The 56,607-nt window shown below is 65.3% G+C and carries 53 protein-coding genes (2 of these 53 running past the window's edge); 18 read left to right on the top strand and 35 right to left on the bottom strand.

The window, feature by feature from the left end:
• A protein-coding gene (locus tag O0879_RS04855) for a glycosyltransferase (RefSeq protein ID WP_289915019.1) crosses the window boundary here: on the top strand, positions 1-422 show its 3' end. It extends 2,017 nt beyond the left edge of the window; only the last 422 of its 2,439 coding nucleotides appear in the window; its start codon lies off the left edge, out of view; its stop codon occupies positions 420-422.
• A 9-nt stretch (positions 423-431) separates the two neighbouring features.
• Here O0879_RS04855 and O0879_RS04860 read toward each other — a convergent pair whose 3' ends face one another.
• The 11 genes from O0879_RS04860 to O0879_RS04910 form a co-directional block, all read right to left on the bottom strand.
• Complete coding sequence (locus O0879_RS04860; RefSeq protein WP_289915021.1) at positions 432-776, bottom strand: hypothetical protein; 345 nt, start codon at positions 774-776, stop codon at positions 432-434.
• A gap of 158 nt (positions 777-934) precedes the next feature.
• Positions 935-2,032, bottom strand: coding sequence for a serine hydrolase domain-containing protein (locus O0879_RS04865; protein ID WP_289915023.1), 1,098 nt, complete (start codon positions 2,030-2,032; stop codon positions 935-937).
• Positions 2,033-2,089: 57 nt separating this feature from the next.
• Positions 2,090-3,829, bottom strand: a complete 1,740-nt coding sequence (locus O0879_RS04870) for a serine hydrolase (protein WP_289915025.1) — start codon at positions 3,827-3,829, stop codon at positions 2,090-2,092.
• A 209-nt stretch (positions 3,830-4,038) separates the two neighbouring features.
• Entirely contained in the window at positions 4,039-4,683 is a 645-nt protein-coding gene (locus O0879_RS04875; protein WP_289915026.1) for a hypothetical protein, read from the bottom strand.
• 44 nt (positions 4,684-4,727) lie between these two features.
• Positions 4,728-5,027 (bottom strand): hypothetical protein, encoded by a 300-nt coding sequence (locus O0879_RS04880; RefSeq protein WP_289909836.1) that lies wholly within the window; start codon positions 5,025-5,027, stop codon positions 4,728-4,730.
• A gap of 253 nt (positions 5,028-5,280) precedes the next feature.
• Positions 5,281-5,691 (bottom strand): GNAT family N-acetyltransferase, encoded by a 411-nt coding sequence (locus tag O0879_RS04885; RefSeq protein WP_289915028.1) that lies wholly within the window; start codon positions 5,689-5,691, stop codon positions 5,281-5,283.
• A gap of 104 nt (positions 5,692-5,795) precedes the next feature.
• A complete protein-coding gene (locus O0879_RS04890) occupies positions 5,796-6,362 on the bottom strand; it encodes a hypothetical protein (RefSeq protein ID WP_289909835.1) in 567 nt (188 codons plus the stop codon).
• Positions 6,363-6,626: 264 nt separating this feature from the next.
• Positions 6,627-7,205 (bottom strand): hypothetical protein, encoded by a 579-nt coding sequence (locus tag O0879_RS04895; RefSeq protein ID WP_289915029.1) that lies wholly within the window; start codon positions 7,203-7,205, stop codon positions 6,627-6,629.
• A gap of 99 nt (positions 7,206-7,304) precedes the next feature.
• Positions 7,305-7,751 (bottom strand): hypothetical protein, encoded by a 447-nt coding sequence (locus O0879_RS04900; RefSeq protein WP_289915030.1) that lies wholly within the window; start codon positions 7,749-7,751, stop codon positions 7,305-7,307.
• Between the two features lie 52 nt (positions 7,752-7,803).
• A complete protein-coding gene (locus tag O0879_RS04905; protein ID WP_289915032.1) occupies positions 7,804-8,274 on the bottom strand; it encodes a MepB family protein in 471 nt (156 codons plus the stop codon).
• Entirely contained in the window at positions 8,271-8,504 is a 234-nt protein-coding gene (locus tag O0879_RS04910; RefSeq protein WP_289915034.1) for a hypothetical protein, read from the bottom strand. The genes O0879_RS04905 and O0879_RS04910 overlap by 4 nt, the downstream gene beginning before the upstream one ends.
• Before the next feature lie 98 nt (positions 8,505-8,602).
• Between O0879_RS04910 and O0879_RS04915 the strand changes: the two genes are divergently transcribed.
• Entirely contained in the window at positions 8,603-8,965 is a 363-nt protein-coding gene (locus O0879_RS04915; RefSeq protein ID WP_289915037.1) for a TfoX/Sxy family protein, read from the top strand.
• On the opposite strand, the gene O0879_RS04920 is transcribed toward O0879_RS04915, so the two are convergent.
• From O0879_RS04920 to O0879_RS04950, 7 genes are all read right to left on the bottom strand, one after another.
• The gene (locus O0879_RS04920; RefSeq protein ID WP_289905068.1) at positions 8,954-9,958 is read right to left on the bottom strand and encodes a 2-hydroxyacid dehydrogenase; all 1,005 of its coding nucleotides are present in this window, start codon (positions 9,956-9,958) and stop codon (positions 8,954-8,956) included. The two genes, O0879_RS04915 and O0879_RS04920, sit on opposite strands and share 12 nt — an antisense overlap.
• 87 nt (positions 9,959-10,045) lie before the next feature.
• Positions 10,046-11,239: a hypothetical protein gene (locus tag O0879_RS04925; RefSeq protein ID WP_289915041.1), complete on the bottom strand. Its 1,194-nt coding sequence runs from the start codon at positions 11,237-11,239 to the stop codon at positions 10,046-10,048.
• Between the two features lie 41 nt (positions 11,240-11,280).
• Positions 11,281-12,471 carry a hypothetical protein gene (locus tag O0879_RS04930; RefSeq protein WP_289915043.1) on the bottom strand — a complete coding sequence of 397 codons (1,191 nt, stop codon included), beginning with the start codon at positions 12,469-12,471 and terminating at the stop codon, positions 11,281-11,283.
• A 2-nt stretch (positions 12,472-12,473) separates the two neighbouring features.
• A complete protein-coding gene (locus O0879_RS04935) occupies positions 12,474-14,045 on the bottom strand; it encodes an MBOAT family O-acyltransferase (RefSeq protein WP_289915044.1) in 1,572 nt (523 codons plus the stop codon).
• Positions 14,035-15,108, bottom strand: coding sequence for a glycosyltransferase family 4 protein (locus O0879_RS04940; protein WP_289915047.1), 1,074 nt, complete (start codon positions 15,106-15,108; stop codon positions 14,035-14,037). Before O0879_RS04940 ends, O0879_RS04935 begins: the two co-directional genes overlap by 11 nt.
• A 2-nt stretch (positions 15,109-15,110) precedes the next feature.
• Positions 15,111-16,583, bottom strand: a complete 1,473-nt coding sequence (locus tag O0879_RS04945) for a lipopolysaccharide biosynthesis protein (RefSeq protein ID WP_251348848.1) — start codon at positions 16,581-16,583, stop codon at positions 15,111-15,113.
• Between the two features lie 15 nt (positions 16,584-16,598).
• Entirely contained in the window at positions 16,599-18,683 is a 2,085-nt protein-coding gene (locus O0879_RS04950; protein WP_289915051.1) for a glycosyltransferase, read from the bottom strand.
• 152 nt (positions 18,684-18,835) lie between these two features.
• Between O0879_RS04950 and O0879_RS04955 the strand changes: the two genes are divergently transcribed.
• Both O0879_RS04955 and O0879_RS04960 read left to right on the top strand, forming a co-directional pair.
• The gene (locus O0879_RS04955) at positions 18,836-20,122 is read left to right on the top strand and encodes a putative O-glycosylation ligase, exosortase A system-associated (protein ID WP_289915053.1); all 1,287 of its coding nucleotides are present in this window, start codon (positions 18,836-18,838) and stop codon (positions 20,120-20,122) included.
• Positions 20,119-21,054, top strand: coding sequence for a polysaccharide deacetylase family protein (locus O0879_RS04960; RefSeq protein ID WP_289915054.1), 936 nt, complete (start codon positions 20,119-20,121; stop codon positions 21,052-21,054). The genes O0879_RS04955 and O0879_RS04960 overlap by 4 nt, the downstream gene beginning before the upstream one ends.
• On the opposite strand, the gene O0879_RS04965 is transcribed toward O0879_RS04960, so the two are convergent.
• Genes O0879_RS04965 through O0879_RS04975 form a run of 3 tightly spaced genes read right to left on the bottom strand, consistent with a single transcriptional unit; the run spans position 20,963 to position 25,766 of the window.
• Positions 20,963-22,909 (bottom strand): asparagine synthase-related protein, encoded by a 1,947-nt coding sequence (locus O0879_RS04965; protein WP_289915055.1) that lies wholly within the window; start codon positions 22,907-22,909, stop codon positions 20,963-20,965. The two genes, O0879_RS04960 and O0879_RS04965, sit on opposite strands and share 92 nt — an antisense overlap.
• On the bottom strand, positions 22,906-24,162 hold the full coding sequence (locus tag O0879_RS04970; RefSeq protein ID WP_289915058.1) for a pyridoxal-dependent decarboxylase, exosortase A system-associated: 1,257 nt from the start codon (positions 24,160-24,162) through the stop codon (positions 22,906-22,908). The genes O0879_RS04965 and O0879_RS04970 overlap by 4 nt, the downstream gene beginning before the upstream one ends.
• On the bottom strand, positions 24,159-25,766 hold the full coding sequence (locus tag O0879_RS04975) for an acyl-CoA ligase (AMP-forming), exosortase A system-associated (protein ID WP_289915060.1): 1,608 nt from the start codon (positions 25,764-25,766) through the stop codon (positions 24,159-24,161). Before O0879_RS04975 ends, O0879_RS04970 begins: the two co-directional genes overlap by 4 nt.
• 186 nt (positions 25,767-25,952) lie before the next feature.
• On the opposite strand from O0879_RS04975, the gene O0879_RS04980 reads away from it, so the two are divergent.
• Genes O0879_RS04980 through O0879_RS05005 form a run of 6 tightly spaced genes read left to right on the top strand, consistent with a single transcriptional unit; the run spans position 25,953 to position 30,654 of the window.
• Positions 25,953-26,708, top strand: a complete 756-nt coding sequence (locus tag O0879_RS04980) for a hypothetical protein (protein ID WP_289915062.1) — start codon at positions 25,953-25,955, stop codon at positions 26,706-26,708.
• Complete coding sequence (locus O0879_RS04985) at positions 26,687-26,932, top strand: phosphopantetheine-binding protein (RefSeq protein ID WP_099668090.1); 246 nt, start codon at positions 26,687-26,689, stop codon at positions 26,930-26,932. The genes O0879_RS04980 and O0879_RS04985 overlap by 22 nt, the downstream gene beginning before the upstream one ends.
• Positions 26,929-27,789 (top strand): hydrolase 2, exosortase A system-associated, encoded by an 861-nt coding sequence (locus tag O0879_RS04990; RefSeq protein ID WP_289915064.1) that lies wholly within the window; start codon positions 26,929-26,931, stop codon positions 27,787-27,789. The genes O0879_RS04985 and O0879_RS04990 overlap by 4 nt, the downstream gene beginning before the upstream one ends.
• Complete coding sequence (locus O0879_RS04995) at positions 27,786-28,673, top strand: hydrolase 1, exosortase A system-associated (RefSeq protein WP_289915065.1); 888 nt, start codon at positions 27,786-27,788, stop codon at positions 28,671-28,673. Before O0879_RS04990 ends, O0879_RS04995 begins: the two co-directional genes overlap by 4 nt.
• Positions 28,667-29,959, top strand: a complete 1,293-nt coding sequence (locus O0879_RS05000) for a glycosyltransferase (protein WP_289915066.1) — start codon at positions 28,667-28,669, stop codon at positions 29,957-29,959. The genes O0879_RS04995 and O0879_RS05000 overlap by 7 nt, the downstream gene beginning before the upstream one ends.
• Positions 29,956-30,654, top strand: coding sequence for a tetratricopeptide repeat protein (locus tag O0879_RS05005; RefSeq protein WP_289915068.1), 699 nt, complete (start codon positions 29,956-29,958; stop codon positions 30,652-30,654). The genes O0879_RS05000 and O0879_RS05005 overlap by 4 nt, the downstream gene beginning before the upstream one ends.
• On the opposite strand, the gene O0879_RS05010 is transcribed toward O0879_RS05005, so the two are convergent.
• The 4 genes from O0879_RS05010 to purT all read right to left on the bottom strand — a co-directional run bounded on the left by O0879_RS05010 (position 30,641) and on the right by purT (position 33,949).
• Positions 30,641-31,378: a hypothetical protein gene (locus tag O0879_RS05010; protein WP_289915070.1), complete on the bottom strand. Its 738-nt coding sequence runs from the start codon at positions 31,376-31,378 to the stop codon at positions 30,641-30,643. The genes O0879_RS05005 and O0879_RS05010 overlap by 14 nt on opposite strands.
• Positions 31,379-31,516: 138 nt before the next feature.
• The gene (locus O0879_RS05015; protein WP_289915072.1) at positions 31,517-31,963 is read right to left on the bottom strand and encodes a DUF6678 family protein; all 447 of its coding nucleotides are present in this window, start codon (positions 31,961-31,963) and stop codon (positions 31,517-31,519) included.
• Positions 31,960-32,673, bottom strand: a complete 714-nt coding sequence (locus O0879_RS05020) for a DUF6058 family natural product biosynthesis protein (protein WP_289915075.1) — start codon at positions 32,671-32,673, stop codon at positions 31,960-31,962. The genes O0879_RS05015 and O0879_RS05020 overlap by 4 nt, the downstream gene beginning before the upstream one ends.
• Before the next feature lie 43 nt (positions 32,674-32,716).
• Positions 32,717-33,949: a formate-dependent phosphoribosylglycinamide formyltransferase gene (gene purT, locus O0879_RS05025; RefSeq protein WP_289915077.1), complete on the bottom strand. Its 1,233-nt coding sequence runs from the start codon at positions 33,947-33,949 to the stop codon at positions 32,717-32,719.
• Positions 33,950-34,124: 175 nt separating this feature from the next.
• Between purT and O0879_RS05030 the strand changes: the two genes are divergently transcribed.
• The 3 genes from O0879_RS05030 (at position 34,125) to O0879_RS05040 (ending at position 38,143) form a co-directional block, all read left to right on the top strand.
• Positions 34,125-34,631: a sigma-70 family RNA polymerase sigma factor gene (locus tag O0879_RS05030; RefSeq protein ID WP_289909806.1), complete on the top strand. Its 507-nt coding sequence runs from the start codon at positions 34,125-34,127 to the stop codon at positions 34,629-34,631.
• A complete protein-coding gene (locus O0879_RS05035; protein WP_289915079.1) occupies positions 34,628-35,581 on the top strand; it encodes a FecR domain-containing protein in 954 nt (317 codons plus the stop codon). The genes O0879_RS05030 and O0879_RS05035 overlap by 4 nt, the downstream gene beginning before the upstream one ends.
• Positions 35,582-35,647: 66 nt before the next feature.
• Positions 35,648-38,143, top strand: coding sequence for a TonB-dependent siderophore receptor (locus O0879_RS05040; protein ID WP_289915081.1), 2,496 nt, complete (start codon positions 35,648-35,650; stop codon positions 38,141-38,143).
• Here O0879_RS05040 and O0879_RS05045 read toward each other — a convergent pair.
• The 6 genes from O0879_RS05045 to O0879_RS05070 all read right to left on the bottom strand — a co-directional run bounded on the left by O0879_RS05045 (position 38,140) and on the right by O0879_RS05070 (position 48,003).
• Positions 38,140-38,640: a VOC family protein gene (locus tag O0879_RS05045; protein WP_289916154.1), complete on the bottom strand. Its 501-nt coding sequence runs from the start codon at positions 38,638-38,640 to the stop codon at positions 38,140-38,142. The genes O0879_RS05040 and O0879_RS05045 overlap by 4 nt on opposite strands.
• Before the next feature lie 64 nt (positions 38,641-38,704).
• Complete coding sequence (locus O0879_RS05050; RefSeq protein WP_289915082.1) at positions 38,705-40,144, bottom strand: TolC family protein; 1,440 nt, start codon at positions 40,142-40,144, stop codon at positions 38,705-38,707.
• A complete protein-coding gene (locus O0879_RS05055; protein WP_289915086.1) occupies positions 40,134-41,477 on the bottom strand; it encodes an HlyD family type I secretion periplasmic adaptor subunit in 1,344 nt (447 codons plus the stop codon). The genes O0879_RS05050 and O0879_RS05055 overlap by 11 nt, the downstream gene beginning before the upstream one ends.
• Entirely contained in the window at positions 41,474-43,663 is a 2,190-nt protein-coding gene (locus O0879_RS05060) for a type I secretion system permease/ATPase (protein WP_099664095.1), read from the bottom strand. The genes O0879_RS05055 and O0879_RS05060 overlap by 4 nt, the downstream gene beginning before the upstream one ends.
• Before the next feature lie 89 nt (positions 43,664-43,752).
• The gene (locus tag O0879_RS05065; protein ID WP_289915088.1) at positions 43,753-46,791 is read right to left on the bottom strand and encodes a calcium-binding protein; all 3,039 of its coding nucleotides are present in this window, start codon (positions 46,789-46,791) and stop codon (positions 43,753-43,755) included.
• 291 nt (positions 46,792-47,082) lie between these two features.
• The gene (locus O0879_RS05070) at positions 47,083-48,003 is read right to left on the bottom strand and encodes a LysR family transcriptional regulator (RefSeq protein WP_289915090.1); all 921 of its coding nucleotides are present in this window, start codon (positions 48,001-48,003) and stop codon (positions 47,083-47,085) included.
• Positions 48,004-48,112: 109 nt separating this feature from the next.
• On the opposite strand from O0879_RS05070, the gene O0879_RS05075 reads away from it, so the two are divergent.
• Positions 48,113-49,606, top strand: a complete 1,494-nt coding sequence (locus O0879_RS05075; RefSeq protein ID WP_289915092.1) for an MFS transporter — start codon at positions 48,113-48,115, stop codon at positions 49,604-49,606.
• A gap of 111 nt (positions 49,607-49,717) precedes the next feature.
• On the opposite strand, the gene O0879_RS05080 is transcribed toward O0879_RS05075, so the two are convergent.
• The 3 genes from O0879_RS05080 to O0879_RS05090 form a co-directional block, all read right to left on the bottom strand.
• Positions 49,718-50,254 (bottom strand): CPBP family glutamic-type intramembrane protease, encoded by a 537-nt coding sequence (locus O0879_RS05080; protein WP_099664098.1) that lies wholly within the window; start codon positions 50,252-50,254, stop codon positions 49,718-49,720.
• Positions 50,255-50,360: 106 nt separating this feature from the next.
• On the bottom strand, positions 50,361-51,941 hold the full coding sequence (locus O0879_RS05085) for a methyl-accepting chemotaxis protein (RefSeq protein ID WP_289915094.1): 1,581 nt from the start codon (positions 51,939-51,941) through the stop codon (positions 50,361-50,363).
• A 266-nt stretch (positions 51,942-52,207) separates the two neighbouring features.
• A complete protein-coding gene (locus O0879_RS05090) occupies positions 52,208-52,642 on the bottom strand; it encodes a hotdog fold thioesterase (protein ID WP_289915095.1) in 435 nt (144 codons plus the stop codon).
• Positions 52,643-52,785: 143 nt separating this feature from the next.
• On the opposite strand from O0879_RS05090, the gene lpxO reads away from it, so the two are divergent.
• The 4 genes from lpxO (at position 52,786) to fdx (ending at position 55,279) form a co-directional block, all read left to right on the top strand.
• On the top strand, positions 52,786-53,685 hold the full coding sequence (gene lpxO, locus O0879_RS05095; protein ID WP_099664101.1) for a lipid A hydroxylase LpxO: 900 nt from the start codon (positions 52,786-52,788) through the stop codon (positions 53,683-53,685).
• An 83-nt stretch (positions 53,686-53,768) separates the two neighbouring features.
• Entirely contained in the window at positions 53,769-54,182 is a 414-nt protein-coding gene (locus O0879_RS05100) for a DUF6331 family protein (protein WP_289915097.1), read from the top strand.
• A 43-nt stretch (positions 54,183-54,225) separates the two neighbouring features.
• Positions 54,226-54,858 carry a carbonic anhydrase gene (locus tag O0879_RS05105; RefSeq protein WP_099664103.1) on the top strand — a complete coding sequence of 211 codons (633 nt, stop codon included), beginning with the start codon at positions 54,226-54,228 and terminating at the stop codon, positions 54,856-54,858.
• A gap of 88 nt (positions 54,859-54,946) precedes the next feature.
• Positions 54,947-55,279 (top strand): ISC system 2Fe-2S type ferredoxin, encoded by a 333-nt coding sequence (fdx, locus tag O0879_RS05110; protein WP_289905099.1) that lies wholly within the window; start codon positions 54,947-54,949, stop codon positions 55,277-55,279.
• 33 nt (positions 55,280-55,312) lie between these two features.
• Here fdx and O0879_RS05115 read toward each other — a convergent pair whose 3' ends face one another.
• On the bottom strand, positions 55,313-56,607 hold the 3' portion of the coding sequence (locus O0879_RS05115) for a M13 family metallopeptidase (protein WP_289915099.1). It continues 754 nt past the right edge of the window; only the last 1,295 of its 2,049 coding nucleotides appear in the window; the start codon falls outside the window, past its right edge; the stop codon is at positions 55,313-55,315.

Here is a 56,607-nt window from a genome sequence, read left to right on the forward strand (position 1 = left end):
TCGTCACCCACCTGGCCACGCAAGACTACCCGTTCATCCGCTACGCCACGGGCGACATGGGCGCGCTGGGCACGCAGCCGTGCGCCTGCGGCCGCGGCCTGCCCCTGCTGCAGAAGATCGAGGGGCGCAGCACGGATTTCCTCACCGCCGCGGACGGCACCGTCATGCACGGCCTGGCCCTCGTCTACATCGTGCGCGAACTGCCGCAGGTGCGCAGCTTCAAGATCATCCAGGAAACCCTGCTGCGCACGCGCGTGCTGCTGGTCTGCCAGCCCCGCCTGGACGACGCCACCCGCGCCGCCATCATCACCGGCTTCCAGGCCAGGCTGGGCGCGCAAGTGGACGTCGCCATCGAGGAAGTCGACGAAATCGCGGCGGAGGCGTCGGGCAAGTACCGCTATGTGCTCAGCAAAGTCGCCTAGCCAAGCGGCCTACGACGACATCAGATAATTCTTCCCCACCACGCGACTATGCCGGTCCAGTTCTAAGGACCATACCTCCAGTTCCGTGTTCAAGCGGTTCTCGAACCACAGCCGCTCGACGCAAGGCGCCGCGCATGGCGTGGTGGAATACTGTTTGAAAGAGACTCCCGCACGCTCGACATGCGTCGGCGCGCCGAAGCGGTCAAGCACCGCTTGCCGCGTATCGCCCGTCTGGATTTGATCGAACGCCGCCTTGCGGCTGTTGGAAAACACGCAGCATGCGGCGACATACCAGGCCGGGCTGAGGATGAGCAGGCACAGCAGAATTTTTTTAGGCGATATCTTGATTGGCATGCCATATTGTCGATGACTTCATCCGGCGCGACAAGCGGGCCATGCTGGCGAAAGCGAGGCCACAGCTGGCGCAAACAGTGGCGCTGGAGGAACCACATAAACCGCAAATCGCGCAGATGCGGTGTTCTTCCATATATTCCTGAAGCAAATCGGGCCTTCTATCTTAAAAGATTGCTATTCATTACTATTTCCCTTATTTTTATTTCAAAATAGTAATGAAGGCCGCTATCCTCGCTATATTGATTTTCCAACACGACCACATCGACGTCTTTTTCAGGAAAATACACTTTAATCGATGCAAAGCCCAGGCCTTTTCCCGAGTGGCCTATATATTTGACGGGCGTTGTATCGCTCACATAAACGCCGTAGCCATAACCGTTTTTCCCATCGCCGAAAGCGACATGCTGGCTGGATATGTCGTAACTCGTCATCAGTTGATAGGTTTCCGGCTTTAACATTCTGCCCCGATGCAGATTTTCATTCCAGATCGTCAAATCTTTTGCATTTGAAACAATACCGCCGGCCGGGATGAAGCCGATCCAGTCTTTTCCCTGCACGGGATGCGCTTTCAGCGCGAATACATTTTCCGTGTTCACATAGCCATTGATGACCTTATTATTCTTATCTTCCTCATAGCAAAAACTGTTTTTCATTCCCAGTTCCTTGAACAAGTCATTTGCTGCCTCGATATACGTTTTCCCGCTGACTTTTTCAAAAATTTGACCCAGCATGGTATACGTTGTCACGCCGTACAGAAAATCCGTTCCCGGCTTGAAACTCAGCGGCTGGTCGATTTCAGTGATTCCCGCCGAAAAATTGAGCAATTGATGCACCGTCACTTGATCGGCCCAGGCTTGCGGCAGATCGGGCAAGTATCGTCTTACGGGACTGTGCAAGTCTATCTTGCCTTTTTCAACTTCCCTTAAAATCAGCACAGCCGTCATTTGCTTGCTATTCGACATGATCCTGAAATTATCGTCCAGCCTTAACGGTATCCTGTTTTCAAAATCCGCATAGCCATACGCTTTCGAGTATTTTGTTTTTCCATTTTTCGTGATGAGAATGACGCCATTAAAACGTCGTGGACTGGTCGCCTGTACCAGCTTGTCAATTTTGGCGGAGTAATCATCGGCCTTTTCCGCATGGGCATGATCGCCGGCCTGGGCATGCACGAAGGCGGATGCCATCAGCAAGCAAGAAAACGTCACTGTTTTTAATGGCAGCAGCGTCTTGTTGTCCGTATCGGGATTTTTCATGGGAAATTGTCGGTTCGTTGTCTATTTCCAGGGAAACGCCGTGCTCGACCGCAGCGTTCAGTCGTCCACCAGATCGAAGTCGGCAAACAAGCCGTCCACCGTCAGGTAAACCAGCACCGTGCGCTCCGGCTGGATGCCGCTGACGTGGAAGGCAAGAATGCTGTCCACCTTGCTGCCATGCCGTTCGATCGCGCGGCCTGCAACAGCTTGCTCATGCAAAAAAGTGAGCGACTTCACATTGGCGAGTTCGCCAATCGCCTGCGTGCCAAAGTTGCTCTTGATGCCCGGCGTGGCAAAATCCGAATTGGCCAGGGCGCTGCCGCCACGCGCGATATCGGCCAGCAAAGCCTGCACACTCCGGGTACGCGCAGGCTTGGGGTCGGTGCGCGCTTTCAAAGTGTGCATCAGGGGGCCGATACGCGGCGCCGTGCTGGTTTTGTCCTTGGTCGTCACGACGACGCCTGTCACCTCGCCCTGTGCATCGACGGCGAACGCCAGTTCGCAATTGCGCGACGTCGAATGGAAACGGCGCGCGCCGACAGGCACGAAAGTTTCGTCCGGCAAGCCATCGTAAATGCTGCGCAGCCGGCCACCCTGCACATCGAAGGTGCCTATCGAGTTGTTCGCCAACTCGTAGCGGCCCGTGTAGCGGCCGAGCGCCCTGGCATCGATCTTGATGGCGGGGTGCTTGCGCAAGACGGCGTAATCGGCATCCGGCCAGCGATAGGCGCGGCCGATGGCGTCGGTCAGGCGGTCCATCATGCGGGAATTGTCATTCGCGTTAATCATGATCACGGCACCCTGTCCCGTGCGGGAAAATGCCGTCAACAAGGTATCGAAGCCTTCGTCACGCCCGCCGTGCGAGAAGCGTTGCGCGCTGCCGCTGCCGTGCAGGAAGACACCCAGGCCCGCGTTCTCTATTTGCGGGGTCAGCATCTGTTGCGTCAAGGCTGCCGAGATGACCGGGTTGGAGGTGCCGGCCAGGGATTGCTGCACGCCGATGGCGAAGCGCGCCAGGTCCGACGCGTTGGTCCATAAACCGGCCGCCGCCATTTCCGGATACACATGCCAGCGTCCCGCCACCAGGCTGCGGTCGGCAAGGTGGCCGCTGGCATTCAGGCGCGCGCGCTCGGCCGGCGGCGGCTGCACATAGGAGCTCTCCTGCATGCCCAAGGGCGTGAGGACCGCGTCGCGCATGTAGTCGGGATACGCCTGGCCGCTCACGTCGGCCACCATTTGTTGCATGACGGTATAGCCGCCACCGGAGTAACGCACCTTGCTGCCTGGAACCATGTCAACGCGGATGGGCGCGGTATTCGCCGGTTGCTCGCCGTTCAGCACCTGGACCACGGTGGGCAGCGGCGCATTGCTGGCGTAGCCGGGGAAGCCGTGCACGGTCAGCCCCGCGTTGTGGCTGAGCAGCCTGCGCAAGGTCACCTTCTGTTCGGCCGTCAGGGCGCTGTCCGGCACCTTCCACGTGAGCAGCCGGGTGTTGACGTCTTCGTCAAGGCCAAGCTTGCCTTGCTCTACCAGGTGCAGCGCCCCCAGCGCGGCCACCGGCTTGCTGACGGAACCGGCCTGGAACAGTGTGTGCGGGCTAACCGGCGTCTTGCCGCCTTTTTCCGTGACACCGTACCCTTGCGCCCTGACAATCTTGCCGTTCTCGATGATGGCCAGCGACAGTCCGGGGATTTGCCGCATCGTCATTTCGGCCTTGATGATGTCGTCCAATGCGTCCGCCCGGGCGCCACTTGCAAACAACAGGGGAAGGACCAGTGCCAGGGGATGAACTCGCATGAACGATTCTTTCAACGGTGATGGACGGATGCCAGGAAGGAAACGTTGACGATACGTCAGTGCACCCTGCCGCCATGCGGGATTGCGACAGGCCGTCAAATATCAGTCATGGACGGTCATTTTCCCGGATGAATTGCGGCCCGCGTTTGCTGGCGCGACGAATTCCGGCTGCTTGCCGCCGTTGGCAGATTTTTCGCCGTTGTGGGCCTTCACGCATCGCCGGTACTTGAAATATTCTGCACCATACTTAGCTCCCAGTGCTTTTGCCATTTTTCTGAATCGTCCTGATCGAACCAGCCAGCTACGTAAGAGGATATTTCATCCGCATCCTGCAAGTTCGATTCTGCCAAATATGAAACTGTCGCTTGAAATCCCGCCCCAATAAAAAATTCCACGCCCATTGATGTTCCGACATCCATATTTATATGCTTTGCTACCCAAAGGGTATGGATATCGCTTGTGTTGCCGAGGCGATAAAGCAAGTAGGCACAACGATAAATTCCTTCGTAAGAATCACCATCATCCTTTATTGTCCCATCCCAAAGCGCAATTCTATACTGCACTTCCTTCTCGAAGACTTGTCGAATTAGCGTGGAGTATGGCGCGAGTGGCCGCTCCAGCAGAATTTTGTAGAGTTGTTGGCGTACCCGCGGCGAGTCGAGTTCACTCTCGCTGTCAGGTGCAAGAAGTCCCTGGGAATTTTCACAACACTCAAGAATTTTTTCAGCGCACAAGAAGGATATTTTATTTTTTTCTGCAGACCTATTTTGACTTATCTCAACGTCAACCTGCGCCACAATCTGAGGCGTGATAGGCAATTCTGGCGTATTTTTACGCTTAAAAAAATTCCACATTAAACTTGGCCTTTTAGATCCTGTCCGCCCCCACTTGAGAGCACTTAACTGTCCTGCTTGCGCCTTGTGAAAACCGCCCAGGCAAGGACCACAATGCCCGCAACGACACATCCGGCCAGACTGACGGCGGCACCAAAAATGTACCACGCCACATCGAATCCGTGACTGTAGAATGTTCCGACAAATAGCCCGCTCACCAGCCAGATTAATACCGCTAATTTCAGCAGGAAGTTTTTTACTTTACGAAGGGGGCGACCAAGGCGCATCTGTTGAATGGCGGCCATGCCCATGGCTAAACAAGCCAAGCCAGCCGCAATTATCAAGCGTGAAAACGAATACTCCATGTCGCAACCTGACTTATAGCTGAGCCGGCGGGCCCAGAGATTAAAAGACCGGGGGGCTTCAGTGCCGCAGCCCATTCTCGCTTGCAACGACACCGCCGGCCTGAATCCGCATTATGGAACTTGTGTGGCCAGACGAATTGGCAAGCGTCCAGGCGTCCGTTTCTGGCCGGTTGCCGTTATTGGGAATTTCCGCGCCACATGAGACATACGATTTGCTCCGCAACTGTCATTCAGCGATGGTTTGAACGACTAGTCAGGTGGCTGCATTGAATTGCATGCCAGGCGAATCTTCCGGCCGTGAGGAAAATCCAAGTTTTTCGTAGAATATCGACTTGCCTTTGGCACTGAAAAGCTGGACATCTGAAATGCCAGCATCGCGACAATCGTCAAGAATTGCACTAAGCAACGCGGCCCCGATTCCTTGATGTTGAAATTCGGGGTGAACAATCATCTCGGTGACAAACGCATGCAAGCGGCCATCCGAAATGACACGCACAAAACCAACCAACTGGCCGCCAAAATAGGCTGATCGCGCGCACCAGGAGCCGTCAAGTGAATCTTGATAGAAAGCAGTCCCGCGCGATATTGGCCCCCAGCCAGTCGTGTCGTACAGGGCCTTAAACGCCTCGGCGCATGGCTGATCGGATGTGTAGTTAATATTCATAGGCTGGATTGCACAATACGGTTCCGTTGGAAGTTGTCACGGCGTCATTGAATTTCCCCTGTGCTCGACTGACTGAAGGTGGCAGGAGGAAGTCGCCGTCCTTTTCAGGACCCAGTCCACCCGACCTCCTCTGGCCGCGGCTTAAGGCCAAGGCAGGCAAAGCGATAATAGATTGCACTTGGCGAATTTGCGGCAGGTATACGCCCACTGGCAAGCCGATCCAGCTCCGCAAAGGTAAGGGTGGTTTCGTGCATCGGCATGCGTCCTTCCACATCGTGAAAGCCGGCTATATAAGGGTGGCCGAACTTGACCCGTTCGCAGGCAATAGCCAAGGTGCTCAGTATCAGCTTGCCATGGTACTCCGTGGAAGGTCCATCACGAATGGTCTTTATATGCACCAGTACCCACTCCCCTTTGACTTCCACATGATCTAAATTCAGATATTCGTCATATGGGCCTTTATCGGCTGGAACGATCATTGGCGATACATCCCGATAGATATGCAGCCAGCTTTCGGCCCCAGACGACTCTTTTGCAACCTGGGCCATTCGCCCCGGCTCCTGCGCGAATACGGATGTCGCACATGAGGTCAATATCACACAGACAATAATGAATTCTTTGATTCGTGGATTTAAAAACTGCATTCGAATGGTCAACTCTCTGTCACTCATGAAGTCAACGGCTGCTTCTGGCCGCCAGCGGACGATGACAATACCTCAATAAAGATTTTATTACCATCCTGATAAAAAGAGATTTCTCAAGCCCTTATATCACAGCGGCAAGGTGCAGATAAATTCTAAGGTGAACGGAAACAATCACGGCCCGAGCAGCTTTGCCAGCCCTGGCTGATCTTCCGCCGCCACAAACCACCCTGCTAGCGTTGCGTGCGCTGTGCCTGGGCGGAGATTGCGCCACAGCCGAGGTGGTGGCAGCCATCAAGAAATTTCAGCGCTATCTGCCCCTATCGGCGCATTTCTGGCGATCTCGTCCAGATTTTCAAGCACCGTGTTCGTCAGGGGGGCGCTAACCCCGCGTACGAGCAGGTCAAGCAATCCGATTTCCCGCATCATCGCTTTGCGCTCATCGTAATCGGGATTTTCTGAGTAGTGGAGTACATCCACAGTCTCAAGCACTCTTTCAATCGAAGCGCAAAAATCGGCAAGCTTGCCATATTGCATGTACTGAATCGCATAACTGGCTGAAATAAGCGCATTTTGTGCAAGATCGCCCTCGATATCGCCAAACTCCTCGCTGTCAGGAATTTCCGAATCAAGGGTCGCCAGCATATCCCCCAATACCTGTTCATCTTGAAAGCAGGCCTCCCCATTCAATGACAGTTCGACCATGTTCAAAAAATACCGGGACCTGTTTTCACCATAGTGGACATCGAATTGCGCCATCAATGGCGCCTGGCGCCTGATGAAATTGATCAATACTGCAACATTTTCACGCTGCGAGAGCCTGGCCGCCGCATCAATGATGTGCTGACCATATTTATTTATAAGCAATTGCATTTCACTCTCTTTTTTCTTTGAATTTCCTGTCCAGGCAGGCAGGGCAACGCTGCCATTCCGACGCGATCGCGCACCGGATACTGGAGCCGCCCCAAAGCGCTAGTAACTCGACGATGGGGCCGGCGCCGCGCACGCCCTGACGGTCTTCGCGCTATAGTCGAAATTGATGCTATTCGTGCCCTGGCCACGATACATGCTCTCACCTTCCCCGATGGTCGCCTGCGCGCCCATCTTGCACAGCACGGCCGGTGCACGCTGCGTCCAGTCCAACCTGCGCAAGGTGGCGATATTCCTGTCGCGCAGCGCAGCGCTCCAGCCCTCGTCCTTGAAACGCACCGAATAGACCACAGCATGCAGCTGCACCCGGCTCGCCCGGTCGATCACATTGCCGCCGTTCTTCAGCACCTCGGCCAGGTCGCTCTCGATGAACTGCATGACGTCGGGACCGCGCTTGGGCGTGTCACTGCGCCCCAGCTGGGAAAGAACGAAGATCGCGAACACGACAAAAAGCGTCAGATAAATTTTTCCATCAAAAAAGGACTTCATTCCCGCTTTCCCATGCTGTTCAGTATGTATATCTGCCCCTGGGCCGGAAACGTCAGGCGATGTCCAGCAGCTTTGCCAGCCCCTGCTGATCCCCGGCTGCCACAAACCACGCCGCCTGCCAGCGCTGCGTGCGCTGTGCCTGGGTGGATTCAGGCGCGCACCAGGGCGGATACACGCGCAGCGCGCGCTTGCCGCCCTGGGCGGCGCGCGACATCACGCCGCGCTCGATCAGCACGCTGCGCGGGAAGATGAAAAAGCCGTGCCGCGCGCCAACGTCGTCAGCCACGGCGATGATGACGATGTCGACGGGGTCCGCTTCATCCAGCGGGGCGATGTCGGCGTCGGGATGGGGGCGCTTCCAGACGGTGACGAACTGGCCGATCTTCGTCGGCGTGGTTTTGGCCACGCGCAAGACCAGGCGTTTGCCGTGCAGCTCGGCGCGGCAGGCGCCGTAGTCCGCGCTTTCCGCTTCCGGCACAGGGGCTTGCGGCAAGCCCAGGAAAGCCCAGGGACTGGCCTTCATTGCGCGCTGAACTCGGCTGCGGCCTTGGCCGCCCACAGCGCTTCGGCATGGCTGGCGAACGGGCTGTCATAACCGTCGACCTTGCCATCCTCGTCGACAAAGTACAGCCACCAGCCGTCGCCCTGCTCGCGGATGGCCGTCTGGCCCGGTGCGCAATGGGATTCGATGGCATCGCAGGCGGCCAGGGTGGCGATGCGGATGCCGCGGTGAACAATATGCTGGGGTGTCATGGCAAAATAGCTAATGCAAAATAAATAATGGCGATAGTGTAGCCGCCGCGGCCCATCCTGGCCAGTGCGCTACACTGTTCTTTCACACGGAGGACGACATGGCATCACAGCAAGGCACGGTGGATTTTTTGCTCGACCAACTGGCGGGCGCGGGCAGCATCAGCGCGAAAAAGATGTTTGGCGAGTATGGCCTGTATTGCGACGGCAAGATGTTCGCCATCGTCGCCGACGACCAGCTGTTCATCAAGCCGACGGACGCGGGCCGCGCCTGGATCGGCGCGCAAGGCACGCTGCAGGAAGCGCCGCCCTATCCGCAAGCCAAGCCGTATTTCCTCATCGATGGCGGGCTGTGGGACGAGCGCGACTGGCTGAGCCAGCTGGCGCGGCGCACGGCGGACGCCTTGCCGCTGCCGAAACCCAAGCCGCCGCCCAAGCCCAGGAAGCAAGTATCAGCTAGTTAAGACGCTGTTTTCGCACGCCTTGCCCTGGCGGAAGCACGCGAGGTTGTGATACGTGATGGCGGCGATCTCGCGCAGCGCTTCCATGGTGAAGAAGCCCTGGTGGCCCGTCACCAGCACGTTCGGGAAGGTCATCAATCGCTGGAAGATGTCGTCGTCGATGATGTCGGACGAGCGGTCCTGGAAGAACAGATTGCTTTCCTGCTCATACACATCGATGGCCAGGGAGCCCAGCTGGCGCGATTTGAGCGCCTCGATGACGGCGCCCGTGTCGATCAAGCCGCCGCGCGACGTATTCACCAGCATGGCGCCCTTCTTCATCAGCGGCAAGGTTGCTTCGCTGATCATGTGGCGCGTGCTGTCCATCAGCGGGCAATGCAGCGAGACGATGTCGGACTCGGCCAGCAGCCGCGGCAGCTCCACCATCGTGCCCAGGTCCGCGAACGCGGGCGCCGGGAACGGATCGTGGCCCAACACCGTGCAGCCAAAACCCTTGAAAATGCGCGCCGTGGCCAGGCCGATCTTGCCCGTGCCGACGATGCCGACCGTTTTACCGTGCAGGGTGGCGCCCAGCAAGCCGTCCAGCGAGAAATTGCCTTCGCGCACGCGGGCGTAGGCGCGGTGCGTGTGGCGGTTCAGGGTTTGCACGAGGGCCAAGGTGTATTCGGCCACGGCTTCCGGCGAATAAGCCGGCACGCGGGCGACGAACAGGCCCAGGCGCCTGGCCGCTTCCAGGTCGAGGTTGTTGTAGCCGGCGCAGCGCAGCAGGATGGCGCGCACGCCGTAGCCATGCAAGGCTTCCAGCACGGGTGCATCGAGCACGTCATTGACGAAGACGCACACGGCGTCGGCCCCTTGCGCCAGGACCACGGTTTCCTGGCTCAGCAAGGCGCTGTGGTAGACCAGTTCGATGCCGGCGGAATCGGGCTGGGCCGGCAAGGCTTCGTCGAAGAAACGGCGGTCGTAGGGCTGGCTGGCAAAGAAGGCGATTTTCATGGGGAGTCCTGGAACTTGCTGGATGGCAAAACATTATCATAGCGCAAGCGCCCTGCCCCACGCCGTACGGCTGGCGCCGCCGGTCGCCTATTTGGGTTCGCGGGGCAAGGTCAGCGCGTGGCGCAGGTAGGCCGTTTCCTCGGCGTGCTGCGCGTGGTAGCGCTCGCGCGCGGCGCGCATGGCCGCCTGGTGGGCGTCGATGCTGGCCTGCGTCAGCTCCACGCCGAAGTCCGCCGGCGGCGGCTCCGGGCCGCCGAACAGGCGCGCCAGGATCATGCGGCCCACATTGTCGCGGTAGTGCGACGCTTCCCAGTAATAGCGCATCTCGCGCGCGCCCGTCACTTGGGGGATCGCTTCGCTGGTGATGCTGTTAAAGCCGGAAAAATCAAGCAGACGCACGTCGCAGCCCTGGCGCCGGTAGCGTCCGGCCATGTTCGCCAGGTCGCGCTGCCACGCTTCCATGGCAGCCCACTTGCCGCGCCAGTACAGGGCGTCGAGCGTGAGCGCATGCGTGGGATTGATGTACAGGCGCAAGCGCGTGCCGCCGCGGCATAGTTTCCCGACGCTCGCATCGAAGGCTTGCAGCGCGGGCGCCGTGGGGCCCAGGCCGTCGCTGAATTCCTGCAGGCGCGGCGTGAAAGCGCGCGCCGTGCCGGTCCAGGTACGGTTGCGGCTGGTGAGGCAGGATTCGTCGCGCTGGCCGTGCAAGGCCAGGCTGGACAGGCAGACGCCGTCATAGCTGCCGCTGAGGATGCGCCACGTGTCGCGCGTCATGTCGACAGTCAGGCCGCGCTTGATGTTGAGCAAGGCGCGCCGCGCGAAAAACGCGGGGCCGGGGTCCGTCAGGCCCGGTTCCACGCCGGCCGAGCCCAGTTCCAGCGAGAACGAAGGCGCGTCGATGCCCCACACCATGGTGTCGACATGGCTGACCCTGGCCGCATGCTCGGCCAGGCGCATGGCTTCGCCGATGGAGGCGCCTGACACGGCGCTGTTGAAGACGCTCTTGCCTTCGAACAAGGTGCGCACGCGATGCGTCGGCAAGCCCATTTCCGTGCGCGAATTGCCGATGTAGACGATGGCCGGCCGGTAGCGCGCCACGGCATACGTCTTGCCCCACACGCTGAGCTTTTCGGTCGTCGGCCGCAATCGCTGCAGCAGCGGGCTGTCCCACTGGTGCAGCAGATACGGATCGACGTGGTAATTGACGGCGGACACGAGGGCCAGCGCGGCCAGCACGCAGGCGAAGAAGATGGCGAGATAGCGGCGGGCGGTGGTATCCATGGTCAGCACGGGAAGTAGCAACATGAGTAGAGAAATGGCGTTCAGCGCCGGATCAGCGGCCCGTCCAGCACCCGCCGCGCATAGGCCGTCTCGCGCGCGTGCTCCACGCCATAGCGGTCGCGCGCCGCGCGCATGGCCTCCTGGTGGTCGTCGACGTTGGCCTGCGTCAGTTCCACGCCGAAATCGGCCGGCGGCGGCGTGTCGCCGCCGAACAGGCGCGCCAGGATCAAACGGCCCACATTGTCCCGGTAGTGCGACACTTCCCAGTAATAATGCATGTCGGGCTTGCCGCTGACGAGCGGGGTCGCTTCCGTCGTGATGCTGTTGAAGCCGGAAAAATCATGCAGGCGCACGTCGCAGCCGTGCAGGCGGTGGCGCTCGACGAGCTGCACCAGGCCACGCTGCCAGGCTTGCATGGCATCCCACTTGCCGCGCCAGTACAGCGCGTACAAGGTCAGCGCGTGCGTGGGGTTGATGTACAGGCGCAGGCGCAGGCTGCTGCGGCACAGCTTGCCGATGCTGGCGTCGAGCGCCAGTGTCGAGGGCGGCGTCGGCCCCAGTCCGTCGCCGAATTCCTGCAGCCGCACGGGAATGGCGTCCTTCGTTCCCAGCCAGTGCCGCATGCCCTTGCGGGTGCACGTCTCGTCGCGCTGCCCGTACAGGGCCAGGTTGGAGCGGCAGACGTCGCCAGCCTTGCCCGTGAGGATGCGCACGCTGTCTTCCGTCATGTCCAGGGTCAGGCCGCGCTTCAGGTTGACCAGGGCGCGCCGGGCGAAAAAGCCATGCTCGGCGCCCGTCAGGCTGTCTTCCACCCGCGCCGCCCCCATGTCCAGGGAAAAAGTGGGCGCGTCGATGCCCCACACCATGGTCTCGACGCGACTGACCCTGGCCGCATGCTCGGCCAGGCGGATGGCGTCGCCGATCGAGGCGCCGGACACGGCGCTGTTGAAGACGCTCTTGCCGTCGAACAAGGCGCGCACGCCCGTCGGCAAGCCCAGTTCCGTGCGCGAATTGCCGATGTAGATGACGGCCGGCCGGTAACGCGCCACGGCGTAGGTCTTGGCCCAGGCGCCGAGCTTTTCATTGAGCTGGCGCGGGCGCTGCAGCAAGGGACTGTCCCACTGGTGCAGCAGATAGGGATCGACCTGGTAATTGAGCAAGGAGACGGCGCCCAGCACCAGGCCGACGCAGGCGAAAAAACCGGTGAGGTAGCGGCAGGCGGCGGTATCCATGCTCAGAACTGGAAGTAGAGAAATTCGGTGACCCGGTTCATGCCGAAGATGCAGGCGATGAACAGCGCGGCGAAGCCCACGCTCCAGCGGCGCGTGGGGCGCCAGCTGAAGGCCCAGCGCCCTGCCGGCTGAAAGATTCTTTCAATGGCAGGCTCGTAGAGAAAGAATATTTCTTGCGTATTCGGCGCCTTGAAGGCCAGCAACATCGCCGCCAGCAGCACGGGCAAGCCCGGTCCCGCCAGTTCGATCCAGCGAATGCCGTCGAACGCGGGATGCAGGCCCCACTGCGCCAGGCTGGTTCCATGGCTGGCCAGGCCGCGCGGCAAGCTCACGCCGTTCGCGCCCACCAGCGCGCCCGCGATATCCCAGGCCGTGGCCACGTCGGGCGCGCGGAAAAAGATCCAGGCCAGCATGACGGCAAGAAAGGTCAACAAGCCCGGCCACCAGCGCAGCCAGCGGTACCCCGGCGCCGCGCCGAACACGCGCTGCCACGCCTGCTGCAACACCAGGTACAGGCCGTGCAAGCCGCCCCAGATGACGAAGGTCCAGCCGGCGCCATGCCACAGGCCGCCCAGCAGCATGGTCAGCATCAGGTTGCGGTAGCGCATGGCTACACCACGGCGGCTGCCGCCCAGGGGAATATACAGATAGTCGCGCAGGAAACGCGACAAGGTCATGTGCCAGCGGCGCCAGAAGTCGGCGATATTGGCGGCCTTGTACGGCGAATTGAAGTTCAGCGGCAATTTCACGCCGAACAGGCGCGACAGGCCGATGGCCATGTCGGAATAGCCGGAAAAGTCGAAGTACAGCTGGAAGGTATAGGCCAGCACGCCGATCCACGCTTCGATCAGGGTGGGCGTGGCGCCGGCCGCGAAGACGGGGATGGCCAGCGGCGACAGGTTGTCGGCGATCAGCACCTTTTTTGCCAGGCCGATGGTAAAGATCGACAGGCCGATGGCGAAATTGGCCGCGCGCGGGTGGGCGTTGGCCGGGTCGGCGAACTGCGGCATCATGTCGCGGTGGTGCAGCACGGGCCCGGCGATCAGGTGCGGAAAGTAGCTGACGAACAGCACGTAATGGATGAAACGGTATTCGCGCACCTCGCCCCGGTAGCAATCGACGAGGAAGGCGATCTGCGTGAAGGTAAAGAACGAGATGCCGATCGGCAGGATGATGTCGAGACCGGACCACGGCAGGCTGCCAGCGCCAGCACCGGCAAGCCCGGCGACGGCATTCACGCTGTCGATGAAGAAATTCGCATATTTATAGTAGGCGAGCAAACCCAGGTTCAGCGCCAGCGCCGCCAGCAGCACGCGCTTGCGGGCCGCGCCTGCGCGCGCGCCGATCAGGCGCCCGGCGGCGTAATTGACGCAGATGGACGCCAGCAGCAGCGGCAGGTAGCGCACATCCCACCAGGCATAGAAGAACAGCGATGCGCCGGCCAGCCAAGCGGCCGGTGCCAGGCGGCGCCAGCTGGCGGAGGCGCCGGCGGTGGCCCAGCGGTCCAGCAGAAAATAGCCGGCCAGCACGATGGGCAGATAGCCGAACAGGAAGGCGAAGGAATTAAACAGCATGTTGCCTCCTGGCAGGCAGCGATTGCGCCTGGTAGTAACACTCGGCGATCTGCGCCGCCACCCTTTCCCACGTAAAACGTTCCACCAGGGCTTGCACGCTGGCGCGTCCGGGGGGCAGCGCCAGCAATGCGAGGATGGCCTGGCGTTGCGCGGCGCCATCGTCCCAGCGCACCTTGCGCAGCGCAAACGCGGAATCGGGCAAGTCCAGCGCGCTTTGCGCCGTCATGACGACGGGCGTGCCGGCCGCCAGCGCTTCGAGCACGCTCAAGGGAAACACTTCGCCCTGGCTGGGCAAGGCCGCCACGGCCGCCGCATGGTAGGCGCTGGCCAGCAGCGGGTCGGCGTGGTCGAGCGCGCCCAGCCAGCTGACGTGCGGCAAGTCCAGCAATTGCTGCAGATACGCTTGCTGTTCGCGCGGCGCGGCGCCGATCAGCACCAGGGGCAAGCCGGCGCCCGCCAGCGCCTGGGCCAGCCCCAGCTGGTTTTTATACGGCGAAATGCTGCCCACCATCAGCACGAACGGCCCCGCGATGCCTGTCTCGCGCAAGAACAAGTCGCCATTGGCCGTGAAGAAATGCGGGTTGATCCCGTTCGGCAAGACGCGGATGGCTTGCGCCGGCATGCCGAAACCGTGCACGATGGCGTCGCGCTCCGCCTCGCCCAGGGCGATCACCACGTCGGCCAGCTGCAGGGCGCGCCGCGTCTGCGCATAGCTCGTCTGCACCATCCACTCCGTCAGGCGCCCCGCCAGCCGGTCGGCCAGCCGCGCGCGCCAGGCGCTGGCCCGGCCCCAGCCCGGCGACAGCAGCGGCGACAGCACCACGGGCACGCCTTGCTCGCTGGCCATTTCCATGATGCGGTAGGTGCCATTGCTCGCCGAAAACACGTGCAGCACGTCGAAATCGGCCAGCCGCTGATGGTTGGCGTCGACCAGCTGCACGGCCAGGGGACGCGCCGGCAGCTGGGGCAGCCGGTTCAGCGCGGCAATGGTTTCGCGTACCTGGATCTGCAAGCCGCCGTCGCGCTGGAACAGCATCGGGTAGGACAAGATACCGACACGCATGGTCATCCTTTCGTCCATTTGACTGCCAGCCAGCGCCCCGCCAGCTTGCGTTGCAATAACAAAAATTCTCCGGCCAGCTCATGCTGCAACAGGAAAATCCCCGCCAGCCAGCACAGCAAGGTGACGAGCGCCGTGCCCGCCAGCGCCAGCAGCGCCGGCGTGTCCACGGGCAGCCACAGCAGCGCAGCGACGGGCGCGACGCCACTGACACCGCAAAGCAGCAGGCTCTTGCGCAAAGCCCGCGCCAGGATGCGCCAGTCCAAGGCGCTCAAGCGCCGCAGACAGCCGTAGTTCAGCCAGCTGCGCAGCACGTTGCTGAGCACCACGGCCCAGGCCACGGCCAGCAGGCCGAACGGCGCCGCCGCCAGCAGCAGCGCCACCTTGATGCCGCCGGCGCAGGCATCGAGCCGCACTTGCGCCTGCAGCTGGCCCGTCGCCACGAACAGGTAGCGGGCCATGCTGAACATGCTATACACGGCCGAGGACAGGCACATGATGCGGATCAAGGGCACACAGCCTAGCCATTGCGTGCCATACAACACCTTGACCAAGGGCAAAGCCATGCAGGCGAGAAAGAGAAAAAACGGCCAGGCCAGCGCCGTCATGTAGCTGATCGTGCGCAGATACACGAGTTCCGCCCCGCCCTGCCCCCCTTCCCCGCGGGCACGCGCCGCGAACAGGGGAAACACGACGGGAGAAATGGCGCTGGTAATGGCCTGGTTGAAGATATTGAGCACGCTTTGCGCCTTGCCGAACAGGGCCAGGCTTTCAATGCCGATCAGCTTGCCGATGATCAGGTCCGGCGCCGCCACGCCCGCCTCGTCGACGAGACCGCCCCCCGTCGCATACGCGCCAAAACGGCCGATGGCGCCCATGCCGCGCCGTCCCGGCAACCACGGCAGCTCCTTGGGACGCACCAGCAGGCTCACCAGCAGCGACGCGCAGGAACCGGCCAGCGCCGCCCACACCATGCTCATATAACTGCAGCCCTGCAGCGCCAGCAGCACGGCCACCAGCAGGTTGACGGCGCTATTGGCCGCGTTGATGGCGTAGATGGCGCGAAAGCGCAGTTGCCGGCGCAGCATCGGCAAGGTCAGCGCGCTGAACGGAATCAAGACAAAATTGATCGCCAGCAGGCGCAGCACGAGGGTCAGCCGGGGTTCGCCATAGAATTGCGCGAGCGGTGCGCTGGCCAGCAGCACCACACCGGCCAGCAGCCAGGCGACGAGCAGGCTGGTGGCCAGCGCGGCCCGCAATTTCACGGCATCGAGCTGCTTTTCCTGGATCAGGTATTGCCCCACGCCAAAGTCGCGCACCACTTGCGCCAGGGCCACCAGCACGGCGCCCAGCGAATACACGCCCACCTCGGCCGGCGTCAACAGGCGCGACAGCACCATGGTGGCGATGATGCCCAGCAACAGCACCGTGTATTTTTCGGCGAAGGAAAAGAAAAACGAATGGCGGGTGGCGTTCATCCCCGTGACCGGCGCCTACACGAGGCCGGCATAGAACTGGCGCAGCTGGCGCTCCAGGCGCGGCATCGAATAGCGCTGCACGGTTTCTTCGCGCGCCAGCCGTCCCATGCGGGCGCGCCGTGGCGCATCCATCAGCAGCTGTGCCACGGCCGCGCAGGCCGCGTGCTCGTCGTCCAGCGGCAGCAGCAAGCCGCCGGCGCTGTCGTGCAGGATATCGTGGGTGCCCGGCACATCCGTCCCCACGGCCGGCACGCCGCACGCCATCGCTTCGATGGTGGCGATGCCGAAACCCTCATTTTTGCTCAGCAACACATGCAGGTCGAAGGCGGGCATCAGCCATTCGACGCGCTGCTGGAAACCGGCAAACACGACCCTGTCCTGCAAGCCAGTCTGTTGCGCCTGCAGCCGCAGCATGGCGTCCAGCGGCCCCGTGCCCACGAGTACTACATACAAATTGGGAAACCGGGGCGCCAGGCGGGCTAACAGGGCCAGCAGCGCTTGCGGGCGCTTCTGTGCGGAAAGCCGCGCCACGCAGCCGAGCACGAGGGCGTCCGGCGGCAGCCCCAGCTGCTTGCGCGCCAGCATTCTCCGTTCCGGCGAGACGATGAACGTCTCCGTATCGACGCCGTTGGGAATCACGGCCAGCCGCGTGTCCGGCGCCAGCATGTCGCGGTACAGGTCGAGGAAATGCCGCATGGACGAGGCCGACACGGCATACACGCCCTTGACGGTGCGAAACGCTTCCTGCAGCCGGGGCCGCTGCCAGTCGCTGAACGGTTCCAAGGGAAACGCATTGTGCACGCTGATCACGGCCGGCAGCCGGCATTGCCGGGCCAGCCACAGGATGGAAGCGCCATAGCTGGTCCAGCAAAACGCCACGTGGACGATATCGGGCCGCAGCCGCCGCAGCCGCCACGCGCCCGTGAGCCTGGCGCGCAGCCAGTTCCAGCGCCGCCAGGCCCAGTGTTCGAGAAACAAGGGCGGCTCATACACGCGCACCTGCAGATGCTGCGCGCGCAAGCCTTGCGCCCATTGGTTGAAACCGGGAAAGCGCCGCAGGGCCAGCACGCTGTCATAACCGTTCGCGCCCAGCATCCTTGCCTCTTGCGCCATGCGCAGTTCCATGCCGCCCAGCTCGCCCGAATAACTGCTGATGACGATGCGCGGCAAGCGTTTGCGCCGCCCCCGCCACGCTTCATGGAAGAAGCCGCGCAGCCAGGCCCGTTCCCACTGGCGCAGGAACAGGTCGGCGTGGTCGCGCCGCAGCCAGGCCCGCACGGCGCCAAGGGTATCGCGCACATATCTGCCCAGCATCCAGCGCGGCACGCCGAGCAACTCCACGCTGGGGGCGAAGGTCGCCAGCCGGCATTGGCCCCGGCCGAACAGCATGGCGCGGCGCAGTATCCAGGCGCGCCGCACTTGCGGAGCACGGATGATGTGCGCCACTTGCGCCCGCGGACAGAACCAGGAAGGGTTGCCGGCCGCATGCATCTCCAGGTTGAGCCGGGTTTCGCTGCCCATGGCGTAATTGGCGCCCTGCGGGCCGATGCTATCGTCATAGCGTGCGCCCGCCTCGAAGATGCGGCGGCGTATCGCCATGTTGGCGCCCCAGACGAGGCCAGGATAGACGGGGGCGTCGCGCAAGTCGGCGCTGGTGATGCCCCACGTCAAGCCGACGGGCGTCAGGCGCAGCAGCCACTCCTCCGGTTGCTCGCGCCAGGCGGGCACGATGGCGCCGCCGAACAGGGCGTAGCCGGGGTGGGCGCGCGCGCTGTCCTGCAGGCGGCACAGCCAGTCGGATGCGGGCATGGCGTCGTCGTCGCCAAACACGAACAGTTCGCCGCCATCGCCCCCTTGGCGCAAGGCGTGTTCGACGGCGCCGTTCAGGGCGGGACTGCGGCCGCGCCGCGCCACGTAGATATAGCTCAAGGGTAAGCGGCCGCGAAAGGCGGCGATCACCTCGGCCGTGGCGTCGGTGCTGCCATTGTCGGCGATGACCAGGCGCCAGCCGCCCACGGGCGACTGCAAGCCCATGTAGGCGCGCAATACCTGGGGCAAGGTGCCGGCGCCATTGTAGGTCGCCATGAGAACGGTCAACAAGGACATGCCTCCTTGGTCTTACCATGACAAAACTGATTGGCAGTTTCAACAACGCCGGGCGGTATTGAACCAGTGTACTGAGCCTGCCCGCCAGCCCGTTGACAGGCATCAAGACCTTGGCAACCCGGGCAACACCAGGAGCGTCCCCCTTCATGCGCGACATATTGATAACCGTCATCATCCTGGGTTCGCTGCCCTTCATCCTGAAGGCGCCGGCCATCGGCGGCCTGATGTGGGTCTGGGTCAGCGTCATGAACCCGCACACGCAGGGCTGGGGTTTCGCCACCCACATGCCGTTCGCCTTCATCATCGCCATCGCCACCCTGCTGGGCCTGCTCATGACGCGCGAACCGAAGAACCTGCCGCTGACGCCCGTCAGCGTGCTGCTGCTGCTGTTCGTCGCGTGGATGAACGTGACGGCGCCGTTCGCCCTGCTGCCCCAGTCGTCGTGGGTGCAGTGGAACAAGGTCATGAAGATCATGCTGATGAGCTTTGTCGTGATGATGGTGATACGCTCGCGGCGCGACATCGTGCGCCTGGTCTGGGTGCTGGTGGGCTCGATCGGCTATTACGGCGTGAAAGGCGGCATCTTCACCATCCGCAGCGGCGGCACGGAACGGGTGTGGGGGCCGGAAGACACGTTTATCGGCGATAACAACGCGCTGGCCCTGGCCCTGATCATCACCATCCCCCTCATGTATTACTTACAGCAAAACACGGACCGGCGCTGGCTGCGCCACGGCTTGTCCGGGGCCATGCTGCTGTCGGCCCTCGCCGCGCTGGGCTCGTATTCGCGCGGCGGCTTGCTGGCCATCGCCGCCATGGGCCTGTTCATGTGGCTGAAAAGCGACCGCAAGCTGGTGCTGGGCGCGCTGCTCGCCGCGGTCACGCCGCTGTTGCTGGCCTTCATGCCCGAGCGCTGGGCCGAACGCATGGACACCATCAATACCTACCAGGACGACGAATCCGCCATGGGCCGCCTGAATGCGTGGCGCATGGCCTGGAACCTGGCGCGCGACCGCTTTTCCGGCGGCGGCTTCGACGTCTCCGACGCCGCCGTCTTCGCCCGCTATGCGCCGAACCCCATGGATGTGCACGCGGCGCACAGCATCTACTTCCAGGCGCTGGGCGAACACGGCTTTATCGGCTTGCTGATTTACTTGGCGCTGGGCATCGCCACCTGGCGCACGGCGGCCGCCATCATCCGCCGCACGCGGGGCAAGCCGGAATTGCGCTGGGCGCACGGCCTGGCCACCATGAGCCAGGCCAGCCTGATCGGCTTTGCCGTGGGCGGCGCCTTCCTCAGCCTGCTGTATTTCGACATGCCGTATTACCTGATGGCCGCCCTGATCGCCACGCGCATCGTCGTCGAACAGCAGGCGCCGGCCCCGACATTGCGCCAGGCCAAGCCCCGCACGGCCATCGCGGAGCAGCCATGACGGCCGCCTTGTCCATCCTGATCTACCACCGCGTGCTGGCGCGGCCCGACCCGCTGTTTCCCGGCGAAGTCGATGCGGCCCTGTTCCAGCGCCAGTTGCGCCTGTTAAAGCGTTTCTATACGCCGCTGCCGCTGGGCGACGCCGTGCGGCGCCTGCAGGATGGCAGCCTGCCGCCGCGCGCCGCCTGCATCACCTTCGACGACGGCTATGCGGACAATGCGCAAGTCGCCCTGCCGCTGCTGCTGCGCCACGGCTTGCATGCCACGTTCTTTATCGCCACGGGCTACCTGGACGGGGGACAGATGTGGAACGACACGGTGATCGACGCCGTGCGCCAGGCGCCAGGCGCCGTGCTGGACTTGCGCGCACAGGAATTGGGGACCTTCCCCGTCGCCACCCTGGCGCAGCGGCAGGCGGCCGTCGCCACCTTGCTGGGCCGGCTCAAATACCTGCCCTTCGCGCAGCGCCAGCGCCTGGCCATGCAGATCAGCCGCATGGCGGGCGCCCGGGCAAGCGCGCCAGCCATGCTGAGCACGGCGCAACTGCGCCAGCTGCACGGGGCCGGCATGACGCTGGGCGGGCACACGGCCAGCCATCCGATTCTATCGACCCTGGCGGAGCGGGCAGCGCAACTGGACATCGCGAATGGCAAGCAGCAGCTGGAAAGCCTGGTCCAGGCGCCCGTCACCCTGTTTGCCTATCCGAACGGCAAGGCCGGGCGCGATTATGGCGCGCCGCACGTGGCGATGGTCAAGCGCCTCGGTTTCCAGGCGGCCGTCGCGACGGACTGGGGCGTGGCGCGCCCCGGCGCGGATCTCGACCTGCTGCAGCTGCCCCGCTTTACGCCGTGGGATCGAGGACGGCTGGCGTTTCTGTGGCGCATGCGGCAAAACCGCCGGCAAGCGCACCCAGCGCGCCCGGATGCTGGCTGAGCCACTGTTCCAGCATCAGCAGCAGCCACACCATGGTGCCGTGATAGGCCGGGTGTTCCGCCAGCAAGCGCCCTTGCAGATCGTCGATGAAGGCGGGCCGCACGATGCCGCGCCCGCGCAGCTGCGTCAGGTTGTCGAAGGCAAACTCGCGCAGCGGCACGTGGCTGTGCAGCCACTGGCCGAACGGCAGGCCGAAGCCGTGCTTTTTCTTGCGCACGATGGCCGGCGGCAAGATCTCGGCCAGCGCCCGCTTGAAGAACGGCCGCAAATTTTGTCCGTCGAGCTTGTCCCGCGGCGCCAGGCGCGCGGCAAACGCCACCATCGCATCGTGCAGGAAGGGAAACGCCGCTTCCACGCCGGCCAGTTCGCACGCCTTGCGCACCTTGAACAAGTCGTTGTCGGCCAGGGTGAAGCGCATGTCCAGGGCCAGCAGTTCATTGATCTGGCTCAAGCCCTGGCCTTGCCGCTCCCAATATGCGCCATTCACGCAGCCAGGCGCCATGCCGGGGTCGATGGTATCGATGAAGCCCGCTTCCAGCACCGTGCGGTAACCATGGCGCAGCAGCAAGTTATAGCCGTCGAGGCGGGCCGGCAGCGGCAAGCTGGCTTGCTCGATGTAGCGGCGCGCCTTGTCGCCCAGCCTCCACGGTTTACCTGTCTGTTCACGGAACAGCAGCGGTTCGATGATGGCCTGGCGCAAGATGACGGGCAAGCGCTCGTACTGCGACAGCAAGGCCTGGTGCGCATAGCGCTCATTGCCGCCAAACAGTTCATCGCCGCCGTCGCCGCCCAGCAAGCGCGTCACGCCATCCTCGCGCGCCATCTGCGCGCAATAGTAAGCGGGAATGGCCGAGGCATTGCCGAAAGGCTGGTCGAAAATGGCCGCCATGGCGGGGATGGCGGCCAGCACGTCGCCTGGCGTCACATAGCGTTCGTGGTGCAGGCTGCCCGCATGGCTGGCGGCCAGGCGCGCATACGCCATTTCATCATAGCCGGGAAAGTCGAAGCCGATGGAATACGTGCGCGCGGGCCGGCCCGTCACTTGCCCCATGATAGCGGCCAGCGTGGAACTGTCCGTGCCGCCGCTGAGAAACGCGCCCGTGTCCGCCCCATCCGCGCCCAGGCTGCTTTCCACGGCCAGTCGCAGCAGGCGCAGGAATTCCTGCTTGTTGCTGGCAAAGGTGGCCCGCGTGCGCGCCGCCGGCTCCTGGAAGGCCAGCTGCCAATAGCTGCCCTTGCATTGCTTGCCGCCCCGCATATGCAGGTATTCGCCGGGCAGCAAGCGCTGCTGGCCCAGGTAAGCCGTGGCCGGGCCCGGCACCATGTGGAAGTACAGGTAGTGATACAGGGCCTGCGGATCGAGCGCGCCCCGCACGGACGGATGGGCCAGCAAGGCGTCCGCCGAGGAGGCAAAGAACAGGCCTTGCGCATTGCTCGCATAGCTGAGCGGATGCATGCCGGCGCGGTCCACGGCCAGCAGGGCCGAGCCGGAAAAGGCGTCGAGGATGGCCAGCGCGAAGGGGCCGGACAGGCTGGCGCAAGCCGCCACGCCCCGACTCAGCCACAGGGAAGCGAGGCGGCACGCCACGTCGTCGGCCGAGCCGTCGAGCTCGGGCCGGCCCCACAGGGCCACTTGCAAGCCATCTTGCTGATACACATGGCGGCTGCCGTCGATGGCGGCCACGGCCACGCCGCCCACTTCGCTCAAGCTGCTGGCCAGCGGCGCGCCATCGAAACGCGACAGGGGCGCCGCCATGCTTGTCAGCGCCGTGGCCGCATTGGCCGCAGCGCCATCGGACGCAGCGCCGTGCGCCACCGCGCCAGGCGCGGCCAGCCAACCGCACAGGCCGCTCATACGAGCACCTCGGCCGGCAGCGGATGGCCGAGAAAGGCCGTCGGGCTGGCCGTCAAGCCGTAGGCGCCCGACTGGAACACCACCACCAGGTCGCCCTCCTCGGCGCGCGCCATCTCCATTTGATCGGCCAGCAAGTCCAGCGGCGTGCACAGCGGCCCCACGACGGACGCCACTTCGCGTGGCCCGCCCAGCAGCCTGTTGCCGATGGCGACCGGGTAATTCTTGCGGATCAGCTGGCCAAAGTTGCCGGATGCGGCCAGGTGATGGTGCAAGCCGCCATCCGTCACGAGAAATACCTGTCCATGCGACACCTTGCGCTCAAGCACCTTGCACACATACACGCCCGCCTCGGCCACCAGATAGCGGCCCAGTTCCAGGTTCAGGCGCGCGCCGGGCGCTTCCTGGGCCAGGATGGCGAGCTGCCGCTGCAAGCCTTCGGCGACAAGCGCCAGATCCAGCGCCTGGTCGCCGGGAAAATACGGCACGCCGAAGCCGCCGCCGATATTCAGGGTGCGCAAGGACGACGGCGCGCTGTCGGCCAGTTGCAGGGCCAGTTGCACGCTGAGCGCCTGCGCTTCGGCCAAGGCTTGCGCCGACAGGCTTTGCGAACCCGCATACAGGTGAAAGCCGTGAAAATCCAGTCCCAGCTGGCCGATGCGCCCCAGCAGCGCCGGCACCAGGGCCGCATCGACGCCGAACGGCTGCGCCCCGCCGCCCATGCGCATGCCCGTGCGGCGCAAGGCGAAATCGGGATTCACGCGCACGGCCACCCTGGCCGTCAGGCCCAGCCGTTCGCTGGCCAGCGCCAGGCGTTCCAGCTGGGCGCCCGATTCCACGTTGACCAGCACGCCAGCGGCCACGGCCCGCGCCAGTTCCCCATCGCTCTTGCCCGGCCCCGCAAAACTGATGCGTTCGGCCGGCATGGGCGTATCGAGCGCGGTGGCCAGTTCGCCGCCGGACGCCACGTCGATGCCATCGACCAGCCCCGCCAGCCACTGCACCACGGCCGGCATGGGGTTGGCCTTCATGGCGTAATGCACGTGCACGCCGGCGGGCAAGGCGGCGCGCAAATCCGCCACGCGCCGTGCGATGTGCGCCCGCTCATAGGCGTAGAACGGCGTGCTGCCCACCCGCTGGGCCAGCCGGCGCAGGGAAACACCGCCGATCTGCAGCATGTCGTTTTCCACTGCGAACTGGCGCAGCGGTTGGTGCGACGGCAATTCCGTATTGTTCGAGCGTATCAAGTCCTTCATGCCGCATCTCCTGATTGGACCGCATATGCATGCGCCAGTTCCCTGGCCAGCAAGGGGCGGTCGATCTTGCCGTTCGGATTGCGCGGCAACACGCCGTCGCGGATATCCACCCACAGCGGCACCATATAGCTGGGCAGGCGCGCGCGGCAGGCGGCCAGCACGCTGTCGCGCAGCAAGACGACGCCCGGCGCGGGCGTGACGAGCAAGGCGATGGCCTGGCCCAGCACGGCATGGGGCAAACCCAGCGCGGCCGCCTCGCCCACCAGCCCGCTCGCATACACGACTTCCTCGATCTCGGCCGGGCTGACCCGGTAGCCGGACGTCTTGATCATGTCATCGCTGCGGCCCACGAAATACAGGTAGCCGTCCGCATCGCGGCGCACCGTGTCGCCCGACCAGACGGCCAGTTCCGGCAGCACCAGGCCGCTCGCCTGGGGCGGCAGCGGCTTGAAGCGCTCGGCCGTGCGCGCCGCATCGTTCCAGTAGCCGAGCGCCACCAGCGCGCCACGGTGCACGAGTTCGCCCGGCTCGTCCGTGTCGCACGTGCTGCCGTCCGGGCGCAGCACCAGCACTTCCGCGTTGGGGATCGCTTGCCCGATGGAATCGGGACGCCGCTCCAGCTGTTCCGGCGCCAGATACGTGGAGCGGAACGCTTCCGTCAAGCCATACATCAGGTACACCTGCACGCGCGGCAGCGACTGGCGCAACCGGTCGAGCGTGGCGCGCTGCATCACGCCGCCCGAATTGGTGATGTAGCGCAAGGGCGTGGACAAGGGCCAGCTCAGCTGCGACAGCTGCACCCACAGGGGCGGCACGGCGGCCAGTCCCGTGATGGCTTCCTGCTCCACGGCTTCGACGATATCGCGCAGCAGCAGATAATTCATCAGCACGGCGCAGGCGCCGCTGGCAAACGCCGTCGTCAGCTGGCTCAGGCCGTAATCAAAACTGAGCGGCAAGACGCACAGGATGCGGTCTTGCGGCGTATTGCGCAAATAGCCCGACACGCTGAGCGCGCCCGCCAGCATGTTGCGGTGCGACAGCACCACGCCTTTCGGCCGCCCCGTGCTGCCCGAGGTATATAGAATGGCGGCCATGTCCGCGTCGATCGCCGCATGCGGCCGGGGCGCGGACGCGTCGGCGGGCACATTGGCGGGAACGGCGCTCCACGCCAGCACGCGCACCTTGCCCAGGCGCGATTCCGGCAGCGCTCCGCCCGTCAGCAGCACCGTGCGCAAGTCCGGGCAGGCGGCCAGCGCAGGGCCCAGCTGCGCCAGGCGTTCGCGCGAGGTGACGAGGATGTCCACGTTGCAATCGGCCAGGATATACGCCACCTGCTCCGGCCTGAGCAGCGGATTGACGGGCACGAACACGCCGCCGGCCGCCGCCGCGCCGAACATGGCGCTGACGTTTTCCGGGCGTTTTTCCAGGTACACGGCCACGCGCGCGCCGCGCTGCAAGCCCAGGGCCAGCAGGGCGCCGGCCGCCTCGCGCACGGATTGCGCCAGCGCGGCATAGTGCATTTCCTCTCCCTGCCACGACAGGGCCGGCGCCTGCGGCGTGCGCTGCGCCGTTTCAAAGATCAGATCGTGTATCAGTGTCGCCATCGTGTCATCCCCGGGTTGCCATGATTGCCATGCATTCCCCTATGATTCAGACAAACGGCCACAGCGGTCTTGATTTTGATCAATTAACAGTTTCAGCAACACAGCTTGAGCCGGCGCAAGACCGCCGCTGGCCGCTGCGCTCTAATGGACAGCGTTGGCTGCATAGCCGCCCCATCCATTACCGCCATGGCCCTGTCCCCGCAATTTCCCCTGCTGCAACGACTGGCCGCCAGCCTCGATCAACTGGGCTGGCGCGACAGCGCCTGGCTGGCCGTGGCGCGCCTGCTGGCGATGGTGACGGGCGGACGCTTCACCCTGTACCGCTACCAGTTCGTCGCGCAGGCCGTGGCGCCCGGTTCGCTGTGCCGCGGGCGCGGCCAGTCGATCAAGGTGACGCCCTGCCTGGCGGAAGCGGACTTGCCGCCCGGTCCCGAACGCCGGCCCGGCGCCCTGCGCGAGCGCTACCGGCAAGGCGCGCAATGCCTGGTGGCGCGCGACGCGTCGGGCATGCTGGGCTGGATCTGGCTGCTGCGCCACGGCTGCCAGGAAGACGAGGTGCGCGCCCGCTATGCGCTGGCGTCGCAGCAGTCGTCGTGGGACCTGGACGTGTGGGTGCATCCCGAACGGCGCGGCGGCCTCGTCTTCGCGCGCCTGTGGGAGGAAGCCAACGCCGTGCTGCACGCGCAGGGCGTGCGCTGGACGTGCAGCCGCATCTCGCGCTTCAACCGCGCCTCGCTGGGCGCCCATGCGCGCCTGGGCACGCACGCGCTGGGCACGGCCACCTTCATTCGCTGCGGGCGCTGGCAAGCGATGGCCGCCAGCCTGCCGCCGTATCTGCACCTGTCGCGCCGTCCCGACGATATGCCCTGCCTGGCCTTCGATACGTCTTCCCTGCCGCACTACCCTTCCCTGGAGCTGACATGCCGCATCTTGAAGCAGTAAAGCACATCCTTGACACGACGCTGGGCTTGAACGGGCGCGTGCTGGAAGCCCACACGCCGCTGCTGGGCAGCGTGCCGGAACTCGACTCGATGGCCGTGATCGGCGTGATCGCCGCGCTGGAAGACCATTTCGGCATCGCGGTCGCCGACGACGACATCCATGCGCGCCACTTCGCCACCGTGGGCACCCTGCACGATTTCGTGTTTGCAAAGCTGCGGGCATGAACCGCGCCGCCCTCGACGCCCTGCCGCTGCTGCCCTTCTTCCTGCCCGCCAGCGGCGGCCAGCGCTACTGCCTGCTGCACCTGCCGCCGCCGGGCCAGGCCGCGCGCGGCGGCATCCTCTACGTGCATCCGTTCGCGGAAGAGCTGAACAAGAGCCGCCACGTGGCCGCCGCGCAGGCGCGCGCCTTTGCCGCGGCCGGCTACAGCGTGCTGCAGATCGACCTGTTCGGCTGCGGCGACAGCAGCGGCGACTTTGGCGAAGCGCGCTGGGACATCTGGCACAACGACCTGCACCTGGCTTGCGCGTGGCTGGCGCAGCGTGTCGACGGCCCGTTGAGCGTGTGGGGCTTGCGCCTGGGCGCCCTGCTGGCCCTCGATTTCGCCAGCCGCGCGCCGCTGCCCCTGGCGCGCTTGCTGCTGTGGCAACCGGAACTCGACGGGCGGCGCAGCATCGACCGCTTCCTGCGCCTGCGCCTGGCGTCCCACATGCTGGCCGGGGCCTCGCAGGAAGCGCCCGGCCAGGCGCGCGCCGCGCTGGCGGAAGGTGAACCTGTGGAAGTGGCCGGCTACCTGCTGGCGCCCGAACTGGCGCAGGCCATCGACGGCGTCAACGCGTCGACGCTGCAGCCTTGCGTGCCCGTCTATTGGCTCGATTACCGCGCGGCGGAGCAAAAGGACGCCTGGTCGCCGCCGCTGCTGGCGCGGCAATGGCGCAAACGCGGCGCCGCCGTGCACGTGGCCAGCTTCGATGACGGCCCGTTCTGGCACAGCGGCGAGCTGCTCGCGTGTCCGCAACTGCTGTACGCCACGCGGGAACTGTGCCGCGACTGGCTCGACGAGGAAAGGTCCCGGCCATGAAGCGCGACGACAGCCGGCAGCACCCCGCGGCGCACGCCGTGCGCGAGCTGGCCCTGCGCTTTCGCAGCGCAGCCGAAGACGAGGAGGCGCAGGCGCGCCTGGCCGGCATCCTCAGCCTGCCCGATGCGCCTGGCCCGCGCGGCGTGCTGATCGTCACGGGCGGGCCGCAGTACCGGGTCGGCAGCCACCGCCAGTTCGTCTTGCTGGCGCGCGCGCTGGCCGCGCAAGGCTGGCCCGTGCTGCGCTTCGACTTGCGCGGCATGGGCGACAGCGAGGGCGGCGCGCGCGACTACCGCGCCGCCGGTCCCGACATCGCCGGCGCGCTGGCGCAATTCTTCGACGCCGTGCCGGCCTTGCGCGAAGTGGCGCTGTGGGGCTTGTGCGACGGCGCCACGGCCGCCGCCTGCCATGCGCCGCGCGACGCGCGCGTCAAGGCGCTGGTCTTGCTCAACCCGTGGGTGCGCAGCAGCGCCGGCCTGGCGCGCGCCACCTTGCGCCATTATTACTTGGGGCGCCTGCTGCAAGGCGATTTCTGGCGCAAGCTGGCCAAAGGCGGACTGCGGCTGGGCGCCAGCCTGGCGTCGCTGCGCCAGGTGGCGGCCGCCACGCGGGCAGCGCCAACGGGGGAAGACGACGCGCCCGCGCCGGCCCTGCTGCAGGCGCTGGCGCAATTCCAGGGCAAGGTCATGCTGATCCTCAGCGGCGACGACCTGGGCGCGCGCGAGTGGCAGGCGCTGCTCGAAGGCGACGCGGCGTGGCGCGCCGTGGCCGCCCGCACGCAATGGACGCAGGCGCGGGTCGACGGCGCCAACCACACGTTTGCCAGCGCCGCCTGGCGCGGCGCGGTCGAACAGCTGTGCGCGCGGTGGCTGCAGTCATGGTAGCGAACGTGCCGAACGCGGCCCGACCAAAACGGGTGCTGATGGTCGCCTACCATTTTCCGCCCCTGGCCGGCGGCAGCGGCATCTTGCGCACCCTGGGCTTTGCGCGCCATTTGCCCGACTGCGGCTGGCAGCCGCTCGTGCTCAGCCCCAGCCCCAGCGCATATGCGCAGCGGGGCGATACGCAGCTGGCGCAGGCCGCCACGCAAGCCACCGTGCGGCGCACCCTGGCGCTGGATGCGGCGCGCCATTTCGCCGTCGGCGGGCGCTATCCGCGCTGCCTGGCGCTGCCCGACCGCTGGAGTTCCTGGTGGCTGAGCGCCGTGCCGGCCGGCCTGCGCATGATCCGCGCCTACCGTCCCGACGCCATCTGGTCGACATACCCGATCGCCACGGCGCATTTGATCGCGCTGACCCTGCAAAAACTCAGCGGCCTGCCGTGGATCGCCGACCAGCGCGACCCGATGCTGGACGACAGCGACCCACAGGCGCCGTATCCGCCCGAGCCGCGCCTGCACCGCATGCATGCGTGGATCGAACAGCGCATCGCGGCGCGCAGCGCGGCCATCATCTGCACCACGCCGGGCGCCATCGCGGCGCACCAGCGGCGCCTGGCGCAGGTGGCGCGCGAGCGTTTCCACCTGATCGAGAACGGTTACGATGAAGACGGCTATGAGCATGACGGCGGCGATGAGCGCACGGGCCCACGCGGCCGCTTCCTGCTGCTGCACAGCGGCGTGATCTACCCGTCCGAGCGCGATCCGCAAGCGCTGTTCGAAGCGCTGGCCCGGCTGCGCCGCGACGGCGTGCTCCACGCGCGCAATTTCCAGCTGGTGCTGCGCGCCACGGGCCACGATGCGTGGCTGGCGGGCCTGCTGGTGAAATACGCCATCCTCGACCTGGTGCGCCTGGAACCCTTGCAGCCGCACGGCGCGGCGCTGCAGGAAATGCAGGCAGCGGACGGCTTGCTGCTGCTGCAGGCGGCCAATTGCAACGGGCAGATTCCCGCCAAGCTGTATGAATACCTGCGCTGCCGCCGGCCCATCCTCGCGCTGACCGACGCGGCGGGCGACAGCGCGGCCAAGCTGCGCCACTGCGGCATCGACACCATCGGCCAGCTGGCCTCCAGCGGCGATTGCGCGCGCGCGCTGCTGCGCTTCCTGGAACTGGCGCGCCAGGGCCAGGCGCCGCTGGCCAGCCCCGCCGCCATCGCCCTGCAATCGCGGCAAGCCCGCAGCAACGCCCTGGCCGCCTTGCTGGACCAGGTCAGTCACAGGAGCCCGACATGAAGCATCGCCTGCTTGCCTGCACCCTCGCCGCCTACTGCGTCCATGCCGGCGCAGCCGAATGCCCGCCCTACGTCAAGCACACGCCGGGCGGTGACTACACGAGCGAGGAAGACCGTTCCGGCCTGTCCGTGGTCGAGAAATTCCATTTTTCGCGCGCCGTGGAAACGCTCACGCAAGGCATGACGACCAGCCTGGGCGGCGACATCAGCTACACGCTCGAACACTTCCCGAATCACCACCGGGCGCTGGCGTCGATGGCAAAACTCGGCTTGCGGCTGAAAAGCGCGCAACCCGTCGGCGCCCGCTACACGGTCAACTGCTACTTCGAACGGGCGATCGCCTTCGCGCCGCACGATGTGACGGCGCGCATGGTGTATGGCAACTACCTGCTGGCCACGGGCCAGGACGCGGCGGCGCTGGAACAGCTGGACTCCGCCAGCCGCCTGGCGCCCGACCAGGCCACCATCCAGTACAACCTGGGCTTGATGTACGTGAAAAAGAAGCAATACGACAAGGCCAGCGCGCACGCGCAAAAAGCCTACGCGCTGGGCTTTCCCTTGCCGGGCCTGAAGAACAAGCTGAAGGCGGCGGGCAAGTGGAAAGAACCGCCGCCGGCCGTCATGGAAGCCAAGGAAGCACCGAAGGCAGCGACAGAACCGGCCGTGCCGCCGGTCGAACAGCCTAGCGGGGAATGACGGCGGGCCGCCCGGCCACGCTCGCATGCCCGGTCGGCGACGCGGCCAGCGCGGCGGCCAGGTCGCGCCGCGACTGCGCCTTGTCGGCGGCATTGCCGATGTGCGCCAGTTCCGCCGGCTGCAGCACGGTGGCGGTGAGCAGCATCACTTCGCCATACGGCGTGTCGAAGGATGGGGGAATCGTCGCCACGCCCTGCGCCAGCAGCACGCCCACCTGTTCGTTTTCGTCTTCCAGTCCTGCCGGAGCATCCTGCACGTCCAGCACCATCGACACGCTGCCGTGGCGCTGCACCAGCAAATCGATGGAACCGTGGTCGGCCACGTTCTGGCTGACCTGGTAAATCACGTCGAACAGCCACGATTGCGCCACTTCCTGCTCGTCGAAGGCGGACAGCGGCGCTTCGATGCACACTTCCAGCAGGTGGCCGCGCGGGACGAACACGTCGTCGTCATCCTCGAACGGATCGCTCAAGCCATCGCTGGCGAGAATGATCGACTCGGCGCGGCGGATCACGCGCCACGCCTGGCGCAACGATGGCCAGCGCGGGCCTCCCATGAAAGCGGGATTGACGAGGGGCGCCAGCACGTCGGCATCTACAGTGCCCAGGGTGGCGTAGAAGGCGTCGCGCGCGGCGCAGGCCGCAGCCAGCATCCGCGCGCCCGCTTCCTTGCCGACGACGGCGTCGTCCGGTTGCGCTACTTGGGGAATGTCGTTATCAGGCATGTTATTAATCCTTTATTTACGACACCTGACAAAACCGTAGCGAGCGGAAGGGAGAGGTGGCTAAGAAGCGCAACCGTACTCTAGTACGGTGAGCATCGCAGGCCGCCTATACCGACGCGCAGTAGGTTTTTTCAGGTGTCAATCGGCAGGTGGAAAGTCATGATAGGAACGGGGCAGATAGCCCCAGATGCGCGCCACCCGGTCGCGCACCTCGAAATCGAAGCCGATGCGTGCCAGTTCCGGCACGATCCACACGCCATGGTCGATGATTTTCTTGGGCAGCAGCATGCCCACGTGTTCTTCCGAATACAGGCTGATGTCGAACCATTCCACGCCCAGGAAGGGGAACGGCGGGTGGTAATCCCATTCCGTATCCCAGCGCGAGACATAGCCGGTGACGGAGCCGTAACGGTAGGACGGCGCCCAGTCAGGCTGCCCGCGCATGAAGGCCAGCAACGCGTTCCACTTGCAGTCATTGGCGGCGCCGGCCAGGTTGCGCCGCGCGATGTGGCCGCGCAGCTTGCGCTTGACATCGTCGCCGCCCGCATCGGCCTGCGGCAGGCTGTGCGTCGCTGATGCCGTCATGCGGGCGTCTCCTGCGCGTCGCTCACGCGGAGGTTCGCCCGCAGATCCTCGACCAGGCGCTTGCGGCTGCTCAAGGCGTATTCGATGGGCGAAAAAGGCATGGCGGCCGCCGCATAGGCATCGATCAGCGCATGCATCTGCTGCGCCTGCGCTTGCGGCAACAGCGTCTTGCTGCCATTCCCGCTTTGCTGCGCGAGCTTTTCCTGCAGCACTTCCTTCCAGGCGATGTGCGCCTCGGACATGGGATTGGCCACGCACAGGGAAAACGTGCCGTTCAAGAAATACGTCCAGGCGCTGTCGGTGCGGGCGCGCAAGCCCTCCGCGATCGGCGCGCCCCTGTCGTCGAAACTGTCGCGCAGGCGCCAGGTCGTCAGGTTCAGGGTCGCCAGCGCGGCCGCGTAGCGGGAAGCAAATTGCGCCTGCAGGCGCGCTGGCGCCGTTTCCGGCCCCTCGGCGAGTGCGTGCAGCGCCACGGCGATCCAGGCCAGCTGGGATGGCGGAAAATAGCGGCCGGCCCTGGCCCCGGGCGCCGCCATGGCGCCAAAGACGAACGAGCACAGATTGCCGCTGGCATCGACCACGTATGCCGGCGCGGGAACCAGGCGGACCTGGATCAGGGCGTCGATTTCTTCCATGGTCATGGCGGCGGCGGCCGCCAGTTGCGTCTCGTCCAGATAGTGCTGCGCGAGATAATGATCGAGTTCCGTCATGCGCCGGCTTCCATGTTGATGACTGTTGTATCGGCCAACACGCTTACGGCGCCACTGGCTTGACCTTGGACGCGGCCAGCACGGCGCGCGCACGGGCCGTGTCGATATCGTCGGCCGTGGCCAGCGCCACGCCCATGCGGCGGCGGGCGAACGATTCCGGCTTGCCGAACAGGCGCAAGTCCGTACCCGGCACGCTCAAGGCGTCGGCCACGCCTTCGAAGGCGATGCCTTTCGCTTCCAGCTGGCCGTAGATGACGGCCGAGGCGCCGGGCGAACGCAGCGCCACGTTGACGGGCAAGCCGAGGATGGCTTTCGCGTGCAGCTCGAATTCGCTCTGCACCTGGCTGGCCATGGTGACCATGCCCGTATCGTGCGGACGGGGGCTCACTTCCGAAAACCACACCATGTCGTCCTTGACGAACAGCTCCACGCCGAACAGGCCCAGGCCGCCCAGGTTGTCCGTCACCTTGCGCGCGATCTCGCGCGCGCGTTCGAGGGCCAGCGGCGCCATGCGGGCCGGCTGCCACGATTCCACGTAGTCGCCGTGCACCTGCAGGTGGCCGATCGGCTCGCAAAACTGCGTCTCGACCTGTCCCGAAGCACCCACGGCGCGCACCGTCAGCAGGGTGATTTCATAATCGAAGTCGATGAAACCCTCGACGATGACGCGGCCCGTATCGACCCGGCTGCCGCTGGCCGCATACGCCCACGCCGCGTCCACCTCGGCGGCGCTATCGAGCTTGGACTGGCCCTTGCCCGACGACGACATCACGGGTTTCACCACGCACGGGAAGCCGATTTCCCGGCAAGCGTCCTGCAACTCCTGCAGGCTGCTGGCGAAGCGGTACGGCGACGTCGCCACGCCCAGGGTTTCTGCGGCCAGGGTGCGGATGCCTTCGCGGTTCATCGTCAGCACGGCCGCGCGCGCGTTCGGAATGCACGTGATTTGCCCCGCCGCTTCCAGCGCCGCCAGGGTATCGGTGGCGATGGCTTCGATTTCCGGCACGATCAGGTCCGGCTTTTCCAGGGCTATCAAGGCGGCCAGCGCCACGCCGTCGCTCATGTCGATCACGTGCGAGCGGTGCGCCACCGGATGGCCCGGCGCGTTCGGATAGCGGTCGACGGCGATCACTTCCACGCCCAGGCGCTGCAGCGAAATGATCACTTCCTTGCCCAGCTCGCCGGAACCGAGCAGCATGACTTTGATGGCGGTGGGCGACAGCGGTGTGCCGAAGGTGCGGGGCGCGATGGTGCTGCTGGTGGTGCGAGTGGTCATGGCAGGGTCTGTAGGCGGATGGAAAGATGGCTGGGACTATAACAAATGCCGGCCCGCTTGGACAGGGTGCGCCAACCGTGCAGGCGCTGGCGGCGGCACTTGCCAGCGCCCGCAGTCAATGCAATAATTGAGAATGATTCTCAATTAACAGTCGTCGTCCATCGTCCTTGCCGCCATGAACCCTGCCGCACCGCCCGACCTTGCCACCCTGTACCGCGCCCACCACGGCTGGCTGCAGGGCTGGCTGCGGCATAAGCTGGGCTGCGGCGCCGATGCGGCCGATGTGGCGCACGACACCTTCCTGCGCCTGCTGCAGCGGCGCGAACGGCCGCAGCCGGCCCTGCGCGAACCGCGCGCCTACCTGACGCGCATCGCGCAAGGCCTGGTGATCGACCATTACCGGCGCCGCGACGTGGAATACGCCTACCTGCAGGCGCTGGCCGCCCTGCCCGAACAGACGGCGCCGTCGCCCGAAACGCGGCTGCTGATCATCGACACCCTGGTGCGCCTCGATACGGCGCTCGACGCCCTCAAGCCGCGCGCCAGGCAGGCCTTTTTGCTGGCCCAGCTGGACGGCTTGACGGGCCCCGCCATCGCCGCCAGGCTCGAAGTCTCGCTGGCCACCGTCGAACGCGACCTGGCCAGCGCCTGGCGCGCCTGCTACCGCGTGTATTTCCAGTGACGGCCGCCTTGCAGGACGACCCCGTCGAGCAAGCGATCGCCTGGGCCGTGCGCCTGCAGATGCACGGCGCCACGCCGGACGCCCTGCTGTCGCTGCAGCGCTGGCGCGATGCCGATCCCGGCCACGAACAGGCGTGGCAGCGCCTGGCCGCCATCGGCCATCAATTCTCGGGCTTGCCGCCGGAAGCGAGCCGCGCCACCCTCGACGCCAGCCTGGCGCGCCGCCGCCAGCGCCGCCAGGCCTTGAAAGTGCTGGCCGGCATCGGCTTTGCCGGCACGGCCGCCTGGTTCGCCATCGATACGCAGGCAGACTACCGCACGGGCACGGGGCAACGCCTGGCCGCGCGCCTGCCGGACGGCAGCTTGCTGCACCTGAATGCAGGGACGGCCGTCAGGCTGCGCTTTGACGGCAAGCAACGGCTGCTGACCTTGCTGCATGGCGAGCTGGCCGTCACCACGCAAGCCGACCCGCAGCGCCGGCCGTTTCTCGTCGACACGGGCGAAGCGCGCATGCTGGCGCTGGGCACGCGCTTCACGGTGCGCCGTCTCGCCGGCGCCGGCGGCATGCTGACGCGCCTGGCCGTGCAGGAACACGCGGTGCAGCTGCAGGCCGGCGCAAGCACAGGCGTGGCCAGTCCCGTGCTGGTACGGGCCGGCGACAGCGTCGTGACGGATGGCGCGCGCACCTGGCGCGAGCCGGTCCATGACGATCCGGCCGCCTGGCTCGACGGCGTGATTGCCGCGCGCGACATGCCCCTGGGCCAGCTGGTGGCCGAACTGGCGCGCCACCGGCACGGCTTGCTGCTGTGCGACGCCGATATCGCCAGCTTGCCCGTCTCCGGCGTCTTCCAGCTGGACGACCCCGAGCGTGCCCTGCGCGTGCTGCTGCAGACGCAGCCCATCGTGGCCGTGTACCGCACGCGCTTCTGGGTCACGCTGAAAAAAGCGTAAAAAAGATGAGGGGATCGGGCTGGCCGCACGGCATACAGCTTGATACCCCCCAACTTGATAGCGATTATGAACCACTCTTTCCTGCCCTCCCCCCAGCCATTCCCCCCGCTTCCCGCGCGATTTCCAGCCCGTTCCCGCCTGGCCGGCGCCGTCGCCGGCGCCCTGCTGCTGCTCGGCGCGCCGCCCGTCCTGGCCCAGCACAAGCCGCCGCAGGCCAGCAGCGCCAGCGCCACGTACACCCTGCAGATCGCCGCCGGCCCGCTCGATGCGGCGCTGGAACAGCTGGCGCGCAAGGCGGGCCTGACGCTCACCTACCAGGCGGCCGAGGTGCGCGGCTTGCGCACGGCCGGCCTGGCCGGCAATTACAGCGCCGCCGCCGGCCTCGATGCGCTGCTGGCCGGCAGCGGCCTGGCGGCGCTGCGGCTGGCGCCCAACGATTTCGTCCTGCGCCCGCTGCCCAGGTCGGCGAACGCGGCGGCCGATGGCGCGCAGCAACTGGCCGAAATCACGGTCACGGCCGGCGGCGAACCGGCGCTGGAAACGGAAGGCAGCGGCGCCTATGCGGCGGCGCTGGCTGGCACGGCCACGCGTTTTACCCTGTCGCCGCGCGAAACGCCGCAATCGCTGACCGTCATCACGCGCCAGCAGATGGATGACCAGGGCGTCCTGAGCCTGGCCGACGTGCTGCAGCAGACGCCGGGCGTGACCGTCTCGCACGACGATACGGAGCGCTATAACTACTATGCGCGCGGCTTCAGCCTGAACAGCTTCCAGTACGACGGCGTACCCACCTTCGATTTCAGCACCAATTCGAACGGCCTGGGCATCCGCGACATGGCCATCTACGACCGGGTGGAAGTGGTGCGCGGCGCGAATGGCCTGATGAGCGGCGCCGGCAGCCCGGCCGGCGCCGTCAACCTGGTGCGCAAGAAACCCACGCGCCAGTTCCAGGCGTATGCGCAGGCGGGCATCGGCAGCTGGGACCGCTACCGCGCGGAAGCCGATGTCTCCGGCCCCTTGAATGCGGACGGTTCCGTGCGCGCGCGCCTGGTGGCCGCGCACCAGGAGCACGGCTCCTACATCGACTATTACCAGCAGGACAAGAGCGTGGTGTACGGCGTCATCGAGGCCGATGTGACGCCGCGCACGCGCGTGCTGGCTGGCATCGATTACCAGAAAATCGATTCGAAGGGGTCGTCGTTCGGCCAGAATCCCCTGTTTTACGCCGATGGCAGCCGCACGCGGTTCGCCCGCGCCTTCAACCCCGCCGCGCGCTGGACGGACGCGGGCAGCACCAGCACGCGCGTGTTCGCCGCCGCCGAGCACCTGTTCGACAATGGCTGGCAAGTGAAGGCGGAAGCGAGCCACTGGAAAGGCGATACGGACCAGTTGCAGGCGAACATCATCAGCTGGGGACCGTATCCAAACCCGGCCACGGGCCTGGCCACCGTGCAGCGCGGCGCGAAAACCTATGTCATCGACAGCAATTCCCTCGATGCATATGCGACGGGACCATTCCAGTGGCTGGGCCGCCAGCATGAACTGGTGCTGGGCGTCAACGCCAGTCACCGCACGTCCGACTACCTGGCGTATGGCGGCGGCAATGTGGAAACCGATTACCGCCACTGGAACAACGATGTGCCGCTGCCGGCGAGCATGGCCGTCAGCCTGACGCAAAAATACAGCTTCAAGGAGTATGCGGCGTACGGCGCGGCCCGCTTCAAGCCGGCCGATGGCCTGTCGCTGATCGTCGGCAGCCGCCTGAACAGCTACGAGCGCACGGGCGACCTGATCTACGGCTGGGGCGGCACGGGCCGCGACGACGCGAAGGAAAAACACCGGCTGGTGCCGTATGCGGGCGCCGTCTACGACTTGAACGGCACGTATTCCGCGTATCTCAGCTATGCCAGCATCTTCGAGCCGCAATCGGTCAGCGACGCGAATGCCAGGGCGCTGCCGCCCACCACGGGCAAATCCTGGGAAAGCGGCATCAAGGGCGAGTTTTTCGAGCGCAAGCTGAACGCCAGCGTGGCCATCTTTCACATCCAGCAAGACAACCTGGCCGATTACGTGGGTACGGACGCCAACGAACGGGAAGTCTACCGGCCCATCGACGGCACCACCACGCGCGGCGTGGAGCTGGAAGTGGCGGGCCAGCTGCTGCCTGGCTGGCAAGTGCAGGCGGGCGCGACATTCAGCCGCCCGCGCGACAAGGATGGCCAGCGCATCGACACGACGCGCCCCGAACGCAGCGTCAAGCTGGCGACCAGCTACCGCCTGGGCGGCGACTGGCGCCGCTTGAGCGTGGGCGGCAATATCAACTGGCAAGGCCGGACCTATTACCACACCGTCCTGGCGGGCGACGTGCCGGCGCGCGCCGACGAAGGCAGCTTTGGCGTGGCGGGGCTGATGGCGCGCTACGAGTTCAGCAAGGGGCTCAGCGCCGTGCTGAATATCAATAATGTCTTCGACAAGCGTTACTACAGTGGCTACGGCCTGTACGGCAGCGGCTACTATGGCGATCCGCGCAACGCGCAGCTGACCTTGCGGGCCAGCTTCTAACCGGCGTACGCCCGCTTGATCTCGTCAATGTCGATCTTTTTCATGCCCATCATGGCCTTCATCACGCGCCCGGCCTTGACGGGATCGGGATCGGTCAGCAGCTTGATCATGAGGGTGGGCACGATTTGCCAGGACACGCCGAACTGGTCCTTGAGCCAGCTGCATTGCTGCGCTTCCGGCGCCCCCCCTTCGGACAGCAGGCGCCAGTAATGGTCGACCTCGTCCTGGGTTTCGCAATTGACCTGGAACGAGATCGCCTCGGAAAACTGGAACAGGGGGCCGCCATTCAAGCCCGTGAACGTCTGGCCATCCAGCTCGAAGGCCACCGTCAGCACGCTGCCCGGCTCCTGGCCGTGGATTTCCCTGCCCTCTTCGCCATAGCGCAGGATCTGGCCGATCTTTGAATTGGGAAATATTTCAGTGTAAAACCGGGCCGCCGCCTCGGCGTTGCCGTTGAACCATAAACATGGGGTAATCTTTTGTACGCTGTGCATGATGTCTCCCTTGGCCGAAGTAGAAACACCTTCCCTGCGCGGGAAGGCCAGTGCTCCATCATAGTCACTATCGCGCCGTCGAGGCGCGCAATTTGCCGCCGCCTGTGCCGCCGCTTGCGCCACCCTCTTGCGCGATATCGGCGCGTCCCAGCATGCCGGCGCTGGCCAGCAGGCGCAGCCGGGCCGAGCGCCATTCCGCCTGGCAACGAATGCGTTCCTGCTGCGCTTCCAGCAGCGCCGACTGCGTATTGAGCATTTCCAGGATGTCCGCCGCGCCCAGGCCGAACTTGCGCTGCACGCTGGCCAGCGCGTCCTGCGCCGCATCCAGCCACGTCTGCGCCGCGGACAGGTTGGCCAGGGCCGTGCTCGCCTCCGCATGCGTCCTGACCAGGTCCATCAGGGTCTGCTGCTGCACTTCCTGCGCCTCCGCTTCCCTTTGCTCGGCCTGCGCCTGCGCGCCGCGCACCTTGTAATGGCGCGCAAAACCGTCGAACAGGGGGATGTTGAGCGAGATGCCCACCAGCGTTTCGCGCGTGGAGGCCGGCGACAAACCCTGGTTGGGGCGGCCGTTCTGGTACAGATTCGCCGTCAGGTCGATGCTGGGCCGGCCTTCCGAACGGGCCACGGCCACCCGTTCGCGCGCGGCCGCCAGCTGCGCCTGCGCCGCCACGATGGCCGGATGCCGTTCCCTGGCCTGCGCCAGCCAGGCGCCCAAGTCGTCGCGCAAGCCCGCGTTCAAGCCCGCCCCTGCGCCATCCCCGTCGTCGTCCACCAACACCGCCGTGTCGGCCGGCAAGCCCAGGGTGTACACCAGCACGGCGCGGGCCTTGCGCTCGTCGCCGTCGGCGCGGCTGGCGCCCAGGGCCGCCTTGGCCAGCGCGCTCGTCGCCTGCAAGGTATCGCTGTGCGAGCCCAGGCCCCGCTGCGCGCGCCGCTGCGTCGCCTGCACCGTTTCCCGGGCCAGCGCCTCGTATGCCTGCCGCATCTGCACGCTGGCGCGCGCCGTCTGCGCATCGAAATACGCGCTGACCGTCGCCGCCAGGGTCTTTTGCAGCACGGCGTCGCGGTTGGCCAGGGCCGCATCGAGCAAGGCCTGGGCCGACCGCTGGCCCGCCGCGCGCCCGCCAAAGTCGAACAGACGCCAGGACAGGCTGAGCGAACCCGTATTGCTGTCCAGGCTGCTGGAAGCCGTTCTGGCGCCGGGATAGGCCGTGCGGTCATGCACGCGGCTCAGGCTGCCATTCAGGGTGGGCAGATAGGCGGCCCTGGCCTCGCCCACGCCGGCCGCCTGCAGCCGGATGCCGGCCCAGGCGCCGTGCACCTGCGCGTTGCGGCACAGGGCCAGGTCGACGGCCGCCGGCAAGCTCAGCGGCAGACTCAGCGTTACTTCGGCCTCCCAGCTGGACGGACATGGCGCGGCGGCGAGCTCCACCGGCGGCTGCGCCCGCACGGGCAAGGCCCCCAGCAAGGCGGCGGCCAGCAAGGCGGCGCGGCATCTAGCGTTCATGCAGCGCCTCCTTCTGGTGCTGCACCAGCGGCGAGAGCACGTATTCGATCACCCGTCGCGTGCCCGTGCGGATTTCCGCGCGCACGGCCATGCCGGCCGACAGCGGCACCAATCTGCCGTCAACGGCGATGGCCGGCTGCTGCAGCGTGATCCGAACGGCGTAGACGAGACCCTTTTTCTCGTCCTCGATGGCGTCGCGCGACACGCTGCTGACGACGGCGGGCACGGTGCCATACTTTGTGTAGTCGAAGGCGTCGACCTTGATGGCGACCGCCTGCCCTTCCTGCACGAAGCCGGCGTCGCGGTTTTCCAGCATGGCGTCGATTTCCAGCCGCCCCTGGCGCGGCACGATCTGCATCAGCGCCTGCGCGGCCGGCACCACGCCGCCCACCGTATGCAGCTTGAGCTGCTGCACCGTGCCGTCGACGGGGGCCGTCAAGCGCAACAGGCTGCCGCGGGCGCCGGCGCGGCGCGCATCCTGGCCGCTGGCGGCCGCCACCCTGGAGCCTTCCGCCAGCGCGTCGTACGCATCCTTGCGCGTCTGCGCGACCAGCGCCGCGCGTTCGCTGCGGGCCGACGCCAGCTGGCCGGCCAGGTCGATGCGCGCCTGCTCCTTTTCCAGCCACGCGTGTTCGGCCACGTCGCGCGTGGCTGCCAGCGCCCGGTAGTCGCCGGCGCGCTGCACCGCCAGCGGCAGCGCCTGCGCATAGCGGGCGATTTCGCCGTCGAGATGGGCCAGCCTGGCGCGGAAACTCGCGTACTGGCCGTCCACATGCGCCTGCGCGGCGGCGACGTCGGCGGCGGAAGCCTCCGCGGGCGGCGCCAGTTTCGGCGCGCGCACGCTGTCGACGGCGGCGATCAGCGCGCGCGAGCGGGCCATTTGCAGCGCGGCCGCCACGGCGTCGCCGGCAGCCTTGTCGCGCTCCGCGTCGGGGCCGCGGCTGTCGAGCTCCACCAGCAGCTCGCCCGCTTTGACGGCTTGCCCTTCCTGCACGTGCAGGGCGCGCACGGCGGCCACGTCGACGGAAGCGATGGTCTTGGTATTGCCGGACGGAATGATCTTGCCCGCCGCATTGACGATGATGTCGACCTTGCCGAAGACGGCCCACAGCACTACGCAGCCGACGAGCAGCATCAGCACGCGCGCCGTGAAGCGCAGCGACGGCGACACGGGCCGCTCCTGCAGCGCCAGCGCGGCCGGCAGGAAGGCCGCCTCGTCCTCGCTCAGCACGGGTCCGCCCAGGGTGGCGCGGATGCGCCAGCTGTGCCGCAGCACCTGGCCGTAGCGGGCCAGCAGTTCGCCATACGCGGCCAGGCGGTGGCCGGCGCTCATGCGGCGCTCCCGGTCGTTCCCTGCTGCAAGCCGTACAAATGGGCGTAGATGCCGTTCGGCCTGGCCAGCAGCGCCTTATGCGTGCCCAGCTCGGCCACCTGGCCCCGCTCCATGACGACGATGCGGTGCGCCTCGCGCACGGCCGACAGGCGGTGGGCGATGATCAGCACGGTGCGCCCCGCGCAAATGCCGCGCATATTGTCCTGGATGATTTTTTCCGACTCGTAGTCGAGCGCGCTCGTCGCTTCATCGAAAATCAGGATGCGGGGATTGCCGACGAGGGCGCGGGCGATGGCGATGCGCTGGCGCTGGCCGCCCGACAGGCCCGTGCCGTGCTCGCCCACCATGGTGTCGTAGCCTTCCGGCAACTCGCAGATAAAATCGTGGGCGCCTGCCAGTTTCGCCACGGCAATGACGGCGTCGATGGGCAGCGCCGGGTCGCTCAGCGCGATATTGTCGCGCACGGAACGGTTGAACAGGATGTTTTCCTGCAGCACCACGCCGATCTGGCGCCGCAGCGAAGCCGTGTCGATGACGGCAATATCCTGCCCGTCGATCAGCACCCTGCCCCGTTCGGGGATGTACAGGCGCTGCGCCAGCCGCGTCAGGGTGCTCTTGCCGGAGCCGGAACGCCCGACGATGCCGATCACTTCGCCGGGCGCGATGGCGATCGACACGTCGCGCAGCACCTCGGCCGCGTCGGGCCGGTAGCGGAAACCCACCTGCTGGAATTCGATGGCGCCCGCGATGCGCGGCATGCGCGCCTTCTGGCTGCCCCCGTTCAAGCCGCCGGATTCCGTGCGGGCATTCAGGATATCGCCCAGCCGGCTCATGGAAATGCCCACTTGCTGGAAATCGTTCCACAGCTGCGCCAGGCGCAGGATGGGCGAAGCTACCTGCCCGGCCAGCATATTGAAGGCCACCAGCTCGCCCACCGTCATTTTCCCGTCGATGACGAGGGTGGCGCCCCACCACATGATGGCAGCCGTCACCAGCTTGCTGACGAGGGTGACGCCGCCGCTGGCCAGCATGCCGATGTTGTTCGCCGACAAGCCCGCCGACACGTAGCCGGCCAGCTGCTTTTCCCACTGCTGCTGCCAGCGCGGCTCGACGGCCATGGCCTTGACCGTGTCGACGCCGCTGATCGTTTCGACCAGGAAAGACTGGTTTTCCGCGCTGCGGTTGAATTTGTCGTTCAAGCGCCCCCGCAGCACGGGCGTGAGCAGCATCGACAGGGCCGCATACACGGGAATCGAAGCCAGCACGATCACGCTCAGTGCGGCGCTGTACCACAGCATGGCGGCGATGAAGATGAAAGAAAACAGCACGTCGAGCACCAGGGTCATGGCGTTGCCGGTGAGAAAGGAGCGGATGCTTTCCAATTCATGGATGCGGGCCACGGAATCGCCCACGCGGCGCGCCTGGAAATACGCGATCGGCAAGGCCAGCAGGTGGCGGAACAGGCGCGCGCCCAGTTCCACGTCGATCTTGCTGCTGGTGCGCGCAAAGACATAGGTGCGTATCTGGCCCAGTACGGCCTCGAAGACGATGGCGCACACGAGGCCGATAGCCACCACGTTCAGGGTCTGCATGGCGTGGTTGACCAGCACCTTGTCCATCACCACCTGGAAAAACAGGGGCGTGGCCAGGCCGATCAGCTGCAGCACGAAGGAAATCAGCAATACTTCGCCCAGCAGCCGGCGGTATTTGACGATGGCGGGAATGAACCAGCTGAAGTCGAAACGGGCCGTCTCGCCCGCGTAGCTGGCCTTGCTGGTAAAAAAGATCAGTTCGCCCGACCAGATGGCGAGGAAATCGTCGCGGCCCAGGATTTGCGGCGGCTGGCCCGGATGCTGGACGAGCACCTTGCTCACGCCGCCGTCGCCCGTGTCGACCTTGCCGAGGATAAAGAAACGGCCGTCGTGGCCGATGGCGATGGCCGGCAGCGGCGCCTGCGCCAGCCGTTCAGGCGCTTGCTGCACCAGCTTGGCCGTCAAGCCCAGCTGTTTTGCGGCCAGCAAGACGGTTTGCCGCGTGAACACGGACTGGCCGAATGCGTGCTTGAGCTGGGCGCCGTCGGCAGCAATGCCATGCAGGCTGGCCATCAGCAGCAGCGACAGCAAGCCCGTGTCGGGCGCAGCAGGTTCCAGGGGGGACGTATCGTGGCGATATGAAAATGCGGTCATCGGATCATGTCAGAAATTCAATGGCGCAGCCAGGCCGGCACGTGCAAAGCCGGCCTGGCTGCGTAAGTGGCGATACGGCTAGCTAGCCGTTAGTGGGCCGCCGCCAGCTGGATCTGCGACGCCGGGCCGCCATGGGCCGACCACGGCGCCGATGCGGCCGCCGGCACGGCAAAGCCGGCCATCGCTTGCACCAGCTGCGCGGCATCCGCTTGCCAGCCGGCAAAGCCGCCCGAGCTGGCGGCCTGGGTTTGTTGCGCAGCGCGCCAGTTCTGCGCCAGTACGGGCGCCAGGGTCGCGGCCGTGCCGGCAGGCAAGGTGAGCTGGCCAGCCGGCGGCGGCGTCAGGCCCGCCATCGCCTGCACGAGTTTTTGCACGTCGCTGCCCAGCAAGACGCGGCCATCGGCCATGCGGAATTCCTCGATGCGCCGCTCCGCGCTCTCGTACCAGCCGGTGACGGTGATCTTGTCGCTGGTGCCGATGGTGCTCACTTCCAGAGCCGTGCCCACCTGGCGGAACCACAGCTGCTCGGCGCTGACCCCGGCCAGGAAGGACACGACATCGCGGCTGCCCGCCTCGTTGGCCTCGTTGATCATGTCGGCGCCGTCGCCGCGGGCGAAGATATAGGTATCGTTGCCCAGCGTGCCGGCCAGGACATCGTCGCCCTTGCCGCCCTGCAAGATATCGTTGCCCAGGGCGCCCAGCAGGGTGTTCTTTAGTTCATTGCCGATCAGCACATCATCGAACTTGCTGCCGACGACCGCGTTGAAATTGGCCACCACATCCACGCCCGGACGCGCCGCCAGTGCCGTGCCTACGGCTGCGAAGGCAACCGTCGCGCCAGCGCTTGCGTTGACGTAATTGAGCGCGTTGCCCGCACCGCCGCCGTCGAGCACGTTGCCGCCGGGGGTAGTGACGAAAAAGATGTTGTTGGTGAAGGAGCTGCCCGTCACGGTCAGGCCAGAGCCCCCGAGGCGCACATTCTCGACGTTGTCGGCCACCGTGTAGTTGACAGTGGTAAACACGGTGTCGCTGCCGCCATTGCCCCGTTCGATGATGAAGTCGCCGCTGTGGTTGACGTGATACGTGTCGTCGCCGCCCAGGCCTTCCATCAGGTCGGCGCCGGCCGTGCCCTTGATGAGGTCGGCATTTTCCGTGCCAACAAAGGTTTGCTCCGTCAACTGCGTGGGGCCGTTGAAGTGCCAGGCCTGGGCCAGCGCGGGCGCCAGGGCGGCGGCCGTGGCGGCAGGCAAGGTCAGCTGGCCCAGCGCAGGCGGCGCCAGGTACGCCATGGCCTGCACCAGCGATTGCACGTCGGCGCCGCGCAGAACGTGGCCGGCGGCCGTGCGGAATTCCTCGATGTTCGGCGCGGCCGCGTTCCAGGCGCGGATGGTGATCTTGTCCGTCGTGCCGATGGTGCTCACTTCCAGGTCCGCGCCCACCTGGCGGAACCACAGTTGGTCGATGTTCACGCCGGCCAGGAAGGCGATGGCGTCGTAGCCGGTGTCGGCGGAAAGCTCGGTGATGACGTCGGCGCCGTCGCCGCGGGCAAAGACGTAGGTATCGTCGCCCAGGCCGCCGGCCAGCGTGTCGGCGCCCTGGCCGCCTTGCAAGGTGTCGTTGCCGAGGCCGCCGGACAGGCTGTTGGCCAGTTCGTTGCCGATCAGCACATCGTCATAGGCGCTGCCTGTCACGCTGGAAATATTGACCAGCACATCGCTGCCAGGCAGGAACGCGGTACTGCCGCCGGCGGGAGCGATGGTCGCCGTGGCGCCCGCCCTGGAACCGGCATAGGTGGCGGAATTATTGCTGCCGATGCCATACAACAAGTTGCCGCCGGCTACGTCGACGTGAAAGACGTTACCGCTGCCGTTGCCTGTCACACCCAGGCCCGCTGCGGCCAGGTGCAGTTCTTCGATGTTGGCGGCCATGGTGTAGTTGACGGTCGTGTAGACAGTGTCGCGGCCGCCACCAGGCTGTTCAGTTACCACGTCGTTGCCATGGTTGACGTAATAAATGTCGTCGCCGCCCAGGCCCGCCATCACGTCGGCGCCCGCCGTGCCCTTGATGATGTCGGGATTCGCCGTGCCGGTAAAAACGCCATTGGCGGGCTGGCTTGGTCCCTCGGTGCGCCAGTTCTGCGCCAGCACGGGCGCCAGGACGGTGGCTTCGTAGACATGCAAAGTCAGCTGGCCGGCCGGCGGCGGCGTCAGTCCCGCCATCGCCTGCACCATGTTTTGCACGTCGCTGCCCAGCAGCACGCGGCCGTCGGCCGTGCGGAATTCCTGGATGCGGGGCACGATGCCCTCGCTGTACCAGCCGCCGATGGTGATCTTGTCGCCGGTGCCGATGGTGCTCACTTCCAGGTTCGAACCGACCTTGCGGAACCACAGCTGGTCGGCGCTGACGCCGGCCAGGAAGGAAACGACGTTGTGCGCCCCCGCTTCGGCCATTTCGGTGATGAAATCTGCACCATCGCCACGGGCAAAAATATAGGTGTCGTCACCGCCCAAGCCAATCAGGTGATCATCGCCCTGGCCACCGCGCAAGGTATCGTTGCCAATACCGCCCAGGAGACTGTTTTTAAGTTCATTGCCGGTCAGCACATCATCGAATTTGCTGCCGATGAGGTTGGCGAAGTTGAGCAGCACGTCGCTGCCCGCTGGCGCCGTCAGAGGGTCATTCGCGCCCAGCAGCGTTGCCGTCACGCCCGTGCGGGAACCGATATACACGACCGAGTTGCCCGTGCCGCCGCCATCGATCCTGTTGCCGCCGGCCGTATCGACGTAAAAGATATTATTGGTATTGGCAGTGCCCGTGACGGTCAGCCCGGCGGCGGTCAGGTAGACTTTCTCCACGTTCTCGGCCACCGTGTAATTGACGCTGGTGTACACGCTATCGTTGCCGCCGTTGGCCAGTTCGACGATCACGTCGCCGCTGTCGTTGACGTAGTACGTGTCGTCGCCGGCCAGGCCTTCGAGCACGTCCGCGCCCGTGGTGCCGGTCAGCACATCCGCGTTCGCCGTGCCGATGAAGCGCTGCGGGGCGGCCGCGACACTGTTCAGGTATGCCTCGATGGCGGACATGCCGTCGGCAGCGGTGGAAGTTTGCGATGCAAATTTTTCAGTCATGTTGCAGTTTCCTGTCATTAAACGTCAAAACCAAGAGTGAATATGTCGGCGCAAGCTGACATGCAAGGCAAAAGTTCCGGCCGCCTCCACTTGCAGTTCAGCGTGCACCTTCAACGGTCCGGCACTTTCGGCGCAGGGACGGCGCGCGATTGAACGCCGCCTCGCATGCACGCCGTATTGACGTTCAAACGTGTGTAGCACTGTTATTTGTCATGCAAATGTCACACTGCATGCTGGAAGGGAGGCGGGGAAGGAAGCGCGCGGGCGCGCCCGCTGCGATGGCGTCTGGTTTCAGGCGGCTGGGGCAGAGCTCTCGCTTGACGGCCCGGCGCCGAACGTCTGGTCCTGCAGCTGCGCCACCAGGAAATCGATGAACACGCGCAAGCGCGGCGGCAGATGGCTGCTGGCCGGCCACAGCAGCCAGAATGCCGTGCGCGCCTGCGTATGCGCGTCCAGCAGCGAAACCAGTTGCCCCGCCGCCAGCTCGCGCTGCACGGCGAACGCTGGCAGGTAGGCGATGCCCTGCCCTTGCAAGGCCAGGAAGACGCGCATTTCCACGCTGTTGCACACCATGCCGGACGCCGGCTGGGCCAGCGCATCCATCAGCGGCCACGGCTCCAGGCGGCCCGTGGCGGGAAAACGGTAGTCCAGGCGGGCGTGCCGCAGCAGCGCGGCGCCATCGGCGGGCCAGCCATGGCGCGCCAGGTAGGCAGGCGACGCCACCAGCAAGCGGCGGAACGTGCATAGCTTGCGCCGCATCAGGCTTGAATCGGCCAGCTCGCCCGTGCGCACGACGGCGTCAAAGCCGTCGCTGACGAGGTTGACCATGGCGTCGGAAAAATCGAGATCGAGTTCGATGGCGGGATAGGCTTGCATGAAAGCGCCGATGGCCGGTTCGAACAAGCCGCTGTAGCGTGGCAGGCTGATGCGCAGGCGGCCGCTGGGGCCGCTACTGGCCTCGCTCAATTCCCGCTCGGCCGCTTCAACCTCGGCCAGGATGCGCTTGCAGCGGTCGAGGAACTTCTCCCCTTCCGCCGTCAGCGCCAGGTGCCGCGTGCTGCGCTGGAACAGGCGCGCGCCCAGCCGCGCTTCCATGCGCGCCACGCTCTTGCCCACGGCCGACGAAGACAGGCCCAGCAGCCGGCCCGTGGCCGAGAAACTGCCGCTGTCGGCCACCTGTACGAACATGGCGATGCCGCCGAGACTATCCATGCGCTCCCCATTAAAGACAAATGTGTCCGATATGTTGATCAGTTTAGCCCATTTTTCTTCAATGACGGGCGCGCCATACTTGCCGCTCCTTCTATCCGAGCCCACTTCCATGCCCTCTTCCCCACGTTTGACGCTTGCCCTGCAAGTGCTGGCCGCCTGCCTGACGGGCTTGCTGATTCCTTTGTGCTTCACGGGCCCGGCCGTGGCGCTGCCCGCCCTTGGCGCCGAATTGCGCGGCAGCGCCGCCGCCCTGAACTGGGTCATCAATGCATACATCCTCAGCTATGGCAGCGCCATGATGGTGGCCGGCAGCCTGACGGACGTGCTGGGCCGGCGCCGCGTCTGGCTGGCGGGCCTGGCCCTGTTTTGCGCGGCCACCCTGGCCATCGCCATGGCCCCGTCCGTCGCGCTGGTCGCCGCGCTGCGCTTCGTGCAAGGCCTGGGCGGCGCGGCCGCGTTCGCCGCCGCAATGTCGTCGCTGGCGCCCCTGTTCCACGGCGCGGCGCGCAGCCGGGTGATGAGCGTGCTGGGCACGACGTTCGGCCTGGGCCTGGCCTTCGGCCCGCTGGCGGCCGGCGCCATGCTGGAACTGGCCCGCTGGCCCGCCATCTTTTACGCCACGGCCGCGCTGGGCGCCATCGGCGCGCTGCTGGTGCTGGCCAGCGTGCCGGCCGATGCGCCCCGTACCCAGGGCCGGCTGGACTGGCCCGGCGCCCTCAGCTTCAGCGGCGCGCTGTCCCTGTTGACCCTGGGCATGCTGCTGGCACCCGAACATGGCTGGCGCAACGGGGCCGTGCAACTGTCCATCGCCTCGTCCGCGCTGCTGTTTTGCGTGTTTGTCGCGGTCGAACGCAGGACGGCGCGGCCCATGCTGGACTTGACCCTGTTCCGCCAGCGCCGCTTTGTCGCCGTGCAAGTGCTGGCCGCCTCGCCCGCCTTTTTGTTCATCGTGCTGATCGTCATGCTGCCGGGGCGCTTCATCGGCATCGACGGCGTGTCGCCGCTGGCGGCGGGCCGCCTGATGATCGCCCTGGCCGCGCCCCTGCTGGTCGTGCCCATGCTGGCGGCGCTGCTATTGCGCTGGTTCAAGGCCGGCACCGTGTGCGCGGCGGGATTGCTGCTGGCGGCCGCCGGACTGGCCTGGCTGGCGCAAGTGCTGGGCAACGGCGGCACCGCCGCGCTGGCGGGACCGCTGCTGCTGGTGGGCGCCGGCATCGGCTTGCCGTGGGGCTTGATGGACGGCATGGCCCTGAACGTGGTGGACACGCCGCGGGCCGGCATGGCGACGGGCATCTTCAATACCGTGCGCATCAGCGCCGATGGCGTGGCGCTGGCCCTGGCGGGCGCCGTGCTGGCCAGCCTGATCGGCGCCGCGCTGCAGCACCAGCTGCCCGCCGGCCTGCCCGTGCTGGCCGCCGCCAGCCGCGCCGCGCTCGGTGATATCCAACAGGCAACACAACTGCTGGGCGGCCACGAAGCGCTGCTGCGCGCCAGCTATGACGCCGCCTTCCGCCATTTGCTCAATGGCCTGGCCGTGCTGGCCATGGCGCTGGCGGCGCTGGTGCCGTATTTACTCAAGAAAAGAGAACTTCACGACGCTTGACAAAACCGTCGCGAGCGGAAGGTAGAGGTGGTCGAGAAGCGCAACCGTACTCAGGTACGGTGAGCATCGCAGGCCATCTATACCGACGCGCAGCAGGTTTGGGCAGGCGTCCTAGGCGTCCAGGCCGTAAAACACGGCCACGAGAATGGCGATGTTATTGCAGGCGCGGGAAAAAGTCGTTGTGGCGTAGGCAACGGCCACACTTGGGCCGCGGTAGCGCAGGTAGACAAAGCTGAACATGGCGCCCGACCCCAGCGCGACGATGGCGTGCAGCAAGCCACCGCTGATGAAATGCACGATGGCCCACAGGATGGCGCCGATAAAAATGCTCAGCTGGCGGCTGGCGCCCAGGCGCCGGAGGATTTCCAGCGGCAGCAGCTGGCCGAGGAAGGTTTCCAGGATGGGGGAATAGATGACGACCCAGAACACCAGCAGGGGCAGCGACATTTCGCGCTTGAACTTGGACAAGCCCGTGTGCGCGCCCCAGTATTCGGGCGGCAACAGCCATTTGGTGAGGAACAGGATGGCAAAGCACAGCATGCAGGTGAGTAACCCCCAGCCGAGGCCGGCAAGGGCCAGCTGCAGCACGGGCGGCGCCGGGCCGTCGTCGTCCGGGCTGGAGAGATCATGGCTGCTGCGCACTTGCATGAGTAGTCCTGGCGGTGATCCAGCGCTCATTGTAGCGCGGAATAGGACTGTTCGCGCATGGCTGTGGAGCGCGGCGCATGGCGCGCCGCGCTCCACGCTATCGGCGTCAGGCCGCCAGGCGCAGCGGGCCGTTGGCCGGCTTGGCCAGTTTGAAGATGCCCACTTCCTGTTCCAACTGCGCCGCCTGCTGCTGCAGTTCATGCGCGGCGGCCGCCGCCTGCTCGACCAGGGCCGCGTTTTGCTGGGTCACGCGGTCCATGTCGACGATGGCGCGGTTGACTTGCTCGATGCCGGCGCCCTGCTCCTGCGTGGCGTGGCTGATCTCGGCCATGATGCCCGTCACCCTGCCGATGCCGGCCACCACGTCATGCATGGTGACGCCGGCCTGCTCGACGAGCAAGGTTCCCGTACCCACCTTGCTGACGGAATCGTCGATCAGCAGCTTGATTTCGCGCGCGGCGGCGCTTGACCTCTGCGCCAGGTTGCGCACTTCCGTGGCGACGACGGCAAAGCCGCGCCCCTGCTCGCCCGCGCGCGCCGCTTCCACGGCCGCGTTCAAGGCCAGGATATTCGTCTGGAAGGCGATGCTGTCGATGACGCCGATGATGTCGACGATCTTGTTCGACGAGGCATTGATCAGGCTCATGGTGTGCACCACTTCGGCCACCGCCTTGCCGCCCTGCTCCGACACCTTCGACGCTTCGCGCGCCAGGTGGTTCGCCTGCTGAGCATTGTCCGCATTCTGGCGCACGGTGGAAATCAGTTCTTCCATCGATGAGGCGACCTCTTCCAGCGAGCCAGCCTGCTGCTCCGTGCGCTGCGACAGGTCGCGGTTGCCCGAGGCGATCTCGGTCGAAGCCGTGGCGATGCTTTCCGTACCGTGGCGCACCTTGCCGACGATGGCGGCCAGGTTGTCGCGCATGGTCTTGATCGCAAACAGCAGGCTGCTTTCGTCGCCGTGGCGCGTGTGCACGTCGATGGCCAGTTCGCCGAGCGCGATGCGCCCCGCGATCGAGGCCGCATACCCCGGTTCGCCGCCCAGCTGGCGCAGCAATCCGCGCGTGATGACGGTGGCAACAAAAATGCAAATGAGCACGCTGAGGGCGGCCAGCACGCCGATCCAGCGCAGCGACTGGCCATAGATGGCGCGCGCGGCCACGCTGGCCTGCTCCGATTCGCGCTGCACATTTTTCAGCACCGTATCGATGTCGGCGACGATCTGGCGCCGCAGGGGGCTGCATTCCTCGACGAGGAAGGTGCCGTACTGTTCCATCTGCCCCGTGGCGCGGAACTGGCGCGGACGCTGCAATTGCTGCGCCATGGTGGTCAACCCAGCGCTGACTTTCTGGAATTGCGGATCGCCGGCGAACTGCGGCGCCAGGCGCGCCAGCGCTTCCAAATACAGCGCCTTCTGGCTGTCGAGGATGGCCAGCTCTTTTTCGGCGGCGGCCTGGTCATGGAAGATATACGCGTTGCGGGCGGCCAGGCCCGTCTGGTCGAGCGCTTCGCGCGCCACGTACAGCGGTTCGAGTTTTTCCAGCTGGACTTTGTCTTGCGCGTCCATGGCGCCGGAGATGGCGCCGATGCGCAGCAGCGCGAAAGCCGCCAGCACCAGCATGAATACCACCAGCAGCCCGAAGCCTGCGCTCAGGCGCGCGCCTATCGTCAAACGATTGAATGACATCATTGTTGTTATTGCCCTGTAAATAAAGTTGATTGTTGCTGGTTATTTAAAAACCAGCGATCTGCTCGCCGTCGTGTTGCCTTTCCTGCATGGCGCAGGATGGGTCTCTAACTGGCGTTTTTTGGGCAGTCAGCTTCTAATTTCGGGCAATGCAGGCGCGCGGGACATACCCTGCGCCATACAACAGCACACTGAATTATAAGCGAACAGCGTTACGGATGATTCCACGCGCTCACTTTTAATGCCTTGACGCATATCAAAAAAGACAATTAACGCTGGCCTGGCGTATCGATGACGGCCATGGTGATGCGCGAGATGCAGCACAGCTTGCCGTCGTCGTCGGTGATGCGGATTTCCCAGACCTGGCTGGTGCGGCCCCGGTGGATCGGCGTGGCACGCCCCGTCACCTGGCCACGGCGCACGCCGCGCACGTGGTTGGCATTGATTTCCTGGCCCACGCTCACTTGCCGGCTGGAATCGAGGCAGGCATTCGCGGCCATGCTGCCCAGGGTTTCGGCCAGCAACACGGAAGCGCCGCCATGCAGCAGTTTAAAAGGCTGCATGGTGCGGTGGTCGACGGGCATGGTCGCTTCGATCCAGTCGGGGCCGAAGGCGCTAAATTCGATGCCCAGGTGGCGCATGGCCGTGCCTGCACTGGCGGCGTTGAGGGTGGCCAGGTCGAGCGGTGCGTGCCAGATTTCCATCGTTACCTCATATCAGTGGGGAGAACAGCCATTGTAGGACAGAGCGCTGACGTGCGCCGCTTCATCTTTCCTTCACCGTGGCACGGGGTGGCGCCGGCATTAACTGGTTATAATTGCCCCATTCTTTAAAAACGAGGTTGTGTATGAAGTGGGCCTTGCTGGGCATTTTTGTGTTTTCTGTTTTACATATTCATTTTCGTGGCAAGGTGCGCCTGCCGTTCCGCCGCCAGATCTTCGATCACTCCTCGTTCATGGCGCCGCTGAATCTGTTCATGCACACCTTTTCCAAGGTGCCGGCCACGCCCTATTTAGCCGTCGAGCAATTCCCGGAACTGGCGCCGCTGCAGCAGAACTGGCAGATCATCCGCGATGAAGCGCTGCGCATGCAGGAAATGAAAAAGATCAAGGCGGCCGAAAAGAACAATGACGTGGGTTTCAATTCCTTCTTCAAGTATGGCTGGAAGCGTTTCTACCTGAAATGGTATGACGCGAACCACCCGTCGGCGCAACAGATGTGCCCGCAAACCTATGCGCTGCTGCAATCGATTCCCTCGATCAAGGCAGCCATGTTCGCGGAACTGCCGCAAGGCGGCAAGCTCAACCCGCACCGCGACCCGTTCGCCGGCTCCCTGCGCTACCACCTGGGCTTGCAGACGCCGAACGACGACCGCTGCTTCATCGATGTCGATGGCGAACGCCACAGCTGGCGCGACGGCCAGGCCGTGATGTTCGATGAAACGTATATCCACTGGGCCCGCAACGACGCCGACAGCGACCGCATCATCCTGTTCTGCGACATCGAGCGCCCGATGCGCTACCGCTGGGCGCAAGCGCTGAACCGCTGGCTGGGCCGCACCCTGATGACGGCCGCCGCCTCGCCGAACGAGCTGGGCGACCAGGTGGGCGGCGTGAGCAAGCTGTTCCAGATTTCCTGGACCATGGGCCAGTACCGCCGCCGCTTCAAGGCGTGGAACAAGACGGCGTACCAGGTCACCCGCGTGGCCCTCGTCGTGGGCGTGATCGCGCTGATCTACTTTATCTAGACGCCGGCATCGCTTCTTTGACAAAAACCGCCTTCGGGCGGTTTTTTTTATAATGCGATGCCACTCACCAGGAGAATCTGCAAATGACCGAACGCGACCGCCAGTACGATATCCAGATCGGCGACGATGCATGGATCGAGTTCATCAGCCTTGACGGCCGCTATGACCAGGCCATCGACATCGATGCCCTGCTGAACGGCCTGTGGCCGCTGATCTGCCGCCTGGAAACCTATTGCGTGGCCGGCTGTTGCGGCATGGATGCCTTCGATTTCACGCCCGAAGGCATCGCTGCGGCGCTGGTAGACCTTGACCGCGCGCAACTGCACGCCGCCTGCGCGCAAGCCCGCATTGCCGTGGCAGCGGCCGCCAGCGACGTCTTCACGAGCAACACGCTGAACCACATGGCCGACAAACGCGTGTTCCTGCAATTGCTCGAGCATGTCGAACGCTGCACGGCGGCCCCTGAAACGAGGCAGCCGGCAAGCCAGCCGCGCTGACATAGGCGATAATACGGGTTCACACCACTCTCTTCTTTTATTTATGCGCGACATCATTGCCGGATTTCTACGTTTCCAGAAGGAAGTCTTTCCTGAACGCCGAGAGTTGTTCAAGACGCTGGCCACGGGACAGACGCCCAAGGCCCTGTTCATTTCCTGCTCCGACAGCCGGATGGTGCCGGAACTGGTGACGCAGCGCGAGCCTGGCGAACTGTTCGTGATCCGCAACGCGGGCAATATCGTGCCCTCGTTCGGCCCGGAACCGGGCGGCGTGAGCGCGTCCGTCGAATTTGCCGTGGCGGCCCTGAATGTGACGGACATCGTCATTTGCGGCCATTCCGATTGCGGCGCGATGAAAGCCATCGCCACTTGCACCTGCCTCGATCACATGCCGGCAGTCAAGAACTGGCTGCGACACTCTGACGCGGCGCGCATGATCAATGAATCGATCGAGCATGCGACGGAACAGGACCGCATCGACGGCATGGTGCGCGCCAATGTGGTGGCGCAACTCAACAACATCCGCACCCACCCTTCGGTGGCGCTGGGCATCACGCAAAAACGCCTGACCCTGCATGGCTGGGTGTATGACATCGAAAATGGCTCGCTCGATGCGCTCGACGAGTCCACCGGCCAGTTTGTCCCGCTCGCGGAACATCCGGCCTCGAAGCTGTAAGCGCAGGCATCCCCGTCAGGCGCAACATTGCGCTTGACCTTGTCCAGACGGGAAGGTGCAAGGTAGCGGTACTCAAGGAGATTATCGTATGCCAACCATCACCGTATTACCCCATCCCGAGCTGGCCCCCGAAGGCGCCGTGTTTGACGCGCCGCAAAACATGAGCATTTGCGACGCCTTGCTGCTCAACAAGATCGACATGGAACACGCGTGCGGCCAGGTGGGCGCCTGTTCCACCTGCCACGTGGTCGTGGTGCAGGGTTTCGACTCGCTCAACGAACTTGGCGACAATGAAGAAGACATGCTCGACCAGGCCTGGGGCTTGCAGCCCCACTCGCGCCTGTCTTGCCAGGCGCGCATGGCGCAGGAAGACCTGACGCTTGAACTGCCCAGGTACACGCTCAACCACGCCAAGGAATAATCCCCGGCGCGGCTGCCCGGCTACCCTAGCTGATTACCACATGATCACGCGCTGCTCGGGCGGCAGATACATCGGGTCGCCCGGCTTGATGCCGAACGCTTCGTAAAAGCCGGGCTGATTCTTGACCGTGCCCTTGGCGCGGAATTCGCCCGGCGAATGGGGGTCGCTCTTGATCTGGGCGATGGCCGCTTCCGGACGCAATTTCGCGCGCCATTTCTGCGCAAAGCCGATGTACAGGCGCTGTTCGCCCGTCAAGCCATCGATGACGGGCGACGGCTTGCCGCCGAGCGAACGCTGATACGCCTTGTAGGTGATCGACAGGCCGGAATTGTCGCCGATGTTTTCGCCCAGGGTCAGTTCGCCATTGATATGGTAGCCAGGCACGGGGCTGTAGGCGCCGTATTGCTTGACGAGCCCGGCCGCCAGCGCCTTGAAGGCCGCGCGGTCTTCCGCCGTCCACCAGTTGCGCAAGCGGCCCTTGGCGTCGTATTGGCTGCCGGAATCGTCGAAGGCATGGCTGATTTCATGGCCGAAGGTGATGCCGAGCAAGCCGTAATTGACGGCGTCTTCCGCTTTCACGTTGAAGAACGGCGGCTGCAAAATGGCGGCCGGGATCGTGATCGCGTTGAGGGCCGGGCTGTAGCTGGCGTTGACGGTTTGCGGCGTCATCGACCATTCGTCGCGGTCCACCGGCTTGCCCAGCTTGGCCAGGTTTTGCTGGCGGCTCCACGCGCGCGCGGCGCGCACGTTGGCGATCAGGTCGTTCGGCTGCGTCTTCATGCTGCCGTAGTCGCGCCAGGTAGCGGGATACGCGATCTTCGGCTTCAGGGCGGCCAGCTTGAGCTGGGCTTCCTTCTTGGTTTCCGGGCCCATCCAGTCCAGCTGCTCGATGCCATCCTTGAACGAGGCGACGAAATTGTCGAACATGGCCATCACGCGGGGCCGGGTTTCCGGCGGCAAATACATTTCCACGTAGCGCTTGCCGATGGCGTCGCTGATGGCGTTATCCGTGAAGCGCAGCGCCAGCTGCCACTGCGGTTCGCTTTGCGGCACGCCGCGCAGCACCGTGCCGTCGAAGGCGAAGCGCTCCTTGACGGCGTCGCTGTCCAGGTAGGAGGCATAGCTTTCGATGATGCGCCAGTTCAGGTAGCTTTTCCACGCTTCCAGCGGCACGGCGGCCACCGTCTCGGCAAAACCGGTCATGAAGCTGGGCTGGCGTACCACGGCCGAGGCGGCTTTCGGCGCCAGGCCGGCAGCCGTAAAGTAGGCGTTCCAGTCGAAGGCCGGCGCCAGCGCCGCGAATTTGTCGAAATCGACGCGGTTGTACG

Source organism: Janthinobacterium sp. SUN120, assembly GCF_030397735.1.
Taxonomy (GTDB): Bacteria; Pseudomonadota; Gammaproteobacteria; order Burkholderiales; family Burkholderiaceae_D; genus Janthinobacterium; species Janthinobacterium kumbetense.

Bases quoted from the DNA above. Each gene is read 5' to 3' on its own strand.
- O0879_RS04860 (WP_289915021.1), bottom strand. From the start codon at position 776: ATGCCAATCAAGATATCGCCTAAAAAAATTCTGCTGTGCCTGCTCATC.
- O0879_RS04865 (WP_289915023.1), bottom strand. From the start codon at position 2,032: ATGAAAAATCCCGATACGGACAACAAGACGCTGCTGCCATTAAAAACA.
- O0879_RS04870 (WP_289915025.1), bottom strand. From the start codon at position 3,829: ATGCGAGTTCATCCCCTGGCACTGGTCCTTCCCCTGTTGTTTGCAAGT.
- O0879_RS04875 (WP_289915026.1), bottom strand. From the start codon at position 4,683: ATGTGGAATTTTTTTAAGCGTAAAAATACGCCAGAATTGCCTATCACG.
- O0879_RS04880 (WP_289909836.1), bottom strand. From the start codon at position 5,027: ATGGAGTATTCGTTTTCACGCTTGATAATTGCGGCTGGCTTGGCTTGT.
- O0879_RS04885 (WP_289915028.1), bottom strand. From the start codon at position 5,691: ATGAATATTAACTACACATCCGATCAGCCATGCGCCGAGGCGTTTAAG.
- O0879_RS04890 (WP_289909835.1), bottom strand. From the start codon at position 6,362: ATGAGTGACAGAGAGTTGACCATTCGAATGCAGTTTTTAAATCCACGA.
- O0879_RS04895 (WP_289915029.1), bottom strand. From the start codon at position 7,205: ATGCAATTGCTTATAAATAAATATGGTCAGCACATCATTGATGCGGCG.
- O0879_RS04900 (WP_289915030.1), bottom strand. From the start codon at position 7,751: ATGAAGTCCTTTTTTGATGGAAAAATTTATCTGACGCTTTTTGTCGTG.
- O0879_RS04905 (WP_289915032.1), bottom strand. From the start codon at position 8,274: ATGAAGGCCAGTCCCTGGGCTTTCCTGGGCTTGCCGCAAGCCCCTGTG.
- O0879_RS04910 (WP_289915034.1), bottom strand. From the start codon at position 8,504: ATGACACCCCAGCATATTGTTCACCGCGGCATCCGCATCGCCACCCTG.
- O0879_RS04915 (WP_289915037.1), top strand. From the start codon at position 8,603: ATGGCATCACAGCAAGGCACGGTGGATTTTTTGCTCGACCAACTGGCG.
- O0879_RS04920 (WP_289905068.1), bottom strand. From the start codon at position 9,958: ATGAAAATCGCCTTCTTTGCCAGCCAGCCCTACGACCGCCGTTTCTTC.
- O0879_RS04925 (WP_289915041.1), bottom strand. From the start codon at position 11,239: ATGGATACCACCGCCCGCCGCTATCTCGCCATCTTCTTCGCCTGCGTG.
- O0879_RS04930 (WP_289915043.1), bottom strand. From the start codon at position 12,471: ATGGATACCGCCGCCTGCCGCTACCTCACCGGTTTTTTCGCCTGCGTC.
- O0879_RS04935 (WP_289915044.1), bottom strand. From the start codon at position 14,045: ATGCTGTTTAATTCCTTCGCCTTCCTGTTCGGCTATCTGCCCATCGTG.
- O0879_RS04940 (WP_289915047.1), bottom strand. From the start codon at position 15,108: ATGCGTGTCGGTATCTTGTCCTACCCGATGCTGTTCCAGCGCGACGGC.
- O0879_RS04945 (WP_251348848.1), bottom strand. From the start codon at position 16,583: ATGAACGCCACCCGCCATTCGTTTTTCTTTTCCTTCGCCGAAAAATAC.
- O0879_RS04955 (WP_289915053.1), top strand. From the start codon at position 18,836: ATGCGCGACATATTGATAACCGTCATCATCCTGGGTTCGCTGCCCTTC.
- O0879_RS04960 (WP_289915054.1), top strand. From the start codon at position 20,119: ATGACGGCCGCCTTGTCCATCCTGATCTACCACCGCGTGCTGGCGCGG.
- O0879_RS04965 (WP_289915055.1), bottom strand. From the start codon at position 22,909: ATGAGCGGCCTGTGCGGTTGGCTGGCCGCGCCTGGCGCGGTGGCGCAC.
- O0879_RS04970 (WP_289915058.1), bottom strand. From the start codon at position 24,162: ATGAAGGACTTGATACGCTCGAACAATACGGAATTGCCGTCGCACCAA.
- O0879_RS04975 (WP_289915060.1), bottom strand. From the start codon at position 25,766: ATGGCGACACTGATACACGATCTGATCTTTGAAACGGCGCAGCGCACG.
- O0879_RS04980 (WP_289915062.1), top strand. From the start codon at position 25,953: ATGGCCCTGTCCCCGCAATTTCCCCTGCTGCAACGACTGGCCGCCAGC.
- O0879_RS04985 (WP_099668090.1), top strand. From the start codon at position 26,687: ATGCCGCATCTTGAAGCAGTAAAGCACATCCTTGACACGACGCTGGGC.
- O0879_RS04990 (WP_289915064.1), top strand. From the start codon at position 26,929: ATGAACCGCGCCGCCCTCGACGCCCTGCCGCTGCTGCCCTTCTTCCTG.
- O0879_RS04995 (WP_289915065.1), top strand. From the start codon at position 27,786: ATGAAGCGCGACGACAGCCGGCAGCACCCCGCGGCGCACGCCGTGCGC.
- O0879_RS05000 (WP_289915066.1), top strand. From the start codon at position 28,667: ATGGTAGCGAACGTGCCGAACGCGGCCCGACCAAAACGGGTGCTGATG.
- O0879_RS05005 (WP_289915068.1), top strand. From the start codon at position 29,956: ATGAAGCATCGCCTGCTTGCCTGCACCCTCGCCGCCTACTGCGTCCAT.
- O0879_RS05010 (WP_289915070.1), bottom strand. From the start codon at position 31,378: ATGCCTGATAACGACATTCCCCAAGTAGCGCAACCGGACGACGCCGTC.
- O0879_RS05015 (WP_289915072.1), bottom strand. From the start codon at position 31,963: ATGACGGCATCAGCGACGCACAGCCTGCCGCAGGCCGATGCGGGCGGC.
- O0879_RS05020 (WP_289915075.1), bottom strand. From the start codon at position 32,673: ATGACGGAACTCGATCATTATCTCGCGCAGCACTATCTGGACGAGACG.
- purT (WP_289915077.1), bottom strand. From the start codon at position 33,949: ATGACCACTCGCACCACCAGCAGCACCATCGCGCCCCGCACCTTCGGC.
- O0879_RS05030 (WP_289909806.1), top strand. From the start codon at position 34,125: ATGAACCCTGCCGCACCGCCCGACCTTGCCACCCTGTACCGCGCCCAC.
- O0879_RS05040 (WP_289915081.1), top strand. From the start codon at position 35,648: ATGAACCACTCTTTCCTGCCCTCCCCCCAGCCATTCCCCCCGCTTCCC.
- O0879_RS05050 (WP_289915082.1), bottom strand. From the start codon at position 40,144: ATGAACGCTAGATGCCGCGCCGCCTTGCTGGCCGCCGCCTTGCTGGGG.
- O0879_RS05055 (WP_289915086.1), bottom strand. From the start codon at position 41,477: ATGAGCGCCGGCCACCGCCTGGCCGCGTATGGCGAACTGCTGGCCCGC.
- O0879_RS05060 (WP_099664095.1), bottom strand. From the start codon at position 43,663: ATGACCGCATTTTCATATCGCCACGATACGTCCCCCCTGGAACCTGCT.
- O0879_RS05065 (WP_289915088.1), bottom strand. From the start codon at position 46,791: ATGACTGAAAAATTTGCATCGCAAACTTCCACCGCTGCCGACGGCATG.
- O0879_RS05070 (WP_289915090.1), bottom strand. From the start codon at position 48,003: ATGGATAGTCTCGGCGGCATCGCCATGTTCGTACAGGTGGCCGACAGC.
- O0879_RS05075 (WP_289915092.1), top strand. From the start codon at position 48,113: ATGCCCTCTTCCCCACGTTTGACGCTTGCCCTGCAAGTGCTGGCCGCC.
- O0879_RS05080 (WP_099664098.1), bottom strand. From the start codon at position 50,254: ATGCAAGTGCGCAGCAGCCATGATCTCTCCAGCCCGGACGACGACGGC.
- O0879_RS05085 (WP_289915094.1), bottom strand. From the start codon at position 51,941: ATGATGTCATTCAATCGTTTGACGATAGGCGCGCGCCTGAGCGCAGGC.
- O0879_RS05090 (WP_289915095.1), bottom strand. From the start codon at position 52,642: ATGGAAATCTGGCACGCACCGCTCGACCTGGCCACCCTCAACGCCGCC.
- lpxO (WP_099664101.1), top strand. From the start codon at position 52,786: ATGAAGTGGGCCTTGCTGGGCATTTTTGTGTTTTCTGTTTTACATATT.
- O0879_RS05100 (WP_289915097.1), top strand. From the start codon at position 53,769: ATGACCGAACGCGACCGCCAGTACGATATCCAGATCGGCGACGATGCA.
- O0879_RS05105 (WP_099664103.1), top strand. From the start codon at position 54,226: ATGCGCGACATCATTGCCGGATTTCTACGTTTCCAGAAGGAAGTCTTT.
- fdx (WP_289905099.1), top strand. From the start codon at position 54,947: ATGCCAACCATCACCGTATTACCCCATCCCGAGCTGGCCCCCGAAGGC.